Annotated in this window: 57 protein-coding genes (1 of these 57 cut by a window edge); 29 read left to right on the top strand and 28 right to left on the bottom strand. The window is 71.9% G+C overall.

All coding sequences use genetic code 11. The annotated features are described in order from the left end of the window. The 7 genes from ACLQ21_RS04085 to ACLQ21_RS04055 all read left to right on the top strand — a co-directional run. Positions 1-1076, top strand: partial view of a cation:proton antiporter gene (locus ACLQ21_RS04085; RefSeq protein WP_425661744.1) — the 3' portion only. The gene continues 76 nt to the left of window position 1, outside the view; the window shows 1076 of its 1152 coding nt (coding positions 77-1152); the start codon falls outside the window, past its left edge; its stop codon occupies positions 1074-1076. Between the two features lie 256 nt (positions 1077-1332). Beyond that, positions 1333-3198 (top strand): molecular chaperone DnaK, encoded by a 1866-nt coding sequence (gene dnaK, locus ACLQ21_RS04080; RefSeq protein WP_425661742.1) that lies wholly within the window; start codon positions 1333-1335, stop codon positions 3196-3198. Continuing rightward, positions 3195-3899 carry a nucleotide exchange factor GrpE gene (locus tag ACLQ21_RS04075; protein WP_425661740.1) on the top strand — a complete coding sequence of 235 codons (705 nt, stop codon included), beginning with the start codon at positions 3195-3197 and terminating at the stop codon, positions 3897-3899. The genes dnaK and ACLQ21_RS04075 overlap by 4 nt, the downstream gene beginning before the upstream one ends. A gap of 16 nt (positions 3900-3915) precedes the next feature. Continuing rightward, positions 3916-4860, top strand: coding sequence for a DnaJ C-terminal domain-containing protein (locus tag ACLQ21_RS04070; RefSeq protein ID WP_425661738.1), 945 nt, complete (start codon positions 3916-3918; stop codon positions 4858-4860). After that, positions 4860-5291: a heat shock protein transcriptional repressor HspR gene (locus ACLQ21_RS04065; RefSeq protein WP_425661736.1), complete on the top strand. Its 432-nt coding sequence runs from the start codon at positions 4860-4862 to the stop codon at positions 5289-5291. The genes ACLQ21_RS04070 and ACLQ21_RS04065 overlap by 1 nt, the downstream gene beginning before the upstream one ends. A 292-nt stretch (positions 5292-5583) precedes the next feature. Then, the gene (locus ACLQ21_RS04060; RefSeq protein ID WP_425661734.1) at positions 5584-6789 is read left to right on the top strand and encodes a hypothetical protein; all 1206 of its coding nucleotides are present in this window, start codon (positions 5584-5586) and stop codon (positions 6787-6789) included. Beyond that, on the top strand, positions 6786-7400 hold the full coding sequence (locus ACLQ21_RS04055) for a hypothetical protein (protein ID WP_425661732.1): 615 nt from the start codon (positions 6786-6788) through the stop codon (positions 7398-7400). Before ACLQ21_RS04060 ends, ACLQ21_RS04055 begins: the two co-directional genes overlap by 4 nt. 97 nt (positions 7401-7497) lie before the next feature. On the opposite strand, the gene ACLQ21_RS04050 is transcribed toward ACLQ21_RS04055, so the two are convergent. Next, positions 7498-7983, bottom strand: coding sequence for an Hsp20/alpha crystallin family protein (locus ACLQ21_RS04050; protein ID WP_425661730.1), 486 nt, complete (start codon positions 7981-7983; stop codon positions 7498-7500). 243 nt (positions 7984-8226) lie between these two features. On the opposite strand from ACLQ21_RS04050, the gene ACLQ21_RS04045 reads away from it, so the two are divergent. The 3 genes from ACLQ21_RS04045 to ACLQ21_RS04035 all read left to right on the top strand — a co-directional run bounded on the left by ACLQ21_RS04045 (position 8227) and on the right by ACLQ21_RS04035 (position 10994). After that, positions 8227-8874, top strand: coding sequence for a dihydrofolate reductase family protein (locus tag ACLQ21_RS04045; RefSeq protein WP_425661728.1), 648 nt, complete (start codon positions 8227-8229; stop codon positions 8872-8874). Positions 8875-9000: 126 nt separating this feature from the next. Beyond that, complete coding sequence (locus ACLQ21_RS04040; protein WP_425661726.1) at positions 9001-9702, top strand: ABC transporter ATP-binding protein; 702 nt, start codon at positions 9001-9003, stop codon at positions 9700-9702. Beyond that, positions 9699-10994: an ABC transporter permease gene (locus ACLQ21_RS04035; RefSeq protein ID WP_425661724.1), complete on the top strand. Its 1296-nt coding sequence runs from the start codon at positions 9699-9701 to the stop codon at positions 10992-10994. Before ACLQ21_RS04040 ends, ACLQ21_RS04035 begins: the two co-directional genes overlap by 4 nt. Positions 10995-11108: 114 nt before the next feature. Here the strand turns inward: ACLQ21_RS04035 and ACLQ21_RS04030 are convergent, their stop codons facing one another. Beyond that, positions 11109-11708, bottom strand: coding sequence for a uridine kinase family protein (locus ACLQ21_RS04030; protein WP_425661722.1), 600 nt, complete (start codon positions 11706-11708; stop codon positions 11109-11111). 120 nt (positions 11709-11828) lie between these two features. Here ACLQ21_RS04030 and ACLQ21_RS04025 point away from each other — a divergent pair, with 120 nt between their 5' ends. The 3 genes from ACLQ21_RS04025 to ACLQ21_RS04015 are packed head-to-tail and all read left to right on the top strand — an operon-like array spanning position 11829 to position 14742. Further along, on the top strand, positions 11829-12506 hold the full coding sequence (locus ACLQ21_RS04025) for a response regulator transcription factor (protein WP_425661720.1): 678 nt from the start codon (positions 11829-11831) through the stop codon (positions 12504-12506). Beyond that, positions 12499-13857 (top strand): sensor histidine kinase, encoded by a 1359-nt coding sequence (locus tag ACLQ21_RS04020; protein ID WP_425661718.1) that lies wholly within the window; start codon positions 12499-12501, stop codon positions 13855-13857. The genes ACLQ21_RS04025 and ACLQ21_RS04020 overlap by 8 nt, the downstream gene beginning before the upstream one ends. Before the next feature lie 57 nt (positions 13858-13914). Then, positions 13915-14742 carry a hypothetical protein gene (locus ACLQ21_RS04015; RefSeq protein WP_425661716.1) on the top strand — a complete coding sequence of 276 codons (828 nt, stop codon included), beginning with the start codon at positions 13915-13917 and terminating at the stop codon, positions 14740-14742. Positions 14743-14845: 103 nt separating this feature from the next. On the opposite strand, the gene ACLQ21_RS04010 is transcribed toward ACLQ21_RS04015, so the two are convergent. The 7 genes from ACLQ21_RS04010 to ACLQ21_RS03980 all read right to left on the bottom strand — a co-directional run bounded on the left by ACLQ21_RS04010 (position 14846) and on the right by ACLQ21_RS03980 (position 22148). Beyond that, positions 14846-15622, bottom strand: coding sequence for an alpha/beta fold hydrolase (locus tag ACLQ21_RS04010; protein WP_425661714.1), 777 nt, complete (start codon positions 15620-15622; stop codon positions 14846-14848). A 63-nt stretch (positions 15623-15685) separates the two neighbouring features. Further along, positions 15686-17065 carry an NAD(P)/FAD-dependent oxidoreductase gene (locus tag ACLQ21_RS04005; protein ID WP_425661712.1) on the bottom strand — a complete coding sequence of 460 codons (1380 nt, stop codon included), beginning with the start codon at positions 17063-17065 and terminating at the stop codon, positions 15686-15688. Positions 17066-17081: 16 nt separating this feature from the next. Continuing rightward, positions 17082-18182 (bottom strand): ABC transporter ATP-binding protein, encoded by a 1101-nt coding sequence (locus ACLQ21_RS04000; protein ID WP_425661710.1) that lies wholly within the window; start codon positions 18180-18182, stop codon positions 17082-17084. Between the two features lie 44 nt (positions 18183-18226). Then, complete coding sequence (locus tag ACLQ21_RS03995) at positions 18227-19048, bottom strand: ABC transporter permease (RefSeq protein WP_425661708.1); 822 nt, start codon at positions 19046-19048, stop codon at positions 18227-18229. Continuing rightward, the gene (locus ACLQ21_RS03990; RefSeq protein ID WP_425661706.1) at positions 19045-19989 is read right to left on the bottom strand and encodes an ABC transporter permease; all 945 of its coding nucleotides are present in this window, start codon (positions 19987-19989) and stop codon (positions 19045-19047) included. The genes ACLQ21_RS03995 and ACLQ21_RS03990 overlap by 4 nt, the downstream gene beginning before the upstream one ends. Before the next feature lie 81 nt (positions 19990-20070). Further along, the gene (locus tag ACLQ21_RS03985) at positions 20071-21189 is read right to left on the bottom strand and encodes an extracellular solute-binding protein (protein WP_425661704.1); all 1119 of its coding nucleotides are present in this window, start codon (positions 21187-21189) and stop codon (positions 20071-20073) included. Positions 21190-21335: 146 nt separating this feature from the next. Next, complete coding sequence (locus ACLQ21_RS03980) at positions 21336-22148, bottom strand: hypothetical protein (protein WP_425661703.1); 813 nt, start codon at positions 22146-22148, stop codon at positions 21336-21338. 242 nt (positions 22149-22390) lie between these two features. Here ACLQ21_RS03980 and ACLQ21_RS03975 point away from each other — a divergent pair, with 242 nt between their 5' ends. Further along, positions 22391-23728: a hypothetical protein gene (locus ACLQ21_RS03975; protein ID WP_425661701.1), complete on the top strand. Its 1338-nt coding sequence runs from the start codon at positions 22391-22393 to the stop codon at positions 23726-23728. 19 nt (positions 23729-23747) lie between these two features. Here the strand turns inward: ACLQ21_RS03975 and ACLQ21_RS03970 are convergent, their stop codons facing one another. After that, positions 23748-24116, bottom strand: a complete 369-nt coding sequence (locus tag ACLQ21_RS03970) for a hypothetical protein (protein WP_425661699.1) — start codon at positions 24114-24116, stop codon at positions 23748-23750. Between the two features lie 204 nt (positions 24117-24320). On the opposite strand from ACLQ21_RS03970, the gene ACLQ21_RS03965 reads away from it, so the two are divergent. Then, positions 24321-26564, top strand: a complete 2244-nt coding sequence (locus ACLQ21_RS03965; protein ID WP_425661697.1) for an ATP-dependent Clp protease ATP-binding subunit — start codon at positions 24321-24323, stop codon at positions 26562-26564. Positions 26565-26659: 95 nt separating this feature from the next. Beyond that, on the top strand, positions 26660-28123 hold the full coding sequence (locus ACLQ21_RS03960) for a sugar porter family MFS transporter (RefSeq protein ID WP_425661695.1): 1464 nt from the start codon (positions 26660-26662) through the stop codon (positions 28121-28123). Between the two features lie 11 nt (positions 28124-28134). On the opposite strand, the gene ACLQ21_RS03955 is transcribed toward ACLQ21_RS03960, so the two are convergent. Both ACLQ21_RS03955 and ACLQ21_RS03950 read right to left on the bottom strand, forming a co-directional pair. Next, a complete protein-coding gene (locus tag ACLQ21_RS03955; protein ID WP_425661693.1) occupies positions 28135-28578 on the bottom strand; it encodes a hypothetical protein in 444 nt (147 codons plus the stop codon). A gap of 75 nt (positions 28579-28653) precedes the next feature. After that, a complete protein-coding gene (locus tag ACLQ21_RS03950) occupies positions 28654-28980 on the bottom strand; it encodes a hypothetical protein (RefSeq protein ID WP_425661691.1) in 327 nt (108 codons plus the stop codon). A gap of 395 nt (positions 28981-29375) precedes the next feature. On the opposite strand from ACLQ21_RS03950, the gene ACLQ21_RS03945 reads away from it, so the two are divergent. Next, a complete protein-coding gene (locus tag ACLQ21_RS03945) occupies positions 29376-30911 on the top strand; it encodes a DEAD/DEAH box helicase (protein WP_425662405.1) in 1536 nt (511 codons plus the stop codon). 181 nt (positions 30912-31092) lie between these two features. Here ACLQ21_RS03945 and ACLQ21_RS03940 read toward each other — a convergent pair whose 3' ends face one another. Then, positions 31093-32064, bottom strand: a complete 972-nt coding sequence (locus ACLQ21_RS03940; protein ID WP_425661689.1) for an ROK family protein — start codon at positions 32062-32064, stop codon at positions 31093-31095. Positions 32065-32162: 98 nt separating this feature from the next. Between ACLQ21_RS03940 and ACLQ21_RS03935 the strand changes: the two genes are divergently transcribed. Both ACLQ21_RS03935 and ACLQ21_RS03930 read left to right on the top strand, forming a co-directional pair. Continuing rightward, the gene (locus ACLQ21_RS03935; RefSeq protein WP_425661687.1) at positions 32163-32936 is read left to right on the top strand and encodes an endonuclease/exonuclease/phosphatase family protein; all 774 of its coding nucleotides are present in this window, start codon (positions 32163-32165) and stop codon (positions 32934-32936) included. 41 nt (positions 32937-32977) lie between these two features. After that, complete coding sequence (locus ACLQ21_RS03930) at positions 32978-34090, top strand: SRPBCC domain-containing protein (RefSeq protein WP_425661685.1); 1113 nt, start codon at positions 32978-32980, stop codon at positions 34088-34090. Positions 34091-34106: 16 nt separating this feature from the next. On the opposite strand, the gene ACLQ21_RS03925 is transcribed toward ACLQ21_RS03930, so the two are convergent. Continuing rightward, on the bottom strand, positions 34107-34781 hold the full coding sequence (locus ACLQ21_RS03925) for a YdeI/OmpD-associated family protein (RefSeq protein WP_425661683.1): 675 nt from the start codon (positions 34779-34781) through the stop codon (positions 34107-34109). Positions 34782-34903: 122 nt separating this feature from the next. Here ACLQ21_RS03925 and ACLQ21_RS03920 point away from each other — a divergent pair, with 122 nt between their 5' ends. Genes ACLQ21_RS03920 through ACLQ21_RS03910 form a run of 3 tightly spaced genes read left to right on the top strand, consistent with a single transcriptional unit; the run spans position 34904 to position 36935 of the window. Continuing rightward, positions 34904-35839, top strand: a complete 936-nt coding sequence (locus ACLQ21_RS03920; protein WP_425661681.1) for a hypothetical protein — start codon at positions 34904-34906, stop codon at positions 35837-35839. A 41-nt stretch (positions 35840-35880) separates the two neighbouring features. Further along, entirely contained in the window at positions 35881-36312 is a 432-nt protein-coding gene (locus ACLQ21_RS03915; RefSeq protein WP_425662404.1) for a phage holin family protein, read from the top strand. Further along, a complete protein-coding gene (locus tag ACLQ21_RS03910) occupies positions 36309-36935 on the top strand; it encodes a DUF3618 domain-containing protein (RefSeq protein WP_425661679.1) in 627 nt (208 codons plus the stop codon). Before ACLQ21_RS03915 ends, ACLQ21_RS03910 begins: the two co-directional genes overlap by 4 nt. A gap of 78 nt (positions 36936-37013) precedes the next feature. Here the strand turns inward: ACLQ21_RS03910 and ACLQ21_RS03905 are convergent, their stop codons facing one another. Beyond that, on the bottom strand, positions 37014-38063 hold the full coding sequence (locus ACLQ21_RS03905) for a threonine aldolase family protein (RefSeq protein ID WP_425661677.1): 1050 nt from the start codon (positions 38061-38063) through the stop codon (positions 37014-37016). A 141-nt stretch (positions 38064-38204) separates the two neighbouring features. On the opposite strand from ACLQ21_RS03905, the gene ACLQ21_RS03900 reads away from it, so the two are divergent. From ACLQ21_RS03900 to ACLQ21_RS03890, 3 genes are all read left to right on the top strand, one after another. Continuing rightward, positions 38205-38552, top strand: a complete 348-nt coding sequence (locus ACLQ21_RS03900) for a hypothetical protein (protein ID WP_425661675.1) — start codon at positions 38205-38207, stop codon at positions 38550-38552. Between the two features lie 41 nt (positions 38553-38593). Beyond that, entirely contained in the window at positions 38594-39961 is a 1368-nt protein-coding gene (locus ACLQ21_RS03895) for a cryptochrome/photolyase family protein (protein ID WP_425661673.1), read from the top strand. A 94-nt stretch (positions 39962-40055) separates the two neighbouring features. Beyond that, positions 40056-40322: a hypothetical protein gene (locus tag ACLQ21_RS03890; RefSeq protein ID WP_425661671.1), complete on the top strand. Its 267-nt coding sequence runs from the start codon at positions 40056-40058 to the stop codon at positions 40320-40322. Positions 40323-40491: 169 nt separating this feature from the next. Here ACLQ21_RS03890 and ACLQ21_RS03885 read toward each other — a convergent pair whose 3' ends face one another. The 6 genes from ACLQ21_RS03885 to ACLQ21_RS03860 all read right to left on the bottom strand — a co-directional run bounded on the left by ACLQ21_RS03885 (position 40492) and on the right by ACLQ21_RS03860 (position 46460). Next, positions 40492-41232 (bottom strand): hypothetical protein, encoded by a 741-nt coding sequence (locus ACLQ21_RS03885; protein WP_425661669.1) that lies wholly within the window; start codon positions 41230-41232, stop codon positions 40492-40494. Positions 41233-41243: 11 nt separating this feature from the next. Further along, a complete protein-coding gene (locus ACLQ21_RS03880) occupies positions 41244-42158 on the bottom strand; it encodes an ABC transporter ATP-binding protein (protein WP_425661667.1) in 915 nt (304 codons plus the stop codon). Further along, the gene (locus tag ACLQ21_RS03875) at positions 42155-42514 is read right to left on the bottom strand and encodes a GntR family transcriptional regulator (protein WP_425661665.1); all 360 of its coding nucleotides are present in this window, start codon (positions 42512-42514) and stop codon (positions 42155-42157) included. Before ACLQ21_RS03875 ends, ACLQ21_RS03880 begins: the two co-directional genes overlap by 4 nt. 289 nt (positions 42515-42803) lie before the next feature. Further along, positions 42804-44294: a deoxyguanosinetriphosphate triphosphohydrolase family protein gene (locus ACLQ21_RS03870; protein WP_425661663.1), complete on the bottom strand. Its 1491-nt coding sequence runs from the start codon at positions 44292-44294 to the stop codon at positions 42804-42806. A gap of 163 nt (positions 44295-44457) precedes the next feature. Next, positions 44458-45582 carry an ABC transporter permease gene (locus tag ACLQ21_RS03865; protein WP_425661661.1) on the bottom strand — a complete coding sequence of 375 codons (1125 nt, stop codon included), beginning with the start codon at positions 45580-45582 and terminating at the stop codon, positions 44458-44460. Beyond that, positions 45579-46460, bottom strand: a complete 882-nt coding sequence (locus ACLQ21_RS03860; RefSeq protein ID WP_425661659.1) for an ABC transporter ATP-binding protein — start codon at positions 46458-46460, stop codon at positions 45579-45581. Before ACLQ21_RS03860 ends, ACLQ21_RS03865 begins: the two co-directional genes overlap by 4 nt. Before the next feature lie 221 nt (positions 46461-46681). Between ACLQ21_RS03860 and ACLQ21_RS03855 the strand changes: the two genes are divergently transcribed. Both ACLQ21_RS03855 and ACLQ21_RS03850 read left to right on the top strand, forming a co-directional pair. Then, positions 46682-47545, top strand: a complete 864-nt coding sequence (locus ACLQ21_RS03855; protein WP_425661657.1) for a DUF72 domain-containing protein — start codon at positions 46682-46684, stop codon at positions 47543-47545. A gap of 115 nt (positions 47546-47660) precedes the next feature. Further along, complete coding sequence (locus ACLQ21_RS03850; RefSeq protein WP_425661655.1) at positions 47661-48338, top strand: hypothetical protein; 678 nt, start codon at positions 47661-47663, stop codon at positions 48336-48338. 10 nt (positions 48339-48348) lie between these two features. Here the strand turns inward: ACLQ21_RS03850 and ACLQ21_RS03845 are convergent, their stop codons facing one another. The 6 genes from ACLQ21_RS03845 to ACLQ21_RS03820 form a co-directional block, all read right to left on the bottom strand. Next, positions 48349-49323, bottom strand: a complete 975-nt coding sequence (locus ACLQ21_RS03845; RefSeq protein WP_425661653.1) for a ribokinase — start codon at positions 49321-49323, stop codon at positions 48349-48351. 29 nt (positions 49324-49352) lie between these two features. After that, the gene (locus ACLQ21_RS03840) at positions 49353-49937 is read right to left on the bottom strand and encodes a dihydrofolate reductase family protein (protein ID WP_425661652.1); all 585 of its coding nucleotides are present in this window, start codon (positions 49935-49937) and stop codon (positions 49353-49355) included. Beyond that, positions 49934-50509, bottom strand: a complete 576-nt coding sequence (locus ACLQ21_RS03835; protein WP_425661650.1) for a dihydrofolate reductase family protein — start codon at positions 50507-50509, stop codon at positions 49934-49936. Before ACLQ21_RS03835 ends, ACLQ21_RS03840 begins: the two co-directional genes overlap by 4 nt. Then, entirely contained in the window at positions 50506-50958 is a 453-nt protein-coding gene (locus ACLQ21_RS03830) for an SRPBCC family protein (protein WP_425661648.1), read from the bottom strand. Before ACLQ21_RS03830 ends, ACLQ21_RS03835 begins: the two co-directional genes overlap by 4 nt. Continuing rightward, positions 50958-51377 (bottom strand): ArsR/SmtB family transcription factor, encoded by a 420-nt coding sequence (locus ACLQ21_RS03825; RefSeq protein WP_425661646.1) that lies wholly within the window; start codon positions 51375-51377, stop codon positions 50958-50960. The genes ACLQ21_RS03830 and ACLQ21_RS03825 overlap by 1 nt, the downstream gene beginning before the upstream one ends. 121 nt (positions 51378-51498) lie before the next feature. Then, positions 51499-51846, bottom strand: coding sequence for a DUF2834 domain-containing protein (locus ACLQ21_RS03820; protein ID WP_425661644.1), 348 nt, complete (start codon positions 51844-51846; stop codon positions 51499-51501). A gap of 123 nt (positions 51847-51969) precedes the next feature. On the opposite strand from ACLQ21_RS03820, the gene ACLQ21_RS03815 reads away from it, so the two are divergent. Beyond that, positions 51970-52446 carry a DUF2975 domain-containing protein gene (locus tag ACLQ21_RS03815; protein WP_425661642.1) on the top strand — a complete coding sequence of 159 codons (477 nt, stop codon included), beginning with the start codon at positions 51970-51972 and terminating at the stop codon, positions 52444-52446. An 11-nt stretch (positions 52447-52457) separates the two neighbouring features. Here the strand turns inward: ACLQ21_RS03815 and ACLQ21_RS03810 are convergent, their stop codons facing one another. Beyond that, positions 52458-53144, bottom strand: coding sequence for a response regulator (locus ACLQ21_RS03810; protein WP_425661640.1), 687 nt, complete (start codon positions 53142-53144; stop codon positions 52458-52460). A gap of 102 nt (positions 53145-53246) precedes the next feature. On the opposite strand from ACLQ21_RS03810, the gene ACLQ21_RS03805 reads away from it, so the two are divergent. Next, positions 53247-54953 carry a cell wall-binding repeat-containing protein gene (locus ACLQ21_RS03805; protein WP_425661638.1) on the top strand — a complete coding sequence of 569 codons (1707 nt, stop codon included), beginning with the start codon at positions 53247-53249 and terminating at the stop codon, positions 54951-54953. Positions 54954-54973: the final 20 nt, after the last annotated feature.

The following is a 54973-nucleotide window of genomic DNA, read 5'->3' as shown; positions in this document are numbered from 1 at the left end:
ACCGCATCGGCATCTCCCCGGTGCCGCTCATGCTGCTCGCCGGCGTCGGCCTCGGGACCGGCGGCGTCGTCGACATCACCCATGCGGAGGAGTTCATCGGCCCCGCCGCCGAGATCGGCGTGCTGCTGCTGCTGCTGATGCTCGGCCTCGAGTTCACCGCCGCGGAGCTCGCGCAGTCGCTCGCGCGGCACAGCCGCTCGGGGCTCATCGACTTCGCGCTCAACGCGGGTGCGGGCTTCCTCGTCGGGCTGCTGCTCGCGATGCCGCTGCCCGCGTGCTTGGCCCTCGCGGGCATCACCTGGGTGTCGTCGTCGGGCATCGTGGCGCGGCTGCTCACCGACCTCGGTCGGCTGGGCAACCGCGAGACCCCCGCGGTGCTCTCGATCCTCGTGATCGAGGACATCGCGATGGCGATCTTCCTGCCGGTGCTCATCGCGGTGCTCACGGGCGCCGAGTGGTGGCAGGCGCTCGGCGCGGTCGCGCTCGCGATGGGCGCGGTCGCGTCGATCCTCTTCGCCTCCCGGAGCGCCTCCGTCAGCCTCGGCAAGCTGCTCACGCATCCGAGCGACGAGCAGGTGCTGCTGCGGCTGCTCGGCATCACGCTGATCGTCGGCGGCCTCACGCAGCTGCTGGGCGCATCCGCCGCGGTCGGCGCCTTCCTCGTCGGCATCGCCGTGCCGTCGTCGCTCGCCACTCGCGCCCGCGCGATCCTGAGCCCCCTGCGCGACCTGTTCGCCGCGATCTTCTTCTTCTCCTTCGGCCTGCCGATCGTGCCGGCCGAGCTGCTGCCGGTGCTGCCGGCCGCCCTGCTGCTCGCGATCGTGACGACCGGCACGAAGCTCATGACCGGCTGGATGGCCGCCCGACGCGACGGCGTGCAGCGGCGCGGTCGGCTGCGAGCGGGTGCGGCGCTCGTGCCGCGCGGCGAGTTCTCGATCGTGATCGCCGCACTCGCGGTCGGCGCGGGCTACCCGCAGGTCGGCGCGCTCGCCGCCTGCTACGTGCTGCTGACGGCCATCGGCGGCCCGATCCTGGCGCGCTACATCACGCCGGTGAAGCGTCCCGCGATCGTCTGACGCTCGCACCGACTCACGGCGGATGCACAGCCCCCAAACTTGACCCACCTCGACTCAAGGTGGCAAACTTGAGCCATCGCGACTCAAGTCGGCGTCCAGCCGGCGGCGGTCGTGACTGCGGTTCCGGGGGACGAGCCCACCGCCAGCCGGCGCATCCGTGCGTCTGGGGGGATGTCGGTGGGCTCCTCCGCCGGAATCAGGCAGAGCACGCACAGCATTCGCAACCGCAGCACCGCTGCGAACAGGAGGCACAACCATGGCACGAGCAGTCGGCATCGACCTCGGCACCACCAACTCCGTCGTCGCGTTCCTCGACAACGGTGAGCCCACCGTCATCGCGAACGCCGAGGGCTTCCGCACGACGCCGTCGGTCGTCGCGTTCGTCAAGGAGGGCGAGACGCTCGTCGGCGAGCCCGCCAAGCGGCAGGCGGTCACGAACGTCGACCGCACCATCTCGTCGGTCAAGCGCCACATGGGTACGACCTGGTCGCAGGACATCGACGGCAAGAAGTACACGGCGCAGGAGATCTCGGCCCGCATCCTCGGCAAGCTCAAGCGCGACGCCGAGACGTACCTCGGCGAGAAGGTGACGGATGCCGTCATCACGACGCCCGCGTACTTCAACGACGCCGAGCGCCAGGCCACGAAGGAGGCCGGCGAGATCGCGGGCCTCAACGTGCTCCGCATCATCAACGAGCCCACGGCGGCCGCGCTCGCGTACGGCCTCGACAAGGGCAAGGAGGACGAGCTGATCCTCGTCTTCGACCTCGGTGGAGGCACGTTCGACGTCTCGTTGCTCGAGGTGGGCAAGGATGACGACTTCTCGACCATCCAGGTGCGCTCGACCGCTGGCGACAACCGCCTCGGTGGCGACGACTGGGACGACCGCGTCGTCGAGTGGCTGAAGAAGCGCTTCCAGGAGCAGACCGGCGTCGACGTCTCGAAGGACAAGATCGCGATGCGCCGCCTCAAGGAGGCCGCTGAGCAGGCGAAGAAGGAGCTGTCGTCGTCGTCGACCACGAGCATCCAGCTGCCCTACTTCTCGCTCACCGAGAACGGCCCGGCGAACCTCGAGGAGACGCTCACCCGCGCGCAGTTCGAGAACATGACGAAGGACCTGCTCGAGCGCACGCGCAAGCCGTTCGAGGACGTCATTCGCGAGGCCGGCATCAAGGTCGACGACATCGCGCACGTCGTGCTCGTCGGTGGCTCGACCCGCATGCCCGCCGTCACCGACCTGGTGAAGCAGCTCACGGGCGGCAAGGAGCCGAACAAGAGCGTGAACCCCGACGAGGTCGTCGCCGTCGGCGCCGCCCTCCAGGCCGGCGTGCTGAAGGGCGAGCGCAAGGACGTCCTGCTCATCGACGTCACCCCGCTGTCGCTCGGCATCGAGACCAAGGGCGGCATGATGACGAAGCTCATCGAGCGCAACACCGCCATCCCGACGAAGCGCTCCGAGACCTTCACGACCGCCGAGGACAACCAGCCCTCCGTTGCGATCCAGGTGTTCCAGGGCGAGCGCGACTTCACGCGCGACAACAAGCCGCTCGGCACGTTCGAGCTCACCGGCATCGCCCCGGCGCCGCGCGGCGTGCCGCAGGTCGAGGTCACGTTCGACATCGACGCGAACGGCATCGTGCACGTGTCCGCGAAGGACAAGGGCACCGGCAAGGAGCAGTCGATGACCATCACCGGCGGCTCGAGCCTCTCGAAGGAGGACATCGAGCGCATGGTGAAGGACGCCGAGGAGAACGCTGCGGCCGACCACGCCCGCCGCGAGGCCGCCGAGCTGCGCAACACCGGCGAGACGCTCGTCTACTCGGTCGAGAAGGTGCTGAGCGACAACGCCGAGCAGCTGCCGACCGACGTGAAGACGGATGTCCAGGCCGACGTGGATGCGGTCAAGTCGGCGCTCGCGGGCGACGACGACGAGGCCGTGAAGACGGCCGTCGAGAAGCTGCAGCAGTCGCAGTCGAAGCTGGGCGAGGCCATCTACCAGCAGGCGCAGGCACAGGCCCCCACCGAGGGCGACGAGCCCCAGGGGGAGCAGCCCGCCTCCGCCGAGGATGACGTCGTCGACGCCGAAGTGGTCGACGACGAGGACGAGAAGAAGCAGCAGTGAGCGAGCGCGAGGAGTCGAACATGCCCAACGAGCCGACTGAGCCCGTCGAGCCCGCTTCGACGCCCGGCGAGCCCCCTGCCACGCCCGACGCGCCGACGGACGCCGCCGCAGCCTCGGCTGCGGCGGCGGACGCCGCGGCCGCCGGCGCCGCGAACGACGCCGCTGCGGCAGCCGCCGACGCGGCGGACGCCGCGCCGGCCCCTACCGACGACCTGAGCGACGCCGACCGCGCCCTGCTCGAGGGCGAGGCCGCGGCCATCGAGGCCGAGCGGGCCGCCTTCGAGGCGAAGTCCGCCGCGCAGCTCGATGAGCTCGCGCGCCTGCGCGCCGACTACGTCAACTACCGCAACCGCACCGAGCGGGAGCGGGCGGGCGACCGCGACGCGACGATCGCATCCGTCATCACGAAGATGCTGCCGGCGCTCGACGACCTCGAGCTGGCGGACAAGCACGGCGACCTCGTCGAGGGCCCGCTGGCCATCGTGGCGCAGAAGCTGCGCGCGTCGTTCGACCAGCTGGGCGTCGTGAAGCTCGGCGAGGTGGGCGAGGCGTTCGACATCGACAAGCACGAGGCTGTCGCGCAGCTGCCGAACCCGGAGGTGACCGAGATGGTCGTCGCCGATGTCGTGCAGCTCGGCTACCGCGTCGGCGACCGCACGCTGCGCGCCGCCAAGGTCGCGGTGTTCGTGCCGGCCGAGTAGTCGGAGGGCGAGGCGCATGGCCAGCAACGACTGGTTCGACAAGGACTTCTACGCCACCCTCGGCGTGCAGAAGGATGTCTCGCCTGCCGATCTGAAGAAGCAGTACCGCAAGCTCGCGCGTCAGTTCCACCCGGACTCCAATCCGGGCGATGCGAAGGCGGAGGCCCGGTTCAAGGAGATCTCCGAGGCGCACGCGGTGCTCTCGGATCCGAAGCAGCGGCAGGAGTACGACGCGGTCCGCGCGATGGCCGGTGGCCGTCCGCGGTTCGCGCCGGGCGGCTCCGGCGGCTTCGAGGATGTCTTCGGCGGCTTCGGCGGCGGACCTCGCGTGCAGTACTCGCAGGGCGACTTCGACGACCTGCTGGGCGGCATGTTCGGCGGCGCGAGCCCGTTCGGCGCGCGCCGCCCCGCCAAGGGGCGCGACGTCACGGCGAGGGCGGCGCTCGACTTCACGTCGGCAGTGCAGGGCGACACGCTCAAGCTGACCGTCGGCGGCAAGACGATGACCGTCAAGGTGCCAGCGGGCGTCCACGACGGGCAGAAGATCAAGCTCGCCGGCAAGGGCGACCCGTCGCCCACCGGCGGAGAGCCGGGCGACCTCATCCTCACGGTGCAGGTGCGGCCGCATCCGGTCTTCACGATGGACGGCCTCAACCTGCGCGTCGACGTGCCCGTCACGTTCGCGGAGGCGGCGCTCGGCGCCACGATCGAGGTGCCCACGCTCGGCGGCGGCCCGGTGCGGCTCAAGGTCGCGCCCGGCACGCCCTCAGGTCGCGTGCTGCGGGTCAAGGGTCGCGGCGTCGCCGGCCGGAAGGGCACGGGCGACCTGCTCGCGACCATCCAGGTGGCGGTGCCGAGCCACCTCACGAAGGAGCAGGTCGAGCACCTCGAGCAGTTCGTCGAGGCGGGACCGAAGGAGTCGCCGCGCGCCGAGCTGCTCGCGAAGGCGAAGGCGGCCTGATGGCTCCCGTGCCGGCCGGCTTCGACGAGACGTCGCCGATCTTCTCGATCGCGGCGGCCGCCGAGCTGGCCGGCCTGCACGCGCAGACGCTGCGCCAGTACGACCGGCTCGGGCTCGTGCAGCCGAGCCGCACGGCGGGCAACACCCGCCGCTACTCGATGCGCGATGTCGGCCGGCTGCGGCAGGTGCAGCTGCTCTCGAGCGAGGGCGTCTCGCTCGAGGGCATCCGCCGCATCCTCGAGATGAGCGACGAGAACCGCGAGCTGCGGCAGCGGGTCCGCCACCTGGAGTCGGCGCTGGCGGATGCGGTGATGCAGCAGCAGGGACGCCGCGTCTTCGCGGCCGGCACGACGGGCATCACGACGATCCGCGCGGGCGCGCGCCCGTCGAAGCCCGGCTCGATCGTGCTCTGGCGCCCCACGACGCACTGACCCTCGCGCCGGGCGGGCGCCTTGCGGTACGCATCCGCGGGTGCCCGGCACGGCGACCCGCAGTTCGGTGCGGCCAGCGCGCAGGGCTGCGACGTTCCGGTACCCGTCTGCGGGTGCCGGAGCCGGCGACCCGCAGATCGGTGCGGGAAGCCCGGAACCGACCGTGGGGGCGGGGCCTCGCCTCCCGCCAATGCGTCGATGGGATGATGAGCCCGTGCAAGCAACGCCTCGGATCCCGGCCGTCCGTGCGGCCGCGGCCGCCGCACTCGAGACCGTCGAAGGCTGATCGATCGTGACGCTCTCGAATCCCGACGACCCTGCTGGCGCGCCGCCGCCGCCCGGGTCGAACACGCCCGTGCCCGCCGACGCGGCATCGCGAGCCGCCGCCGCGGGGCTCGCGCGCCGGCTCGCCGCGACGGCGCCGCCCGCCGCCGATCAGCTCGTGCCGGCCAAGGCGCTCGAGACGCGGGCGGAGGAGCGCGCGCGGCTGCGGCGCGAGCGGCTGGCGCTGGGTCCGGTCATCGTGCAGCCCCAGGTCGTCGCCAACCCCGCCGCTGGTCTTGCGCCGCAGGGGGCGATGCTGCCGCCCGGCTTCGTGCCCGCGGTCGCCGAATCGATGCCGCAGCGGCTCGTGCCGAGCGGCTTCGGCCAACCGCCGTACGGCCAGCCGCCATCCGGGCAGCTCGGCGATGGCCTGTCGCCGTACGCCCAGCCGGCCTACGGTCCGCCGGCCTATGGTGCACCGGCCTACGCCCAGCCGGGCTACGGCATGCCGTCGTACGGTGCACAGCCGCCGTACGGCCTGCCCGTCTACCCCCAGGTCGTCATGCTGCCGCCGCGCATCCGCTGGTCGAAGCGACAGCGTGCTGCCGCGCTCCTCAGCTCGTGGGTCGGGCAGACGCTCATGGCGCTCGCGACCCACTTCCTCACGACGTTCTTCCTGATCGTCGGCTTCGCGTTCCTCCTGCACGTCTCCGGCGACGACGTCGCCGAGTTCGAGGCCGACTCGTTCACGACGGTCGTGTCGCTCTGGTCGACTCCCGATCGGGTCTGGGCGACGGCGCTCATCGGGCTGCTGATCGGCGGCGGCATCCTCGCGCTTGGCTGGTTGACGAACGCGCTCTGGGCGAAGTCGGCGGGGCTCGCGAAGCCGCACCGCTCGACGTGGCTCGCGTGGCTCTGCACGACGGCGGCGACCGGGCTCGTCGGCCTCCTCGTCTGGCCGATGGCGCTGTTCGGCAGCCTCTTCTTCATCGTCGCGGCGAGCTCGGCGTCGTTGACGGTCGGCTCGATGTGGACGGCGCTGTTCACGCTCCTCGCCATCGCGATCGCGCTCACCGGCGGCGTGGGACTGCTGTTCGGCTGGCTGTACCTCGCCTCCGCACGACCGCGCATCGACTTCGCCGCGCTCGCCGAGGCAGAGGAGGCCGAGGCTCGCGCCCGCGACGAGGCGGAGCTCACCCGGGTGCAGCTGCGCGGCGACCCGGCTCGGCGATGAGCGTCGCGCGTCGCGCCGCATCGCCGGATCCGCTCGACGCCGAGCAGCGGACGGCGGTGCGCCGAGCCGGCGCGACCGGCCTCGCGCTCGTCGGGGCCGGCGCGAGCCTCGTCTGGGGGCTGCTGGTCGCGGCGCTCGTGCTGCTGATCGTGCGCTCCGCCGTCATCGACCTGTTCGACGACGTCGAGTGGGGTCGCTCGGTCGTCGACTGGATCGAGCAGCTCGACGTCACCCCTCTTGCGCCGCTCGTGCTGGGTCTCGTGCTGCTCGCCGTCGGCGCGATGGCGCTCGGATGCTGGCTCAGCACGCGACGGATGCGCCGTGCTGGCGTGCCGGAGGCCGCCGCCGTCACGCTCCGCGGCGCCGCCCTCGGCACCGCGCTGCAAGCGGTGCTGTCGACGCTCTCGAGCTGGCTGCTCGGGCTCGTCGTGCTGCTCACCGGCGTGGTCGGCTTCTGGCTCATCACGGCCGTCTACGTCGTCGGCTCGATCATCGCGTCGACGCTCATCGGCTGGCTCGCGGGGCCTCGCACGTGGCTCGCGATCGCCCGCCGTGAGGCGCGGCGGGCGGCCGGTACGCATCCGCCGCTCAGCAGTGCAGCGCCGGGTTAACCGCCTCACCGCGTGACGGCCGCGCCCCGTGCGCGCCCGCACACGCGGCGGCGCCCCCGTCCGCGGGGACGGGGGCGCCGCATCGGCCGTGCGACCGCTATCCCTCCGACGAGCTGCTCGCACCCGCCGTGGCCTCGCTCTGCTGCGAGCCGCCGGTGCTGATCGCCGACTGGCGATCGCGCTGCTCGACCGTGATCTTGCGGGGCTTCGCCCGCTCGGCGACCGGGATCGTGAGCATCAGCACGCCGTGCTCGTAGTGCGCCTGGATCTGCTCCAGGTCGACATCGTTGCCGAGCCCCAGCTGCCGCATGTAGCGGCCAGCCGGACGCTCCTGCGCGAGCCACTGCGCGCCGTCGGCGGAGCCGATCGTGCGCTCGGCCTGGATCGTCAGCGTGTTGGCGTCGACGTTCAGGTCGATCGAGCCCGGGTCGACACCCGGCAGGTCGACGTTCACGATGTAGTGATCGCCGGCACGGTACAGATCCATCGGCATCCAGCTCGAGGATCGCTCCGTGCCTCCGCTCGTCATCAGCCGAGCGGCCATGCGGTCCATCTCACGGAACGGGTCGAAGGTCAGTGCCATTGACAACCACCTCCTTGAGCGACGGGCCGCCGCCCCTGTGCGACGGTCCCCTGTGTCTGTGGCAGCCCCGGGGGGTCTGCCCCTCGGAGCGCAGCCAGATTAGCACTCGCGCAGTGCGAGTGCCAGTCGTTTTCAGCGGATTCACGGGCAGATCTGACCTCTTGCGAAGCGTTCCGTTACGGCGCATGCTCGGTTCGTCGCGGCCGCGCCGATGCCGCCGCGCGAGGATCGAGGGAGCGCAGCATGCGACTGATCGCGCACGAGTTCATGACGCTGGACGGCGTGATGCAGGGCCCCGGCGGGGCGGAGGAGGACACGAGCGGTGGGTTCCGGTACGGCGGATGGGTCGCCCCGGCCTTCGACGACACGGTCGGCGAGGTCGTCACGGGCTGGTTCGCGAGGACCGACGCCCTGCTGTTCGGCCGCGTCACCTACGGGATGATGGCCGAGTACTGGCCGCAGGTGACCGACCCCGACGACCCGGTCGCGCAGCGGCTCAACACCGCGCCGAAGCACGTCGTCTCGACGACGCTCAGCCAGGCGGATGCGTCGTGGCACGGCACCGAGAGCGTCATCGCGGACGACGTGGTGGCACGCATCCGCGCCCTCAAGGATTCCGGCGACGGCGAGCTCCAGGTGCACGGCTCGTGGCAGCTGCTGCAGACGCTGATCGCGGAGGACCTGCTCGACGAGCTGCGCCTCATCGTCTTCCCGACGGTCGTCGGCCCGGGCAAGCGGCTCTTCCACGACGTCGCCCGCCCATCCGGATTCGACGTGACCGATGTGCGCGTCGCCGACAGCGGCGCGGTCGCGATGACGCTCACCCCGGCCCCCTTCCGCACCGCGACCTACGTCGTCGTCGACGGCAAGGAGGTGCAGGTCGGGGAGTAGGCGCGCGGGGAGGACTCCGGCCAACCACCCCGAAGGGTAGGGCCAACCCCCGCACGCACCGCACGCCGCGACGAGACGATCGACGTGCTGCGACAGCCGCAGCCCACGAATCGAGGAGCGGCGCGCATGCCAGACCTGGTGCTCGAAGCAGAGTCCATCCACAAGTCCTACGGGCACGGCGCCGGCCGCTTCGACGCGCTCAAGGGGGTGTCGCTGCGCATCGGCCGCGGGGAGTCCGTCGCGATCGTCGGCAAGAGCGGCTCGGGCAAGTCGACGCTCATGCACATCCTGGCGCTGCTCGACGCGCCCGACCAGGGCGCGCTGCTCGTGGAGGGCGCGGATGCCGCCACCCTCGGCGCCGCGGAGATCCACCGGCTGCGCAACCGAGACTTCGGGTTCGTCTTCCAGCAGTTCTTCCTCGTGCCCGACGCGTCGGTGCTCGAGAACGTCGTGCTGCCGCTGAAGATCGCTGGCGTCGGCAAGCGGGAGCGCACCGAGCGGGGCATGGCCGCGCTGCGGGCGCTCGAGCTCGACGACAAAGCCCGCAACCGGGCCACCGACCTCTCCGGCGGGCAGAAGCAGCGGGCGGTCATCGCACGCGCCCTCGTCGGGGAGCCCACGGTGATCTTCGCCGACGAGCCGACCGGCAACCTCGACTCGGTCACGGGCGGCGTGGTGGAGGACATCCTCTTCGAGCTCAACCGCACCAAGGGCATCACGCTCGTCATCGTCACGCACGACCTCGAGCTCGCGGCCCGCTGCGACCGGCAGATCCACCTTCGCGACGGCCTCGAGGTCGCGCCCGAGCTCGAGGCGGTGGCGGCATGAGGGCCGGCGACGTCATCGCCTCGGCGGTGCAGAACACGTTCCGCAGCAAGCTGCGCACCTCGCTGACCGTGATCGCCATCTTCATCGGCGCGTTCACGCTCACGATCACGAGCGCGATCGGCGCCGGCGTCTCGAGCTTCATCGACGGCCAGGTCGGCGCGATCGGCGCTCCGGGCGTGCTCGCGGTGACGCCCGCGCCCGAGGACGGCCCCGTCGACGCGGGCCCCGCGGTCTACGACGAGGAGCGGTCGACCGGAGGCGTCACCGGCGTCGACGGCCCTCCCGGGTTCGCAACGGTCGGCATGAACCAGGCCGACCTCGACCGGATCGCCGACGTCGCCGGCATCACGAGCGTCACGCCGATGGTGTCGCTCACCGTCGACTACATCGAGGCAGGCGGCTCCGAGCAGTACGAGCTGCCCCTCGATCTCGCGTCGGGCGCGTTCGTCCCGGACATGGCCGCGGGCACCGCGGTCGCCGACGTCGACGAGCGCCAGGTGCAGCTGCCCGCCGACTACGTCGACGCGCTCGGCTTCGCCGACGCCGACGCAGCGATCGGCCAGCCGGTCGTGCTCGGTCTGACGGATGCCGTGGGCACGCGCCACGAGGTCGACGCGGTCGTCGTCGGGGTCATGAACCCCGGGCTGCTCGACATGGGCGCGGAGGCGAACCGAGCGCTCGCCGACGCGGTGCTCGCGGCGCAGCGGACAGGTGTCACGGGCGACGTGGCACCGGTCTACCTGATGGCGAACGCATCCATCGACCCCGCGTCGACCGCCGAGCAGATCGCCGCGATCAAGGCCGACCTGCTCGACGCCGGCTTCCAGGGCATGACGGTCGCCGACCAGATCGGCGCGTTCAAGACGGTCATCGAAGTCGTCACGAGCATCCTCAACGCGTTCGCGGTGATCGCGCTGCTCGCGGCGGGCTTCGGCATCGTCAACACGCTGCTCATGAGCGTGCAGGAGCGCACCCGCGAGATCGGGCTGATGAAGGCGATGGGCATGCGCTCCGGGCGCGTGTTCGGGCTGTTCTCGATGGAGGCCGTGTTCATCGGCTTCCTCGGCAGCGCGCTCGGCGTCGGCGTCGCCGTGCTGCTCGGCACGATCGCGAGCCCGATCCTCGCCGACGGCCTGTTCGCCGAGCTGCCCGGGCTCGAGATCGTGCGGTTCGAGCCGGTCGCGATCGCCGTGATCATGGCCATCGTGATGGGCATCGCCTTCCTGGCCGGCACGCTGCCCGCCCGCCGCGCGGCCAAGCAGCACCCGATCGACGCGCTGCGCTACGAGTAGCCGCGGCTGCTCCGCAGGTCGAGGGCCAGGTGCTCCTCTGAGGCGACTCAGGGAGCCACTGGCCCTCTACCTGTCGCAGGCCCGCGTCAGCGGGTACCTGTCGCAAGACCCGCCTCAGCGGGCGTGGGCCAGCATCCGCCTGGCCGCGCGGACGCGCACGGGCCGGCATCCCGCATCCGTCAGCCGAGCGACGATCACCGGCTCGCGGCGCGCGAGCAGCATCCCTCGCCGCACGAGGAACGCGGGCGACTTGCGGCGCTCGCGGAGGTCGCGCGCGAAGCGCAGTGCCATCGTCACCCAGCGGGAGCGGTGCACGCAGAGGGCGTCGGCGAGGATGCCGCGTCGCTGGGCGAGCGCGACGACCTCGCCGACGAAGACGCCCTCGGCGACGAAGAGCGGTGCGCCGTCGAGCGTGACGTCGCGAGAGCCGACGGATGCGCTGCGCGAGATGTCGTAGATCGGCGCGGCCGTGCGGCCGGTGCGGGCGAGCTCCTCGAGCGCGTCGATCGCCCGGTCGAGATGCCACGAGCCGGGGTGGTCCCAGTCGACCTCGCCGGTCTCGAGACGGGGGAGTGCGGGATCGTCGGCCTCGCGATAGAAGTCGTCGAGCCGCAGGACCGGCAGCCCCGACTGCTCGGCGATGCGCGACTTGCCTGAGCCGGAGGCGCCGCCGATGAGCACGACCTTGGCGAGGGGATCGTCGGCTGCAGGCACGGGCTCCATCTTCCCATGGCGTCGAGGCGCTCGCGTCGGCTGCGGTCGACCGACCCGACACGCTCGGCGTCCGGCGCCGGGTTCAGCGCCGCGTCAGCCGCGAGCGGCCATGCTCGAGACATGCGGGTGCTCCTGGTCGACGACGAAGCGCGCCTCGCCGAGGGCATCCGGCGCGGTCTGCTCGCCGAGGGGATGACGGTCGACGTGGCGAACAACGGCGTGGACGGCCTGTGGCGGGCGCGCGAGTTCGCATACGACGTCGTGCTGCTCGACGTCATGATGCCGGGCATGAGCGGCTACCGCGTCTGCCAGACGATGCGCGCCGAGGGCATCTGGACGCCCGTGCTCTTCCTCACCGCGAAGGACGGCGAGTGGGATGAGGTCGAGGGGCTCGACACGGGCGGCGACGACTGGCTCACCAAGCCCTTCTCGTTCCCGGTGCTCGTCGCGCGCATCCGGGCGCTCGAGCGTCGGGGCGGTCGCGAACGACCCGTCGTGCTCGAGGCCGGCGACCTGCGGCTGGACCCCGCCGCGCGCACGGTGCACCGCGGCGACGTGCGGCTCGAGCTCAGCGCCCGTGAGCTCGCCGTGCTCGAGCTGCTCATGCGGAGGCGGGGCGAGGTCGTCACGAAGCGCGAGCTGCTCGACGACGTCTGGTCCGACGACTTCGAGGGCGACCCCAACATCGTCGAGGTCTACGTCGGCCGCATCCGACGCAAGGTCGACCGCCCCTTCGATCGGGAGGCCATCGAGACCGTGCGCGGCTCCGGGTACCGGCTGGCGGCCGACGGTGGCTGAGCGCGCGCCGGGCGGAGGGCACGTGCGGCGGCGCGCATCCATCCGCCTGCGCATCATGGCCGCCGCGCTCGCGATCGTCGCGGTCGCGCTCGCGGCCGGCGCGGTGACGCTCGTCTGGACCCTCGAGCGGATGCTGCAGGCCTCCGTCGCCGAGCAGCTCGCCGACGAGCTCGACGCGCTCGCGCAGGGCGTCGACGAGGGCACGATCCAGACCGCCGCGCTCGTGCAGCGCGATGACGACGTGCTCGTGGCGCTCCGGTCGGAGGCGGGCGTCGTCGTGAACGCCGACCCCGCGGCTTCCGTGCCGGTGCCGGACGGGCCCGAGCCGATCGTGGCGTCGGTCGAGGGCGAGCGCTACGTCGTCGTCGCTGCCGACGTCGACGCCGGCACGATCGTGGTGGCTCGGTCGCTGGGCTCGGTCGACGACGCCGTGCGCTCGGCGACCGCGCTGCTCGCGGTCGCGGTGCCGCTCGCCGTCATCCTGGTGGGCACGGTGGTCTGGATCGTCGTCGACCGCGCCCTCGCACCGGTCGACCGCATGCGCGCCCAGGTCGACGCGATCGACGCCTCGGGCCTCGACCGGCGCGTGCAGACCACGAGCCGCGGCGATGAGCTCGACCGGCTCGCCGGCACCATGAACCGCATGCTCTCGCGCGTCGAAGAGGGCGCCCGCTCGCGGCAGCGCTTCGTCTCGGATGCGTCGCACGAGCTGCGGTCGCCGCTCGCGACGATGCGGCAGTTCGCCGAGCTCGCGCGCACCCACCCCGAGTCGGTGGCGCAGGACGAGCTGGCCGACGTCGTGCTGCAGGAGGGCGAGCGGATGCACGCCATCGTCGAGGCCCTGCTGCTGCTCGCCCGGCTCGACGAGCATGCTGGCGCACAGCGGGGGCCGGTCGACCTCGACGATCTGGCGCACGCGGAGGTCGAGCGCGTGCGCGCGCTCGGCCGAACGGTCGACGGCGCCGCCGTGCGCGTCGCTCCGGTCGTCGGGGACGCTCGACTGCTCGGTCGCGCGTGCCGCAACCTCGTCGACAACGCGCTGCGGCACGCGAGACACGGGGTCGCGATCGGGTCGGTGGTGCGTGACGGCAGGGCGATGCTCTGGGTCGACGACGACGGCGCTGGCGTGCCCGAGGCGCACCGGGAGCGGATCTTCGAGCGGTTCGTGCGGCTCGACGACGCGCGCGCTCGAGACGACGGAGGCTCGGGGCTGGGGCTCGCGATCGTGCGCGAGGTCGCGCGAGCGCACGGCGGCGACGCCTGGGTGACGGCCGCCCCGTCGGGCGGTGCGCGCTTCGTGCTCGAGCTGCCGGTCGCGCCGGGCCATCGCGACGCGCGCTCGACGCGCTGAATCCGCGTTCAGGATCGTTCAGTCTCGCGTCAGCGCCATTCGGGGAACGTGGTGGTCATGAACGAGCAGACTCCCCGCGATCCCTACCAGCCCGAGCACGACGGGGCCGAGGGTCCCGTCGCCGCGAACGACCCGGCCCCCCGCAACCCTGTCACGCCGACCGACGCAGACAGCGCATCCGCGACCGCGGTCTACGACACCGCGCCCGAGCCCGCGCAGAAGCGCGGCCGCGGCATCCTCAAGCCGATCCTCGTGGGTTCCGCAGCGGCCGCCGTCGTGCTCGCCGTCGCCGGTGTGGGCATGTCGATCGCCGACGCCGTCGACGACGGTGACGACCCCGCAGCCTCGACGTCGACCAGCGAGCCCGCGCAGCCCGGCGCGGCGCCCGGTGCCACGCCCAGCCCCTCGACCGGCGCCGACGACCACGGCGGCGACCGCGACGACGACGACAGCGACGACGGCGGCTCCGCCGCGCCCGCCGCGGGCGTCTCCTCCGAGCCGTCGGACCTCGCCGCGGCACTCGAGGCCGCCGTGCGGGCCGCCGGCGGCGGCTCGGCCACCAGCGTCGAGATCGAGGACGGCGGCTGGAAGGTCGACGTGCGGCTGGATGACGGCAGCGAGCTCGACGTGCGCGTGCCCGTCTCGGGCGAGCCGCTCGTCCGCGCCGATGACGACGACGACCGGTCGAGCGATGCGCCGCTCGACCCGACCCGCGTCGCCGACATCAGCGCCGCCGCGATCGCCGCGGCGGGCGGCGGCACCGTGCTGTCGATCGAGGCCGAGGACGACGAGCGGGTGCGCTTCGAGGTCGAGGTGCTCCAGGGCGGCGAGGACGTGGATGTCGACCTCGCCGACGACCTCTCGGTCGTCGCCGTCGACCGCTGAGCGGCCGCGCCTGCACGATCGCTCCGTCCGCCCTCCGACCGCCGCGACGCATCCGTGTCGCGGCGGTCGCTGCTGTGCCACCGCGCGATGCGGGGCTTCGACGTCAGGCCGCCGCGTCGCCCAGGAAGTGCTCGAGCAGTCCGGCGACGACCGCGGGCTGGACGGAGTGCACCCAGTGGCCGGCGTCCTTGACGGTCACGCGCCGCACGCGTGGGAAGCGCGCCTCCATCGCCTCGCGGTAGTCGTCGCGCACGTAGTCGGAGTCGGCGCCGGCGATCCACAGCACCGGCCCGTCGTACACGGCGCCGGTCTCGGGCCAGCCGCGCAGCTCGTCGAGATCGCGGCGCAGCACCTCGAGGTTCGGCAGCCAGCGCCAGCCGTCGCCCTCGCGGCGGAGATTGGTGAGCAGGAAGGCGCGCACGCCGTCATCGGGGACGGCGCTCGCGAGGGCTGCGTCCGCATCGGAGCGTGAGTCGATGGCGTCGAGGTCGATGCCGAGCATGGCGTCGATGAAGCCGCGGAACTCGTCGCTCCCGCGGTACGCGACCGGCGAGACGTCGACGACGCAGAGCCGCTCGACGAGCTCCGGGTGGCGCAGCGCGGCGAGCATCGCGGCCTTCCCGCCCATCGAGTGGCCGACGAGCGCGGTCGGCTCGTCGATGAGGCCCGCGACGGCATCCGCCATCTCGACGTAGTCGAGCCGGTCGGTCCACGCGGAGCGACCGTGGTTCGGCATGTCGACGAGCGTCACGCGGTGCCGCTCGGCGAGCGTCTTCGCGATCTGGGTCCAGTTCTTGCCCTGCCCGAACAGGCCGTGGCAGAAGATCACCGGGGAGCCCTGCTCGCCGAGCCTCGTGGTGTGGAGCGGGCCGGTCGTCATGCGTCCACGCTATCGGCGGCGGATGCGTCGTCCGCTCGAGAGCTTCCTCCGCTCGTCGGCGGATCAGTGCTGGTGCACGCGACCCGACACGATGTCGGCGACGGTCGCCAGGGCCGAGGTGCGCTGCTTCCCTCGGTACTCGATGCGATCGGCTGTGCCGTATGCGCCGTAGATGACGCGAGTCGCGATCCAGCGCAGCGGCTCCGGCTCCCACTGCCGCACGGTGTGGCCGACCCAAGGCAGCTCGACCAGCTCGCTGTGCTCGCCGAGGATGAGGTCGCGCAGCGTGCGGCCAGCCAGGTTCGTGGCCGTGACGCCCGTGCCGACGTAGCCGCCCGCATGTCCGATGCCGGTGACGGGATCGAAGTCGACGGTGGACGCCCAGTCCCTCGGGACCCCGAGCGTCCCAGACCACAGGTGCTCGATGGTGATCCCTCGCAGCGGGGGGAAGAACCGCATCAGCAGGTCACCGAGCGTGCGAGCCGTCACCGGCTGCGTCTGCCCGTCGTCGTCGGTCTGCGAGTTCCAGCGGTAGGGAACGCCACGGCCGCCGAAGGCGATCCGGTCGTCGGCGGTCCGCTGCGCGTACATGTACACGTGTGCCAAGTCGCCGAGCAGCTCTCGGCCGTGCCAGCGAATGCGATCCCACTGCGCGCCGCTGAGCGGTTCGGTGGCGATCATCGAGGAGTTCATCGGCAACCACTCGCGGTGCAGCCCCTTGATGCCCGCGGTGAATCCCTCGGTCGCTCTCACGATCGCCTGGGCCCGTACGGTGCCCCTGGCGGTGATCGCCTCGCGCGGACGGATCTCCAGCACCGAGGTCGACTCGTAGATCTCCACCCCGAGGTCCGCGACGGCGCGGGCGAGACCTGCTGCGAGCTTGGCCGGGTGGATGCGTGCAGCGTGCGGCTGCCACGCGCCGGCGAGCGTCCCGTCCACATCGATGCGCGCTCGCGACTCCGCAGCGCTCAGCACCTCCCAGTCCGTCCCGCGCCACGTGCGCTCGGCCTTGAGCATGGCCTGCAGCCGCCGGACCTGCGCGGGCGTGTACGCCACCTCCAGGCTGCCGCCCTTGACGATGTCGGCATCGATGCCCTCCGCGGCCGCGACCCTCATCACCTCATCGATGGTGTCGTTCATCGCGAGCTGGAACCGCTGGGCGCTGTCGCGGCCGTGCGTCCGCACGTACTGCTTGAGGCCGCCCGTCACCGAGTTCGTGAGCCAGCCGCCGTTGCGCCCGGATGCGCCGAACCCGCAGAACCGCGCCTCCAGGATCGCGATGCGCCAGTCCGGGCGGGCCTGCTTCAGGTAGTAGGCCGTCCACATCCCGGTGTAGCCGCCGCCCACGATCGCGACGTCGACGTCGAGGTCGCCGTCGAGTGGTGGCTTGGGCGTCGGCAGGCCGATGGAGGTCCACCAATGCGAGACGTTTCCGTTGATCATGTGTGCGCGCTCCGTTTCAGGTCGCCGAGACGGCTTCGACCGGGGTCTCGGTGTCGGCCAGGAGGACCGCGTCGTCGGGCGCCCAGCCGAACATCACTCGGTCGCCGATGCGTGCTGCCGCGGCCTCGCGCTCCGGCACCCGCACGATCGCCGTGCCGTGCTCGGTGGCGATGTTGTACTTGCGCGCCGGGCCGAGATAGACGATGTCCTCGATCGTGCCTTCGATGCGATTCACGGCCCGGTCCGGGAGACCGGTGCCGTCCGGTCCGGAGATGGCCAGGTTCTCCGGGCGGATCAGCACCGCCCCCCGACCTGACGGGATCGATCCCGTGACCTGCAGCCCGCGGCCGGCGGCCGTGAAGCGGCCGTCCGCGAACGTGCCCTTGATCACGGTGGACTCGCCGATGAAGCGGCCCACGAACAGGGTCTCGGGCGCGTCGTACAGGTCGTGCGCGCTGCCGATCTGCTCGATCCTGCCCTCGTTGAACACCGCGATCCGGTCGGAGAGCACGAGCGCCTCCTCCTGGTCGTGCGTGACGTAGATGAACGTGCTGCCGAGCTCGCGGTGGATGCGACGGAGCTCGAGCTGCAGCCATTCGCGCAGCTTCTTGTCGAGCGCGCCGAGCGGCTCGTCCATCAGCAGGATCGGAGGGCGATAGACGACCGCGCGCGCCAGCGCGACACGCTGCTGCTGACCGCCCGAGAGCTGTCGCGGGTAGCGATCGGCGTAGCTGCCCAGCCGCACCATCTCCAGGGCAGCCTGCACGGCCGTCGTCCGCTCGGACTTCGACATCTTGCGCTGCTTCAGCGGGAACTCCACGTTCCCGCTCGCCGTCATATGAGGGAAGAGCGCGTAGTGCTGGAAGACGACGCCGAGATTGCGCTCGTGCGCCTGCAGCTTCTCGAGCGGCTCGCCGTCGAGGAGCATGCTGCCCTCGGTCGCCTCGATGAATCCGGCGATGAGGTTGAGGGTGGTCGTCTTCCCCGACCCCGAGGGACCCAGGAACGTGAGGAACTCGCCTCGACGCACGTCGAGATCGACGCGCTCGAGCGCGGTGGCTTCGCCGTAGCGCTTGACGAGGCCACGCAGGCTGAGGATGGTCGAGTCGTTCTCCATGAGAGCTTCCTTACCCGTGTTCCGGTCGGTGGCAAGCGCTGGCGTCATTGTTCGTCCTCCGGCACGACGGCGCGACGTCGTCCGAGCGGGACGACGACGAACCGGTAGAGAAGGAATCCGAGGATCACGGAGACCAGGATGAGCGTGGCGGCCGCCGCGATCGTCGGGTCGGTCGACCTGGTGACGCTCGAGTACATGGTGATCGGCAGGGTCTGCAGCGCAGGGCTCACCATGAACTGCGACACGATGACCTCGTCGAAGCTCGTGACGAAGGCGAAGACAGCGCCGGCTGCGATACCGGGTGCGATGAGCGGCACCGTGACCTTGAAGAACGTCGCGATGCGCTTCGCGCCGAGGCTCGCGGCAGCGAGCTCGAGCGTGCGGTCGTAGCCCACGAGGGAGGCGTTGACAGCGATCACGACGAAGGGGATCGCGAGGCACACGTGCACCAGCACGAAGCCGAACATCGTCCCGACGAGGTCGGTGACGAGGAAGAAGGTGTAGATGCCGGCCCCGGCGATGATCGCGGGGACGATCATCGGGGTCAGCATGAGCCCTTGCGCGAGCCTTGCGAGCCTGCTGGTCGAGCGGTTGATCGCGAGCGCCGCGATCGTGCCCAGGGGTGCCGAGATCACCGAGGTCAGCACACCGATCAGCACGGAGTTGCCGAGCGAGCTGAGCCAGCTCCGGTCGGTGAAGAACTGCTCATACCAGCGCGTCGAGAATCCCTGCGGCGGGAACTGGAAGCTCGCGTTCTCGGCGAACGAGATCGGCACCACGACGAACATCGGCGCGACGAGCCAGATCGAGGTGATGACGGCGAAGATCGCGAGCAGGACGGACGGCCGTCGACCGGTGTCGTTCATGCCTTGCTCCCTCCCACCATGCTGGACACCGCATCCCCGCCGGCGCGCCTCCCGATCAGCCCCGCGATGCCGAGGATCACGAGTGTCACGACCAGCAGTGTGAGTGCGATCACCGCTCCGTGGCCCCACTGGCCGAGGCCCTGCACCTGGCCCTGGATCAGTGTCGAGAGGAACGTCTCCTGCGAGCTCCCGAGCATGGCCGGTGTGATGTAGAAGCCGAGCGCCAGGACGAAGCAGAGCAGCGCACCAGCGGCGACGCCCGGGAGCGACAGCGGCAGGTAGACGCTGAGGAAGGCCTTCGTCCGCGTTGCGCCCAGGCTCTCGGCGGCAGTGAGCAACCGCCGATCGATCTGCGACATCGTCGAGTACATCGGCAGCACGACGAACGGCAGCAGCACTTGGGCCATGCCGATGAGCACCGCGGTCGGCGTGCGGAGGATGCCGAGCTGCTCGACTCCGAAGAGGGCGAAGAAGTCTCCGATCGGTCCGCTGTCCTGCAGCAGCAGGACCCATGCGAACGTCCGCACCACGGTGCTGGTGAGGAAGGGGATGAGCACCGCGAGCATGAGCAGCCCTCGAACGCTGGGCGACGTGGACGTCATGAAGTACGCGAAGGGGTAGGCCACGAGCACGCAGATGACCATCACCCAGAAGCTGATCGCGATGGTGCGCCAGAGCACCTCGACGTTGACCGGCTGGCTGAAGAACCACTCGAAGTTCTGCAGGCCGGGCTGCGGATCGGTGAAGGCTCCGACGAGCACGGCGAGCATCGGATAGAAGTAGAAGATCGCGAGCACGAGGAACGCCGGCGCGAGCGCCAGCAGGAGCATGCCCCTGCCGTTCGAGGAGCGGCCGGCAGGCTTGGACTCCGGTTGGCCACCCGTCGCGATCGCTCGCGTGCTCAGTGCCGAGAACTGCGACGTGTCGGCGCTGCTTGCCATGAGGTTCCCTCTTCCCCGGTGCGTAGGAGTACGGGTCGGGTTCCCGCTCCGATCATCGAAGCGGGAACCCCGCGACGTGAATCAGCCGCCTGCGACGATCGAGCTCCAGCGGTCCTGCAGCGGAGCCACGATGGCGGCGTCCGCCCAGAACTCGGTGGCGACGGGCACGCTCGCGTCAGCCTTGTCCGGAGCCGTCACCAAGTACTGCTCGGTGAGCTCGTCGATCTCAGGCGCCGAGTTCACGTTCGCCGGCGAGTACCCCGTGGCTTCGGTGAATGCCGCCTGCTGCTCTGCGCCGAGCGCGTAGTTGATGGCGTAGTACGCGGCTTCGCGGTTCTCCGTGCCCTTGACGATCGCGAAGTAGTCGATGACGCCGATCCAGTTGTCCCAGCTCGTGGTGAGAGGAGCATCGTTCTGCGCGGCTGCGAGGATGCGCCCAGTCCAGGCGGCGCCCATGACGGCCTCGCCCGACTCCAGCAGCTGCTGCGCCGAGGCGCCCGTGTTGTAGAACACCACCGAGTCGGCGATCTCCTCGATCTTGTCGAGTCCTGCGCTCGCCCACTCCTCCGTGAACGGCGTCGACGGATCCCAGCCGGCCGCGATCGCAGCGCCCTGCACCATCGGAGCGTCGATGTTGCCATCGCCGTTGTAGAAGGTGCGGTTGCCGGGGAACGCCTCGGTGTCGAAGAAGTCCGCCCAGGTCGTGGGTCCGGCCTCACCGAAGGTGTCGGCGTTGTAGGTGATGGCGACGCCGTAGACGATCGACGGCACGCCGCAGTCCAGCAGCGGGATGCTCTCGGGGATCTCCGACACATCGAGCTTCGACATGTCGAGCTCCTCGAAGAGTCGGCCGCACTCGCGCTCGATCTGGTCGGCGTAGCTCGAGACGAAGTCCCACTGGATGTTGCCGGAGGTGACCTGCGCGTCGATCTTCGCCATCGTCTGCGGTGAGTCCTGGTTGAAGCTGACGCCCGAGGCGCTCGAGAACGGGTCGAACCAGGCCGTCATCATGCCGTCCTGGGTGCTGCCGCCGTCGCCCGCGAAGGTGAGCGTGTGCCCGTCGAGCACGCCCTCCGGCACGCTTCCCAGGGTTGGATCCGTGATCTCGGGCACCGGCTCCGCCGAGCCGCCGCCCGCACAGCCCGTGAGGGCGAGCACCGCGCTCGCCGCGATCGCCGCGCCTCGTACGAAATGCTTCATTGCATGCTCCCTTGTGATGCGAGCCTCGCACCCGGGAGGTGTCCGCGACGTTGCGGAGAGGCTGGCCGTCAAGTTCAGGCTTGGCGGCCACCCTACTCCCGGAAGCGACGCTCCCGAGCGTCGCCATGATCCGAGCCGTGCGGTCGCTACCGTCGCGGCTCTGTTGAGGTGACCTCGAAGCCCGCCCGGTCGACCCGCCGGTGGAAGCGCATCCCGGCGAGCCCGCCCAGCACGGCGCCGACGAGCGCCACGATCGCGACGCCGATGGCGGAGATGATCGCCGCAGTCGTCGCCTGATCCTCCGGGAGCGGCAGCGTCGGCATCGCACCCGGTGGCAGGGCGAAGTTCTGACCGGCGACGAGCCCGATGAGCGCTGCCACGATCGCGATGATCACCGCCCAGGCCCAGACCGCGACGCCCTGCTTCGCGCCGTCGAACCGCGCCATGCGCCCGGCGACGTAGCCGCCGCAGTAGTAGCCGATGAACCAGATGGCCAGGAGGATGACGATGCCCCAGATGCCGGTCGACTGCAGGTTCTGCTGCGCATCCTGGACGGCGTCGCCGATGCCGCCGGACAGTGAGGCGATCAGCGCCGCGATGGCCGCCGCGAGCGCGGTGAGCAGCACGACGGCGCCGGTGGCCGTCAGCCAGCCGAAGAACGCGGAGCCGACCTTCACGCCGCCGAAGCGCTCGCGCTCCCGCGCGACCACGGTCTCGCGGTCGTGCCGGACGTCGGCCGTGCGCCCGGCCTCCATGCGGCGCTCGCGGCCGTCGGCGACGCCGTCGCGATCGCGGTCCCGCCCGCCCGCAGCCTCTCGGTGGTCGGCCACGCCGTCACCGTCGCGATCGGCGGCGACGTCGTGCCGCCTCGTCACGTCGTCGCTGGCGCTCTGGCGGTCGGGGTCGGGGCGGTAGGGCTGGCTCCGAGGGGTGGAGTCGTTCGGGCTGGCGGTGCTCATGTCGATCTCCTCGTTCGCTCGCGTCGCTGCGCTCGACAGGTCGCCGCGATCGGCGCCCTGTACCCCAGTATCGGCCGGTATCGCGCGCCGTGCCGGTTCTCCCAGGTCGCGTCCAGCATCCGCGATCGCGCAGGACGTCGAAGCTCGCTGCGGGCGGGTCGTGGGTCCTCCGGAGTACCTTGCTCGCTGAGCAGGAAGAGCCACTCGGGGGAGAACGGCCGATGATGCGAACGATCGGAATCGTGGTCTTGTCAACAGCGGTGCTGCTTGCGCCGGCTGCGCCGTTCGCTCCAGCGGCTGGCGGGTCGGCCACCACCTCCGCGGTCGTCGCCGCCCCGGTCGACGTCCCGACGCCCGGGGCCGTCGCGGACCTCGTCGACCCGGGTGGTGTGCTGGATGCCGCCGCAGACGGCATGTCCGCGGAGCTGACGGACGCCCTCGCGACGCTGGAAGCCCACCCGGTCCGCGACGCACTGGGGCTGTACGAGTGGGACCGCGATGCTCGCATCCTGAGGGTGCACGCGCACGGCGATCGCGCGGCGATCGAGGCGGCCGTCGCGGACGTCCTCCCCGCGGGCAGCTTCGAGATGGTCATGGACCCATACCCGATCTCGCAGCTGGTCGCGGCGTCGGATGCATTGGCGCGTCAGCACACGGTGCATGGCATCCGGATCGCCCATGCCGGCCCCCGCGTCGACGGCAGCGGCATCGAGGTCGGCGTCGTCGCGCCCCACTCGACCCTGCCGATGACCCTCGCTCGGGTCGCAGAGCAGATCGAGGCTCGGTTCGAGGTGGACTACCCGGTCACCGTGGTCGATGCTTCGCAGGCGATCGCGACGGATCGGCAGTTCCAAGGCGAGCCGTACTGGGGCGGAGCCCACATCAGCAGCCCGGTCGCGGGGACTGCGGCGTACAGCGCGTGCTCCTCCGGGTTCGCCGTGGAGCGACCCGCTGTTCCGTCGAACGAGGCCGGGATGCTGTTCGCCGATCACTGTGGCGAGGTCGGCCGCGTCTGGGGAGCCGGCCTGTACTCCAACAGCCCGCTGTTCGGCACGGCGCAGGAGACCTTCGCCGACGGGGCGGACATCCGCATGCTCACCGGGCCGGTCACGTACTGGGGTGTGAACTTCGTCGGGCCGTTCGATACCTCGAGGGGCGTCGCGGTCCGGGGGTACAGCCCGCCGGTGCTCGGTCACAGCTGGTGCACGAACGGCTCGCAGTCCGGAACGGTGTGCGACAACACCGTGACTTCAGGACCGCAGACGCTCAACCTCATCGTCGATGGCGAGGTCGTCAGCTACAGCAACGAGTATCGATCCGTGCAGACGGCCGATCTGCCGGCGGCGGGGAGCGGCGACAGCGGGGGACCGGTCTTCCGCATCGTCGAGGGAGAGCTGTACGCCGCGGGCATCATCAGCGCCATCGAGGGTGGCAGCGACGTGTGCGCGGGGAAGCCCGCTTCGACCTCTCGCAGGTGCAGCGCGGTCGTGTGGACCGCCGGGCTCGACGCCTTCTTCGACAGCAATCCTGAGTGGCGCATCCTCACGTACCCGCCGTCGACCGCGGAAGGGGCTCCATGAACGCCTCTGCGGATGCGCGTCAGCGCAGCAGCGACGCGAGGCTCGGGATGGGGATGAACGGCATGTACTCGTTCCAGCCGAGGAGGAACGAGAACAGCACGTGGATGAGGGGCGCCGAGATCGTGCTGAGCAGCAGATAGAGGAGCGTCCGTCTCCAAGGGAGCCGGAAGACGATCGGCGGCAGCAGGATCGTGACGAGCGCCGGCACGGGGTAGTAGATCCACCAGGGGAGGCCGAGCGCCGTCGCGCCGTACTTGCCGAACAGCATGCCGAGCACGACCACGATCGCCGAGACGACCAGCACCGCGCGGCGCCGTCGCATGAACAGCGCGCGTCCCAGCACGAGACGGAGCATGGCGATGAACAGCGCGAGCGACGCGACGATCATGACCGGGAAGTGCCAGGCGGTGTCGATGGCGGCTCCTCCAGCTCGACGGCGGGACGAGCATCCCGGTGGTCGTGACGCTACCGGGTTGCGAGACCGGATGCCGCGCTCAAGGCGGGAGGAGATGTGCCGTGCTCCTAGCCAATCTCCCGCATCCGGAGTAAACTTGAGTCAACACCACTCAAGTTTGGATCGATGGGGGAATCGATGGCACGAATGGGGGGCATGATGCCCGGCCAGGAGGATCAGCGGTCGGCGCTCGAGCAGTTCGGCACCGACCTCACGGAGCTCGCGCGCTCCGGCAAGCTCGACCCGGTGATCGGCCGTGACGCCGAGATCCGGCGCATCAGCCAGGTGCTCTCGCGCCGCACGAAGAACAACCCGGTGCTCATCGGCGAGCCCGGCGTCGGCAAGACCGCCGTCGTCGAGGGTCTCGCGCAGCGCATCGTGGCGGGCGACGTGCCCGAGAGTCTCAAGGGGAAGGCGCTCGTCGCGCTCGACGTCAACGCCATGATCGCCGGCTCGAAGTACCGCGGCGACTTCGAGGAGCGCATGAAGAACGTGCTCGCCGAGATCGCGAAGGCCGAGGGGCGCATCGTCACGTTCATCGACGAGCTCCACATCATCATGGGCGCCGGCGCGGCCGAGGGCAGCCAGGGCGCGAGCAACATGCTCAAGCCCATGCTGGCGCGCGGCGAGCTGCGCCTCATCGGCGCGACGACGCTCGACGAGTACCGCGAGTTCATCGAGAAGGACGCGGCCATGGAGCGCCGCTTCCAGCAGGTCTACGTCGGCGAGCCGAGCGTCGAGGACACCGTCGCCATCCTGCGCGGGCTCAAGGAGCGGTACGAGGCGCACCACAAGGTGACGATCGCCGACAGCGCGCTCGTCGCCGCCGCATCCCTCTCGAACCGCTACATCACCGCTCGCCAGCTGCCCGACAAGGCGATCGACCTCATCGATGAGGCCGCGAGCCGGCTGCGCATGGAGATCGACTCGGCCCCCACCGAGATCGACCAGCTGCGCCGCACCGTCGACCGCATGGAGATCGAGCGGCTCGCGCTCAAGCGCGAGCGGGACGACGCCTCGAAGGAGCGCCTCGCCGCCCTCGAGGAGAGCCTCGCCTCGCAGCGCGCCGAGCTCGCCGAGCTCGACGCGCGCTGGCAGACCGAGCGCGCGAGCCTCAACCGCATCGGCGGGCTGCGCGAGCAGCTCGACGAGCTGCGCAGCCGAGCGGAGCGCGCCCAGCGCGAGGGCGACCTCGAACGAGCATCGCGGCTGCTGTACGGCGAGATCCCGCAGATCGAGCGGCAGCTGAAGGACGCCGAGGCGAGCGCCGCCGAGGCGGGCGCCCGCATGGTCGGCGACCAGGTGACGGCCGACGACATCGCCGCGGTGGTCGCGGCGTGGACGGGCATCCCCGTCGGCCGCCTGCTGCAGGGCGAGACGGCGAAGCTGCTCGCCCTCGAGGGCGAGCTCGCGCACCGCGTGGTCGGGCAGCGGCAGGCCGTCTCGGCGGTGTCGGATGCGGTGCGCCGCACCCGCGCGGGCGTCTCGGACCCGGACAAGCCCACCGGTTCCTTCCTCTTCCTGGGCCCCACCGGTGTCGGCAAGACCGAGCTGGCGAAGGCGCTCGCAGAGCTGCTCTTCGACGACGAGAAGGCGCTCGTGCGCATCGACATGTCGGAGTACGGCGAGAAGCACTCCGTCGCGCGCCTCGTGGGCGCCCCTCCCGGCTACATCGGCTACGAGCAGGGCGGGCAGCTGACCGAGGCGGTGCGCCGCCGGCCGTACTCCGTGATCCTCATGGACGAGGTCGAGAAGGCGCACCCCGAGGTCTTCGACCTGCTGCTGCAGGTGCTCGACGACGGCCGGCTCACCGACGGCCAGGGCCGCACCGTCGACTTCCGCAACACCATCCTCATCCTCACGTCGAACCTCGGCTCGGCCTACCTGACCGACCCGACGATCTCGCCCGAGCAGGGGCGCGACGAGGTGATGGGCGCCGTGCGCGCGGCGTTCAAGCCGGAGTTCGTGAACCGGCTCGACGACATCGTCATCTTCGACGCCCTGTCGCTCGACGACCTCGGCGCCATCGTCGACATCCAGATCCTGGGGCTCGACCGTCGCCTGCGCGAGCGGCGGCTGATCGTCGAGGTGACGGATGCGGCACGCCAGTGGCTGGGGGAGCGCGGCTACGACCCGATGTACGGAGCGCGACCGCTGCGCCGGCTCATGCAGCGCGAGATCGACGACCGGCTCGCGCGAGCACTGCTCGCAGGGGAGGTGCGCGACGGCGACACCGTCGTGGTCGACGTGCAGCCGGGCGGCTCGGGCCTGTGGGTCGGTGCGCAGGGCGCCGAGCGCCCCGCGCAGTGGTCGTTCGACGCCGACGACGCCACGGACCTCGTCGATGACGTCGTCGAGGGGGAGGCGCTCGACGACCGGTAGTCGCCGCGGCCGCGGTCCGGCGTGGGCCCGGCAGGGCATCCGCGGCACGGCATGATCGATCGGGTGCGATCGCGCACGGAACCGGAGGACCACTCGTGGCCGTCGCATCGCATCCCGCTCGGGCCGAGCCCGGGCTGCCGCCGCTGACGCCCGGTCCGCACACCCGTCGGCTGGGCGTCATCTCGATCGTCGCCTGCTTCGGCGGGCTGCTGTTCGGCTACGACACGGGCGTGATCAACGGCGCCCTGCGGCCGCTGAGTGCCGAACTCGGGCTCGAGGCGCTCACCGAGGGCATCGTGACGAGCTCGCTCGTCTTCGCCGCCGCCGTCGGCGCGCTCCTCGGCGGGCGCGCCTCCGACCGGTTCGGCCGGCGCACCGTGCTGATCGTGCTCGCCGTGGTGTTCCTCGTGGGCACCGTCGTGCTCGTCGCAGCCCCGGGCTTCGCGGTGCTGGTGGCGGGGCGCATCCTGCTCGGCCTCGCGGTCGGCGGCGCCTCGACGGTCGTGCCGGTGTACCTCGCGGAGCTCGCGCCGTTCGAGATCCGCGGCTCGATCTCGGGCCGCAACGAGCTCGCGATCGTCTCGGGGCAGCTGGCGGCGTTCGTGGTGAACGCGCTGATCGGCAGCGCGCTCGGCCACGTCGAGGGGGTCTGGCGCATCATGTTCGCCGTGTGTGCGCTGCCGGCGATCGCGCTGTTCATCGGCATGCTGCGCATGCCCGAGTCGCCGCGCTGGCTCGCGGAGCACGGCAGGCACGCCGAGGCGCTCGCGGTGCTGCACGGCGTGCGCGCTCCGGCGCGCGCTGCGGCGGAGCTCGCGCTCGTCGAGGCGCTGGTCGAGCGAGCGCCGAGCGGGCGGATGCCGCTGCGCGCGGTGCTCGGCAGCCGGTGGCTCCGACGGATCCTGCTCGTGGGCATCGGCGTGGGCGTCGCGCAGCAGCTCACGGGCATCAACTCGATCATGTACTACGGCCAGTCGGTGCTGGTGGAGTCGGGCTTCTCGGAGTCGGCGGCGCTCGTTGCGAACGTCGCCCCAGGCGTCATCGCGGTCGTCGGCGGCATCGTCGCCCTGTGGATGATGGACCGGCTCGACCGTCGCACGACGCTGCTGATCGGCTTCTCGCTCACGACCGCGTGCCACGTGCTCATCGGCGTCGCTTCGATGGTGCTCGAGCCGGGGCATCCGCTGCGCCCTGTCGTGATCCTGGCGCTCGTCGTCGCGTTCGTCGGGTCGATGCAGACGTTCCTCAACGTCGCGGTGTGGGTCTACCTGTCGGAGATCTTCCCGCTGCCGATGCGCGGTCTCGGCATCGGCATCGCCGTCTTCGCGCACTGGATTGCGAACGGTGCGCTCTCACTGACATTCCCGTCGCTGCTCGGCGCCGTCGGCATCACGGGCACGTTCTTCGTCTTCGCCGCTGTGGGCGCGCTCGCGCTCGCCTTCATCGCGACACAGGTGCCCGAGACGCGCGGCCGCACGCTCGAGGCGCTCGAGGCGGATGTGAGATCCGGGCGGATCTTCGACCGGCACCCGCCCGTCGCCCGCTCAGCGAGGCGCTGAGCGCCGGGCCCTCAGCCGTTGCCCTGGTTCACACGGCCGATGATCGCGTTGGGCGAGTTCGACACGTGCACCGCGGGCAGCGCCGGTCCGTGGTCGGTGATGCGCCGGTAGCCGACGATGCCCAGCACGATGCCGATGGGGATCATCAGCAGCAGGACGACGACGAGCGCGAGCTCCGCGCCCGATCCGCTCGTGCCCGAGAAGAAGACGCTGACGGCGTCGAGCTCGGTGCCGCGCACCGCCTCGGCGGTGGGTCCGACGCGCGAGCCCAGGGCGATCATGGCGCCGATGGTCAAGGCGAGGCCGACGACGAGCATGCCGGCGCCGACGGCGATGCGCCGGCGCGGCTGCGGGGCTGCCTTGCGGCCCGAGCTGTCGACGGTGCGCTGCACGGGGAGCGCGGCGGCTTCGGGCGCGGTGCGCTGGATGCCGATCTCCGTGGGCTTGCCGGCCATCGCCGCCTCCTTCGTCGGGGGTGATCGCACCCTAGCGCCGGAGGCTGGGAAGCGCGACCGCCGGCGCCCGCACGGCTACACCACCAGCACCCACGCGGTCGAGGAGGGCGCATCGGGAGAGGGTCGTCGCGCACCGCCCGGCGAGGTCGTGATGAGTCGATAGCCGGCCGCGATCAGCGCGAGGCCGACGAGCCCGATCGCCATCCAGCCGAGCACGAGCCCGAGGTCTGCAACGGAGTCGCCCTCCACGCCCAGGAAGTAGACCGCGGCGTGGTCCATGCCGTTGTTGCGCGCAGCGGTCGCGGTCGGGAAGACGCGGTTGCCCAGCGCGACGAAGGCGGCGTAGGCGGGCACGAAGCCGGGCAGGTACAGTGCCAGGCCGATGATGTCGCGGCGGCGCATCCGACTCCTCCCGCTCTGGCAGGTCAGCCTAGGACCAGCGGCCGCGGCGCGCACCCCTCGAGCGGATCCTGGCCGGATGTCTGATCGGCCTGCTACGCTGGAGGCACTGTGCGAGCAGGGCCATGCCCTCCGCTCGCCCGCGTCGTAGAACGCTCCTCTCTCCGCCCGGCATCGTCGGGCGTCGACGAACTTCCACGGCGAACGATCGCGGCCACCGCCGCGCTCGCCGAATTGCGTCGACGCATCCACCTCATGTCCGCCCCGCACTGCCACGCCGTGCGCAGGGCCCGGATGCTCACGCAGGCTCAACGAAAGAGCACGCTTTGACTGACACCACCACTCCGACGTTCGCCGAGCTGGGCGTCCCCGCCAAGCTCGTCACCGCCCTCAAGGCGATGGACCGCGAGACGCCGTTCCCCATCCAGGCCGACACGCTGCCCGACACCCTCGCGGGCCGCGACGTGCTGGGCCGCGGCAAGACCGGCTCGGGCAAGACGCTCGCCTTCTCCATCCCGCTCGTCGCCCGCCTCTCGGGCGAGCTCGCCGGCGGCGCCCGCCGCAAGGGCCTGCCGCTCGGCCTCGTGCTCGCGCCGACCCGTGAGCTCGCGACGCAGATCGCGACCGAGATCGCGCCGCTCGCCAAGGCCGCGGGCCTCACCGTCACGACCATCTTCGGCGGCGTCTCGCAGCGTCCGCAGGAGCAGGCGCTCCGCGCCGGCGTCGACATCGTCGTCGCCTGCCCCGGCCGCCTCGAGGACCTCATGAACCAGGGCGTCGCGAGCCTCTCGGCCATCGAGATGACCGTCATCGACGAGGCCGACCACATGGCCGACCTCGGCTTCCTGCCGGTCGTCACCAAGATCCTCGACAAGACGCCGAGCTCGGGTCAGCGACTGCTGTTCTCGGCCACGCTCGACAACGGCGTGGACAAGCTCGTGCGCCGCTTCCTCACCGACCAGGTCATGCACTCGGTCGACGAGGCGAACTCGCCGGTCGCCGCGATGACGCACCACGTCTTCGAGGTCGGCGCCGACGACAAGAACCTGCTCGTGCGCCGCCTCGCCTCCGGCCAGGGCCGTCGCATCATGTTCACGCGCACGAAGCACCAGGCCAAGAAGCTCGCGAAGCACCTCACGGCATCCGGCATCCCGGCGGTCGACCTGCACGGCAACCTGTCGCAGAATGCCCGCGACCGCAACCTCGCGCAGTTCTCCGAGGGCACCGTGCGCGTGCTCGTCGCGACGGATGTCGCCGCCCGCGGCGTGCACGTCGACAACGTCGAGCTCGTGGTGCACGTCGACCCGCCCATGGAGCACAAGGCCTACCTGCACCGCTCGGGCCGCACGGCTCGCGCTGGCTCGGCCGGTGACGTCGTCACCGTCATGATGCCCTCGCAGCGCGGCGACACGATGTCGCTGCTGCGCAAGGCCGGCATCCAGGTGTCGCCGCAGATGGTCGTCGCATCGTCGGACCCCGTCGACCAGCTCGTCGGGCCGTACGCGCCGCACGTGGCTCCGGTCCCCGGCGGCCCCGGCTCCGGCAACGAGATCCAGCAGCAGCAGGGCGGCGGCGGTCGCTCGAGCGGCGGTCGCGGCCGTGGCCGCGGTGCTCGTGACGGTGTCGCCGGCTCGGCAGCGCACGGCGCAGGCTCGGGCGCTGCTCGCGCCGAGCGCCCCCGCAAGGACCGCTCGGGTCGCCCCGACGCCAAGCCGGCAACGGTGGGCGGCGGTCGCGGCGGCCAGGGCGCGGCTCGCTCGGGTGCCCCGGCTCGCTCCGGTGCTCCGGCCCGCCAGGGTCGCGGCCAGGGCGGCGGCGCAGCGCGCGGCGGCTCGTCGGTCGCATGGTCGTCGACCGGCGGCGGCTCGCTGCAGTCCGGTGGCGCCGCGCGCGACGCGGCACCGCGCCGCGGTTCGCGCCGCGCGCAGGGCTGATCCCTCCGCACCCGCGCTCCAGCGCATCCGCCTGATCCAGGCACCGAATGGCCCCTCCCGCTCGCCGGGAGGGGCCTTCTCGCGTCTCGAGCGCCGTCTCGAGTCGCCCGTACCGATCTGCGGGTGCGGCCGCCGTGGACCCGCAGATCGGTGCGGGCTCTTTCGGGCGTCGGCGGCCGGCTCAGCGGGCGGCGAGCACCGCCGCGCCGATCGCCGCCGCGTGGCCGCCGAGCTGAGCGAGCTCGAGCCGGCGCGGCTGTGGCACGCCCTGCAGCGGCGCGTGCGCGGCGAGCTCCCGCTCGATCACCGGCAGCAGCAGGTCGGCGCACTCGAGCATCACGCGGCCGCCGAGCACGACGACCTCGGGGTCGAACGCTGGCAGCAGGCGGCGCAGCCCCGCCGCGACCGCCCACCCGGCGCGCTCGAGCACGGCGAGCGCGGTCGGGTCGCCGGCGCGTGCCGCGCGCTCGAGGTGCACCGCCGTCGCGCGTCCGCTCGGCGCGAGCGCGACCGCCGCCGGCACCGCTGCGGCATCGCGCGCGAGCGCGTTGCCGCCCGCGTAGGCCTCGATGCAGCCGCGCGCCGTGCACGAGCAGACTGGCCCCTGCTCGTCGACCGTGACGTGCCCGAGCTCGCCGGCCAAGCCGTGGGCGCCGATGAGCGGCCGCCCGTCCGCGACGTACGCGCCGCCCACCCCGGTGCCGAGCGCGATCAGGATCGACGACGACGCATCCGCCGCCGCACCCATCGCCGCCTCGCCGACCAGGTACCCGTTCGCGTCGTTGTCGATTGTCACGGGCATGCCGAGCCGGTCGGCGAGCGCTGCCCGCAGCGCGAAGTCGCGCACCGCGAGGTGCGCCGCCCACGTGACGACCTCGCGGTCGCGCGTGAGCCACGCCGCGATCGCGAGGCCGACCGCGCTGATCGGCTCCTGCCCCGTTGCCGCCAGTTGCTCGTCGAGCTCGCGGACCGCGCCCTCGAGCGCGTCCAGCAGGGCCTCTGGGCCGTGGATGCGGTGCGCCCGGTGGGTGCGCGCGAGCACGTCGTCGAGGCTCCATCGCGGGATCGCTGCCCCTCCGTCGCCGCCGACGGGCTCCACGAGGGCCGCCCCCGCGATCTTCGTCCCGCCCACGTCGAGGCCTGCGATCGTCACACGCCCATCCTGCCGTGCCGGCGACCGCCGGTGGGTCCCTCGCCCGACGGCGCCACGCATCCGCCCACGACCGGCCCGCGCGGGGCAGGATGGGGCGCATGCGGCTCGCGACCTGGAACATCCTGCACGGCAGGACCCGTGCCGACCCGTTCGTCGACGCCGCACGCTTCGAGCGGGCGGTGACGGCGCTCGACGCCGATGTGCTGGCTCTGCAGGAGGTCGACCGGGGCCAGCCGCGGTCGGGGCTGCTCGACCTCACCGAGCTCGCCGCCGACGCGACCGGCGGCGCCGTCTCGCGCTTCGTGCCGACGCTCATCGGCGACCCCGCGCACTCCTGGCGGCCCGCCACGACCACCGACCTCGATGCGCCCGGTAACGGCTACGGCATCGCGCTGATCTCGCGCTACCCGGTGCTGCGCTGGCACGTGCTGCGGCTCGAGTCGTCAGCGCTCTTCCGGGCGCCGGCCGTCGCGCAGGAGTCGCACGGCATGATGCGGCTGCGCGACGAGCCGAGGGCCGCCGTCGCCGCGACGATCCGCACGCCGCTGGGGGTCTGGACCGTCGCGTGCACGCACCTGTCGTTCCTCCCGGGTGCCAACGTGCGGCAGCTGCGCCGCACCATGCGGTGGCTGCGCGGCCTGCCGGGTCCGCGCGTGCTCATGGGCGACCTCAACATGCCGGCGGCGCTCGCGCGCCGGGTCACGGACGCGCGGCTGCTGACGCGCGGCGCCACCTTCCCGGAGAGGATGCCGATGGTGCAGATCGACCACGTGCTGAGCCCCGACCCGCTGCCGCTCGCCCGGCAGCTGCGCGTCGCGCCCCCCGCGCTCTCCGACCACCTGCCGGTCGTCGTCGAGTTCGACCCGCGCTGAGCCGGGTGCGCTCGCGCTGCCGCGCGGGCAGACTGGGCGGCATGCGCATCCTGGTGACCGGGTTCGAGCCGTTCGGCGGCGACAGCGAGAACGCGAGCCTCGAGGCGGCGCGTCGACTCGAGGCGGCGTGGGCAGCCGATCCGCAGCCGGGCGTCGAGCTCGTCACGGGCGTCCTGCCCGTCGCCTTCGCCGGGGCCGGCGAGGCGCTGCGCACGCTCGTCGAGCAGCACCGGCCGGATGCGGTGCTCGCCGTCGGCGAGGCCGGCGGGCGCACCGCCATCACGCCAGAGCGGTGGGCCGTCAACGAGGACGACGCACGCATCCCCGACAACGTCGGCGACCAACCGCGCGGCACGAAGATCGATCCCGACGGACTGCCGCGCCGCGCGTCGGGCTTCGACGCCGACGCGCTCGCGAGCGCGATCCTGGCCGTCGGCCTGCCCGCCGACCCGAGCTCCGATGCCGGCCGCTTCCTCTGCAACCACGTCGCGTACCTCGTCGCCGGACTCGACGTGCCCGGCGGCTTCATCCACGTACCGGCGGTGCGCTCGAGCGGCACGGCGGGCGTCGGTGCCGAGACCGACGCGGATGCGTCGCCCAGGGCATCCGCCCTGTCGTTCGACGACCTGGCGTTGGGACTGGCCGCCGCCGTGCGGGCGATCGCGAGCGGCAGGGCCGCGCCGCAGGAGCGCGAGCTGGAGGAGCCGCGCGTCGACCGGGCGGGCACGGTGATCCACGTGCCGCCGGAACGCGTCTACGAGGCGCTGCTCGACCCCGCCGCGCTCGCCGCCTGGCTGCCGCCGGAGGGCGCGACGGGCACGATCGAGCAGATGGACGCCCGCGAGGGCGGCGGCTTCCGCGCCGTGCTGCGCTTCGCGAATCCGACCGACCCGAAGACGACCGACGACTCCGACGCGACGACCGTCACGTTCGTCGAGCTCGTGCCTGGACGGCTCGTGGTGCAGCGCGTCTCGTTCGAGACCGAGGAGCGGCGCTTCCGCGGCGACATGCTCATGACGTGGAAGCTCGAGCCGGTCGAGTCGGGTACCCGCGTGACGGTGTCGGCGACGGATGTGCCGTCCGGCATCGCGCAGCACGACCACGAGGTGGGGCTGGGGTCGTCGCTCGCGAACCTGGCACGGTTCCTCGAGTAGGACCCTGCGCTCGGTCTCAGCCAGCGGAAGACGCCGCGGAGGCTGCGGCGGCCGCCGCCCGCTCCACCCACTTCGGAGTCTCGCCGTAGCGCTGCGGCGGGATGAGCCGCCCTGCCGCCGAGTCGTCGGCGAGCTGCTTCGCGCGCTCGACCCGGGTCTCCTCGCGCTTCGCGCTCAGCACCCACGCGATCGCGCCGCGGCGGTAGCTCGCGGTCGCCTCGGCGAGGAACGCCTGCGCCGCAGGCGAGGCGTCGACGTGCGCCTGCAGCTCGGGCGGCAGCGCATCGGTGCGCGTCTCGTACGCGTAGATCGCGGTGCGCTCGTCGCGCCTGGCCTTGAACGCCGCGATGCCGGCCGGGCGCATCCGCCCCTCCGCCATCAGGCGCTCCACGTGCGCGACGTTCACGGCCGACCAGTTCGACGACGGCTTCCGCGGTGTCCACCGCTGGCGGCGCGCGTCGTCGTCGATGCGCTGCGAGAGCGAGTCGATCCAGCCGAAGCACAGCGCCTCGGGCACGGCTTCCGCCCAGGTCAGCCCGCGCGGCTCGACGTGCTTCGCATTGAGGCCCATCCACAGCTCCGTGCTCGTCTCGTGATTCGCCTCGAGCCACGCTCGGAACTCCGCCGCATCGCGGAAGAACACCGCGGGTCGCTCCTCCGTGCCGCCGGGCGTGCCGTGCTGTGCGTGCATGACGAGAGGGTCGCACATCCTGGGTGTGACCTGGATGACGTCTGGAGGAGACACTCAGGATTGGGGTACACCATCCCTAGGAGCGCGGGAGTCCTCCCGCAGTCAACAGGATTGGATGACTCATGACCGACGCATACCAGCCCAATGACCCGCTCGCCCGGCCGGCCGGTGTCCCGCCGGAGGCAGAAGCGGTAATCGTCACGCCCGTCGTCCCGGCGACCGGCACCACCGGCACGACCGGCACGACCGGCGGCGGCAAGGCCTCGGACGTCAAGGACACCGCCAAGCAGGAGGCCGGGAAGGTTAAGGAGACCGCAGCCGACGCCGGCCGCCACGTCGCCGACACCACGAAGGAAGAGGCCAAGCGAGTCGGCGCCGAGGCGAAGCACCAGGCCCGTCAGCTGCTCGACCAGTCGGTCGGCGAGCTCAAGGGCCAGGCGAAGTCGCAGCAGCAGCGCGCCGCAGGCGGCGTGCGCACGTTCGGCGACGACCTGCGGAAGATGGCCAGCGGCGAGGGCGGTGGCAGCGGGTTCGCCGCGCAGGTCGCGAACGAGCTGAGCGACCGTGCCAGCACCGCAGCCCAGTGGCTCGAGGACCGCGAGCCCGCCGACCTGCTCCAGGAGGTCCAGCGCTTCGCACGTCGTCGTCCGGGCACCTTCATCGCGATCGCCGGCCTCGCCGGCCTCGTCGTGGGACGCCTGGCGAGTGGCATCATCGGTGAGGCGAAGGACGAGCGGGAGCGCGAGGAGATGCGCTCGGGCGGCACGTACAACACCTATGCCACCGGCGCCTACGGCACGGACACCTACGCCACGGGCGGCACCTACGGCACGGACACCTACGGCACGGGCGCGGGCCTGTACGACACCGGCGCCGGAGTCGGCGCAGGCGCGGGCACCGGCACCTACGGCGCAACGGGTGCAGAGACCGTCGACGAGGAGCCGTGGCTGGGCGAGCGTCCGGCCGGCATGGGCACCGGCACGCCCGTGGACACGAACCTCCCGACGCAGCCCGGCGGATTCGGCAGCCCGACCAGCCGGAGGGAGGACGGACTGTGAGCAGCGCCGAGACTCCTAGCCGCGCCGCCCACGCCGCGAACATCGACCCTGCGCTCGCGGCGGCCGACACTCCCGCTGAGGAGCGAGCCGCCACGCAGTCGCTCGGCGACATCGTCGGCGACCTGACGCGCGACTTCTCGACGCTCATGCGCGACGAGCTCGCGCTCGCGAAGGCCGAGGCGACCGAGCAGGCCAAGCGCGCCGGCAAGGGTGCGGGGATGCTCGGAGGTGCCGGGTACGCCGGTCACCTCGTGATCCTGTTCCTGTCGTTCGCCCTCATGTGGGCCCTCGGCGACCTGTTCGGCCACTGGGCCTGGGGCGCGATCGTCGTCGCCGTCATCTGGGCGATCGTCGCCCTCGTGCTCTACCTGCAGGGCCGCAAGGCGCTCAAGCAGGTCGAGCCCATGCCCGAGACGGTCGACTCCGTCAAGCACATCCCCGACGCACTGCACACCAATGAGGAGCACCGATGAGTGAGACACCCGAAGAGATCCGCGCCCGCATCGACCGCACGCGCGAGAACGTGAGCGAGGACGTCGACGCCCTCGCCGAGAAGGTCTCGCCGAGCAGCATGGTGAACCGGCAGACCGAGCGCGTGAAGGGCAAGCTGGGCGACGTCAAGGACCGCATCTTCGGCTCCGACGACAACGACCCCGGCGCCGTCGGCCGAGTCGGCGAGAACATCGGCGACAAGGTCGGCCACGTCGGCGACCGGGTCGGTCAGGTGGGCGACGATGTGCGCCACACCGCCGACCGTGCCGTGCAGAAGGCGAAGGGCAACCCGCTCGCCGTCGGGCTCATCGCCTTCGGCGTCGGCGCGCTGATCGCGTCGCTCATCCCTGCGAGCAGCGTCGAGAAGGATGCGGCCAGCAAGGTGAAGGACGCCGCGCAGCCGCTCATGGAAGAGGCGAAGGGCATGGCGCAGGAGGTGGGCGAGAACCTCAAGGAGCCCGCCCAGCAGGCCGCGCAGTCCGTCAAGGACGAGGCGCAGGCCGCCGGCCAGCACGTCAAGGAGGAGGCGCAGTCCGCCGCCCAGGACGTCAAGTCCGACGCGCAGGACGCCAAGCAGCGCGTGCAGGACGAGACCAAGAGCTGACCCAGTCAGCCGAGTCCCGCAGTTGAGGGCCTGCGTCCGAGTCGACATCGACTCGGCCGCAGGCCCTCGTCTCGTGGACTACCCGCCGACGGCCTCGCGCACGGCCGCTGCCAGCGCATCCACGTCGGCCTCGGTCGTGTCCCACGTGCACATCCACCGCACCTCGCCCGCGGCGGCGTCCCAGTCGTAGAAGAAGAACGCCTCGCGCACGCGGTCGGCGACGCCTTGCGGCAGTCGCGCGAAGACGCCGTTCGACTGCGTGGGGTACGCGAACGAGACGCCCGGCAGCTGCTCGACCGCGCCCCGCAGGCGCGCCGCCATGGCGTTCGCGTGCGTCGCGTTCTCGCGCCACAGCTCGCCCTCGAACAGGGCGATGAGCTGCGCCGAGATGAAGCGCATCTTCGACGCGAGCTGCATGTTGAGCTTCCGCAGGTAGACGAGCCCGTGCCCGGCGCGCTCCGAGAGCACGACGACCGCCTCCGCGCCCATCGCCCCGTTCTTCGTGCCGCCGAGCGAGAGGATGTCGACACCCGCGTCCGTCGTGAACGCCCGGAACGGCACGCCCAGCGCGACCGCCGCGTTGGCGATGCGCGCGCCGTCGAGGTGCAGCAGCATGCCCTTCGCGTGCACGTGGTCGGCGATCGCGCGGATCTCGTCGGGGGAGTACAGGGTGCCGAGCTCGGTCGACTGCGTGATCGACACCGCGAGCGGCTGCGCCCGGTGCTCGTCGCCGTAGCCCCACGCCTCGAGGTCGATGAGCTCGGGCGAGAGCTTGCCGTCGGGCGTCGGCATCGTCAGCAGCTTCATGCCGCCCACCCGCTCGGGCGCGCCGCCCTCGTCGACGTTGATGTGGGCGCTCTTCGCCGCGACCACCGCGCCCCAGCGCGGCAGCAGCGACTGCAGCGCGAGCACGTTCGCGCCGGTGCCGTTGAACACCGGGAACGCCTCCGCCTGCTCGCCGAAGTGCCCGCGCACGACCGACTGCAGGTGCGCGGTGTAGTCGTCGGCGCCGTAGGCCGTCTGGTGGCCGCCGTTCGCGGCTGCGATCGCGGCGAGCACCTCAGGGTGCACGCCGGAGTAGTTGTCGGAGGCGAAGCCGCGGCGATCCGCGTCGTGGAGCGTCTGCACGCGACCATCCTCGCAGGGCGCGGCCGCCGCCTCCGCATCAGCCGGCCCTCGGCGACGCACAGTGCGGCCCCAGGTTGGGGGAACAGAGTGCTCCTCGGAACCAGCGGCGCCGCGGGTGCCGCGCGAGGAACGGAGGAGCAGATGTCCGACGGGACCGAGCAGAGCGGGACCGAGGGAATCGACACCGGCGAGGTGACCGTGCCCGAGAGCGCGCGCGTCGTGCTGCCGGACGACGCGATCAAGGATCGCGCGGGCAAGCTGGGGGCCGCCGAGTGGCCCGCCGGGGAGGCGGATGAGCCGCACGGCCAGGCCGCCGTGGCCGAGAGCCAGCCCGACGCCGGCACGGCCGTCGCCGGCACCCCGTCGGCGGAGGACGAGCGGCTGCGCGCGGAGCGCGCGACCGACGACGGGGAGCTCACGCCGAGCGACCCCTCGCAGCCGATCGAGCAGGCGACGCCGCCCGCGAACCTCGCAGAGCCGCTGCGTTGAGCACGCACTGGGCGCCCTGCGGGCGAGAGTAGCCTGCCCGCATGGCTGCCCAGATCGTGTGGTTCCGGCGCGACCTGCGGGTGCGCGACCACCCGGCGCTCGCCGCCGCGGCGGCGGCAGGCGAGGTGCTGCCGGTGTTCGTCGTCGATCCAGCCTTCGCGGGCGCCGGCGCCGCACGTGCCGCCGCGCTCCGCACCGCGCTCGCCGCGCTCCACGCGTCCACCGACGGGGCCCTCGTCGTGCGCTCCGGCCGTCCCGAGCAGGTGATCCCCTCGCTCGTCGGCGAGGTGGGGGCGGATGCGGTGCACGTCTCGGGCGAGTCGACGCCTGGCGGTCGTCGCCGCGACGCCCGAGTGGAGGCGGCGCTGGCCGAGGCGGCGCTCGCGGCGCCGCTCGTCGCGACCGGCTCGCCGTACGCGGTCTCGCCGGGCCGCGTCAGGAAGGGCGACGGGTCGCCCTTCCGCGTCTTCACGCCCTTCTCGCGCGCGTGGCTCGAGCACGGCTGGCGAGCGCCGGCCGAGCTGCCGCGCGGCATCCGATGGGTGCGGGGCATCGAGAGCGAGCCGCTGCCCGAGCCGCCGTCCACGGCGGCGGAGCTCTCGTGGGCGTCGGAGGAGGGGGCGCTCGAGCGCTGGGACGCGTTCCTCGACGGGCCGATCGACGACTACGACGCGCACCGCGACCGCCCGGATCTCGACGGCACCTCCCGGCTCTCGATCGCGCTCAAGCTCGGGACCGTGCATCCGCGCACACTGCTCGCGGACCTCGATCGAGAGGCGCCCCGGCGCGGCAAGGCAGCGCAACGATCGCTCAAGCGCTTCCAGGCCGAGCTCGCCTGGCGCGAGTTCTACGGCGACGTGCTGTGGCACCACCCGCGCTCGGCCTGGGCGGATCTCGGCGAGCAGCTGCGCGGCATCGCCTACGACGAGCCGCGCGAGCCGTTCGACGCGTGGCGTGAGGGCCGCACCGGGTTCCCGTTCATCGACGCAGGGATGCGGCAGCTGCTCGCGGAGGGCTGGATGCACAACCGCCTGCGCATGGCGACCGCGAGCTTCCTCACGAAGGACATGCACATCTGGTGGGTGCACGGCGCCCGGCACTTCATGCAGCACCTCGCCGACCACGACCTCGCCTCGAACAGCCACGGCTGGCAGTGGACGGCGGGCACGGGCACGGATGCGGCGCCCTTCTTCCGGGTCTTCAACCCCGTGCTGCAGGGCCAGAAGTCCGACCCCGACGGCGACTACGTGCGCCGCTGGGTGCCGGAGCTGCGGCACATCCCCGGGTCCGCGGTGCACGAGCCGTGGAAGTGGCCCGACGGCGTCGCGCACGGCTATGCCGAGCGCATCCTCGACCATGCCGCCGAGCGGCGCGAGGCGCTCGCTCGGCTCGAGGCGCTGAAGGCCTGACCGCACTCAGTCGCGATCCAGGTCGGCGGAGAAGACTGCCCGCGCGGACCCAGCGGCGCCGGCCGGCGCCGCCCGCGGCAGGAGGGAGATCGCGATGACGGATGTGACGCAGAGCGGCGACGGCGAGCTGCAGCCCGGCGGCACCACGGGCGCGGAGCACGACGGCGGCGTGCAGCAGGTGGCCGCCGAGTCGCAGGACGCCCTCGACGAGGCGCTCGACGGCCGGTCGCCGTGGGGTGCCGACCGACCGATCAGCGGCGAGCCGACCGACCCGCTCGCGGGCTCCGGTGCCCCGGTGGAGGGTGCGGGCGAGCCCGCCGACGCCATCGCTGCCGACGAGGAGGGCGACACCGCCCCCTGACGGTCGGCCCAGGCGCGCCCGCCCTGAACGCGAGTCGAGGGGGGGGGGGGGGGGGGGCGGGGGGGGGGGGGGCGCCCCCCCCCCCCCCCCCCGGCGGGGGGGGGGGGGCGGGCGCCGGCCGCGGCCGCGGCCCCCCCCCCCCTCGACTGCGCGGCGGGGGCCGGATGCGTCAGCGCGCCTGGGCGCGCCGCACCAGCGCCAGCCACACGCCGGCGCCCACGGTGCCCATCGCGGCGACCACGAGCATCCACCAGCCCCAGTCCATCCGGGCGACGGCACCGACGACGTCCTGGAACGGCTCCGAGAGCATGATCGCCGCGACGAACGCGAGCACGACGGCGGCCAGCGCGATCCAGAACACCCAGAGGAACGACTGGCCCCAGCGGTGGAACGCCGTGGTGATGGCCGCGCCGATGAGCATCACCGACAGGATCAGCAGGAAGGTCTGGATGAGCGTCTGCCACCACTCGCCCATGCCGGTGTAGACGACGTCGAAGAAGCGGATGCCGAGGCCGAAGCCGCCGGTGGCCACCTCGATCACCTTGCCCACCGTGACGATCGACGCGTAGAAGGCGGCGTTGCCGACGAACACGAGCGCCGTGCCGGCGGTGAACTCGCGCCGCGTGAGGCCGAGGCCCAGCGCGAGCGGGAAGTACTGCCCCATCGCGATGAAGCCGAAGCCGATGAGCGGACCGAGCAGCGCGAAGATCGCGCCGTTCCACTGCATGCCCATGCTCATGCCGTCGCGGGCGTCGGCGAGGTCCGACTCACCCATCGAGCCGGCCACGTTGAGCACGAGCGCACCGATGATGAGCGTGATGGTGAGCGAGATGGCCATGATGACGAGCGGCCAGCCGAAGGCCTGCAGCCGGTTGACGGTGTGGAGCTGGACGACGTTGCGGATGCGCATGACGGCTCCTCTCAGTGGTTCGCGACGTCGGTCGCGGAGACGGATGCGGTGGCCGCTGCGGCCGCCGCGCTGGCGGTGGTCAGGTGCACGAACAGCGCCTGGAGGGAGACGGGGGTCACGTCGAGCCCGGCATCGCGCGCGGCGCGCTCGTCGCCGGGGCGGGTGGCGAAGGTCGCGGTCGCGAGCGTGCCCAGCACGGTGCGATCGAGCACCTCGCGGCCCGTCAGGAACGCATCCACGTCGGCAGCGCGGCCGGAGACCGCGATGGCCGCGTCGTGCAGCTCGTCAGTGTCGGCGTCGAGCAGCACGCGCCCCTGGTCGAGGATCACGACGTGCTCGAGCAGGTTCGCGACCTCGTCGATGTGGTGCGTCGAGAGCACGACGGTGCGAGGGTGCTCGCTGAAGTCGGCGAGCAGGCGGTCGTAGAACATCCGCCGGGCGACCGCGTCGAGGCCGAGGTAGGGCTCGTCGAAGAACGTGATCGGCGCTCGCGAGGCGAGCCCGATCACGATGCCGATCGCCGACAGCTGGCCGCGCGAGAGCTTCTTGATCATGCGCTTGACCGGCAGCCGGAACTCGTCGACGAGCTGGTCGGCGAACGCCTGATCCCAGTGGGGGTAGGCGCCGGCGGCGATCCGCAGCACGTCGATCGCGCGGAACGTGTCGGGGTACTTCTGGCTCTCCTGGATGAAGCAGGTCTGCGCGAGCACCTCGGCGTTCTCGACCGGGCTGGCGCCCAGCACCTGCATGCTGCCGGAGGTGGCGAACACCTGGCCGGTCAGCAGCTGCATGAGCGTGGTCTTGCCGGCGCCGTTGCGGCCGAGCAGGCCGTGGATGCGGTGCTCCTCGAGCGCGATCGAGACGCCGTCGAGGGCGCGCACCTCTGGGTAGTGCTTGGCGAGCTGCTGGGTGACGATGGCGGTCATCGTGCGACTTCCTTCGTGATCATGTCTGCGAGGTCCTCGGCGGAGATGCCGAGCTGTGCTGCCTCGCGGAGCAGTGGTGCGATGAACTGGTCCTGGAACGCGAGCCTCCGGCGCTGCCGGAGCGCCTCGCGGGCGCCGGGGGCGACGAACATGCCGATCCCTCTCCTCTTGATGAGCACCCCGGCGTCGACCAGCAGGTTGAAGCCCTTGCCGGCGGTCGCGGGGTTGATGCGGAGGAAGGCGGCGAGCTCGTTGGTCGAGGGGACGGGATCGTCCTCGGCGTAGGTGCCGTCGAGGATCCCGTCCTCGATCTGCTCTGCCACTGCTACGAACAGCGGCTTGCTGTCGTCGAGCATGCTGCTTCCTTCGGGTTGATGTGGGTCGGATGTGCGCACATCCGGAAGCGGGCTGCGCATCCCGCTTCAGTGGTTCATTACTCGACTAATGAACCACAGAACCCCGACCAGCGCAACCGCCATCCGCAGGCGGATCGATCCGCGCGCATCCGCCGCGCATCCCATCGCCAGTTGAGCGGTTGCGTCCGAGTTGCCCTCTACTGGGACGCAGACCCTTCACCGGCGAGCGGCCCGCCCACACCAGTTGAGGGTTTGCGTCCGAGTTGCTCTGCACTCGGACGCAAACCCTCTACAGCTGCTGCCCGATCGCCCACAGCCCATCGGCCCTGCCGGAGATCGCCTCCGAGAGCGCGAAGGCCTGGGCGTCGTTGAGGGTGGCGACGTAGTCCATGATGCCGCGACCTCGCGCGAGCCGAGCGAGCTCCTCGGGGGCCGGCGGCGCCTCGAGCGCCGCGTACCCGGAGTGCGCGAGTGCAATGAGCTCCCGCAGGCGCCGCGGGACCCTGAGGCGGTCGTGCTCGTCGTCGAGCCAGGCGTCGAGCTCGCGCACCGTGCGGGTGAGGATGCGGCTGAGCCCGCGCTGGTGGATGGCGAGGTCGGGCCGGCTCAGCACGAAGTTCTTGTGCACGAACTTCAGCACCTCGACGATGTGCCAAGCGGTGGGCGAGAGCGTCACCGGCCCCGACCTCGGCGAGCTCTGCGCGGTGGGCACCACGGCGTGCTGCAGCGTGCGGATCCAGCGGTCGCTGAACGACGAGAGCGCGCGCTCCGCGCTGAGCGATCCGTCGTAGGGCCGCGACAGGAGCTCGTCGATCAGCTGGGCGTCGACGGTGACGACGGCCATGCGGAACGCGTCGTCGTCGGCGACCCAATCGTCGTCCCGACGCATCTTGCGCCGCAGCCGCTCGAGCGCTGCGCCGTGCTCCGTGGAGCCGACGACATCCTGCCGGTCCTCCGAGCTCCAGGCCGGTCGCGAGAGCCATCCCCGGAACTCGGCGGCGATCGAGGCGTGGTCGAGGATGCCCGCCCGGTAGAAGTCCTCGAGGTCGTGGACCGAGTAGGCGATGTCGTCGGCGATGTCCATGATCGCGCCCTCGACCGACTGGCGGAGCGGATCGGCGGAGCACTGCGCTCGCGCCTCGGCCAGGTCGGCGGCGTCGATCGCATAGGCGGAGTACTTGAACACCGCGTAGCCGCCCTCTGGGCGGCGCCGGATGCCGCGCGGAGGACCGTGCAGGTTGATCTCGGCGGGTGTCACGGAGGCGGCCCATGGATACTTCGCCGCCGCGGTGCGCACGGCGGCGGTCAGGTTGAGTCCGGTCGGCGCCGCCTCGATCACGTCGAGCGCGGTCAGGATGCGGTAGGTCTGCGCGTTGCCCTCGAACCCGTCCGGCAGGCCCAGCTCGACGCGAGCGATGCGGTCGAGGACCGCTTCTCCGAGGTGGCCGAACGGCGGGTGCCCGAGGTCGTGGGCGAGCGCGGCCGCTTCCACCACGGTCGGATCACAGGCGGCGCTCTGCGCGGAGTCGGCCAGCCGGTGGGCGATGGCCCGCGCGATCGCCCCGACCTTCAGGCTGTGCGTCAGCCGGTTGTGGACCGGCGCGCCCGACAGCGTCGGCGACACGACCTGCGTGACTGCGGAGAGCCGGGAGAAGTAGGGGGAGAACTGGATGCGCTCGATGTCGAGCGTGAACGCGCCGTCCCTGGCGGGACCCTCCTCGGCGTGGACCCTGCTCGTGCGCGCCTGCAGCTCCGTGCGATCAAGCTCCGTGCGATCCATTGCCCGTACCTCCGTCTCGCCGACCATCAGTCTCTCCGATCATGACCGGGCATCGCCCGTGACCTGGCGGGCGGGCAGGGACGGGCCTGGCGTGAGCTGGGCGCACGAGGACGGCCCGCCCCGATGTCTCGGAACGGGCCGTCGCGCGGAGCGAGCCGCCTGCCTACGGCTTCAGGGCGTCGCGCCACTTCACCATCGCGCCGGTCTTCAGCAGCGAGCGCTCGTAGACGCGGGCGGCGAAGCCGATCACCAGCACGGTGAAGGCGACGAGGATCGCGAGCGAGAGGTAGGGCTCCCACCACTCCTGCGTCTGCAGGTAGACGCGCATCGGCACGGCCACCGGCGCCGAGAACGGCACGTACGACATGATCTGCAGCGCCGTCGGGTTGTTGTTGAAGAAGATCACCAGGAAGTAGGGGATCATCACGAGCATCATGATCGGGCTGGTCGCCGAGGCGAGGTCCTCGGCGCGCGACACGAGCGCCGCCGCCGCCGCGTAGAGCGCGGCGAGCATCACGAAGCCCACCGTGAACAGCACCACGAACCAGACGATCGGCATGCCGAGCCCGTCGAGCAGCAGCTGCGAGCCGGTGACGGCGCCGCCGAGCAGCACGATCGCCGCGATCAGCGCGATCTGCGCGAACGCGAGCACCGAGTTGCCGACGATCTTCCCGGCCAGGATCGCTCGTGCCGAGACGGTCGCGAGCATGATCTCGACGATGCGCGACTGCTTCTCCTCCACGACCGACTGCGCGATGGTCTGGCCGAACGTCATGGCCGACATGAAGAAGACGATGCCGAACGCCAGTCCGATGAAGTAGGTGAGCATCGGGTCGGGCGCGTTCGGGTCGAGCAGCTGCAGCTCCGGTGCGACGCTCAGCAGCTGCATGAGCGAGCCCGGCGCCTCGCGGTCCGCGAGCACGAGCAGGCCCGACGGGCCGTCGCCCGGGACGACCCCGGCGTCGACGGTGCCGTCGAGCACGGCCTGCCGCACCGCATCCGCACTGCTGAGCGTCTCGACGGCGACGCCGTCGAGCGACTGCAGCGAGGACGCGACGCTGCCCGTCGTGGCGACGGTGGTGTCGTCGTCGAACAGGTCGGGGCCGACGGCCGAGAAGATGACGCCGCCGAAGACCAGGGCGAGCAGGATGATCGTCGAGATGATGTAGCTCTTGGAGCGGAGCTTCGTCATGATCTCGCGCTGGGCGACGATGCCCGTGGCCTGCCAGAAGGGCGTGCGGCCGCGCGGTTCGGTGCCCATGCGTGCGGCGGATGCGGTGGTGCTCATCGGACGACCTCCTGGAAGATCTCGGTCAGCGGGCGGACTGCGGGGGAGAAGCTGCGCACCGAGCCGCGCTCGATCGCCTCGCGGAGCACGCGGTCGGCGTCGGCCTCGGTGGGGGCGGTGAAGCGAACGTGGCCGCCGTCGAACTCGATGACCTCGATGCCGCGGATGCCGCGGACGAAGCCGGCGTCGTCGGTCTCGAGGATCCACTCGGGGCGTGCGTGGGCGGCGCGGATCTGCGCGCGCGTGCCGGCGGCGCGCACCTGCCCGTGGGCGAGGATGACGAGCGAGTCGCAGAGCCGCTCGACGACGTCGAGCTGGTGGCTCGAGAAGAGCACGGGCGCTCCGGAGCGGGCGACGTCGCGCAGCACCTCGAGCGTGGTCTCGACCGCCATCGGGTCGAGGCCCGAGAACGGCTCGTCGAGCACGAGCGCGGTGGGCTCGTGCACGAGCGCCGCGGCGATCTGCGCGCGCTGCTGGTTGCCGAGGCTGAGCGACTCGAGCGTGTCGTCCTTGCGCTCGCCGAGCCCGAGCTGCTCGAGCAGGGCGTCGGCGCGGCGGGCTGCGGCCTTCGCGCTCATGCCGTGCAGGCGGCCGAGGTACACGAGCTGCTCGAGCACCTTCATCTTGGGGTAGAGGCCGCGCTCCTCGGGCATGTAGCCGAACTGCGCGCGGTCGTCGGCGCTCACCGGACGGCCGTCGACCAGCACCTCGCCCGAGTCGGGCGAGAGCACGCCGAGGATGATGCGCATCGCGGTGGTCTTGCCGGCTCCGTTCGCGCCGACGAAGCCGGTCATCAGGCCGTCGTGCACGTCGAAGCTGACGTCCGTGAGCGCCGGATGCCCGTTGAACGAGCGGGAGATGGATCGGATGGAGAGCATGCTTCGACGCTAGGCGCGCGCGCTCCGCCGGACCTCCCCCTGGCGGCTGGACTTCCGGCTCCGCCGAGCGGGGGAGCGGTCTCCGCCCCACCGCTGATCGAGTAGCTGCCGAAGGCCGCGTATCGCTCCACCGCTGATCGAGTAGCCGCCGAAGGCCGCGTATCGAGATCCCTGAATGCCGCGTGCATGCGCCCCCTCGAGCGAGATGCGATGGTGGCGGAATGGATGCCCCAGACGACCGCGCGCCTGCCCGCGCCCGCGTCGGCATCTCGGGCTGGCGCTACAAGGAGTGGCGCGGCGACTTCTACCCGCGTGGGCTGCCGCAGCGCCGTGAGCTCGAGTTCGTCGGCGAGCGGATGTCGACGCTCGAGCTCAACGGCTCCTTCTACTCGCTGCAGCGCCCCGCGAGCTACGAGCGCTGGCGCGACGCGGTGCCGGACGGCTTCGTCTTCGCGGTGAAGGGCTCCCGCTACATCACGCACATGCTCCGGCTGCGGGACGTCGACGTGGCGCTCGCCAACTTCCTCGCCTCCGGCGTGCTCGCGCTCGGGCCGAAGCTCGGGCCGTTCCTCTGGCAGCTGCCCGAGCGCGAACGCTTCGACCCGGCCGTGCTCGACCGCTTCCTCGCCGCGCTGCCCCGCTCGACCGGCGAGGCGCTCGAGCTCGCACGCCGCCACGACGAGCGGATGGCGGGGCGCACGTGGCTGGAGGAGGGTCCGGATGTGCCGCTGCGGCACGCGCTCGAGCCGCGGTCGGAGTCGTTCGAGGATCCAGCCGCCGCCGAGCTGCTGCGTCGGCACGACGTGGCGCTCGCGGTCGCAGACACCGCGGGTCGGTGGCCCGCGTTCGGCGAGGTCACCGCCGGCTTCGCGTACGTGCGCCTGCACGGCTCGCGCGAGCTCTACGCGAGCGGCTACACGCCCGACGAGCTCGACGCCTGGACCGACCGCATCCGCGGCTGGACCTCCGGCGCATCCGCACCCGATGGCGGGCCGCGCGACGTGTACGTCTACTTCGACAACGACATCCACGGCCACGCGCCGAAGGATGCGCTCGCCCTCGCCGCCCGCGTCGACCCCCGCTGACCGTCTTCTCAACGTCGCGGGTGGCTGCTCGAGCGGCTATCGCCGATGCGCGACCAACCGCGACGTCGAGGATCGACGGTGGCGCGGCCGGGGGCCGCGGGGGGAGAGTGGCTGCATGGAGTTCGCCGAGCATGACGGTCCGCTGCCCGAGCCGCCGACGGTCGACTCGGTGAGCGCCGAGTTCCCGGTGCTGCTCGCGACGCTCGTGCCGCAGCCGAGCATCCGCGAGATCGCAGCGAGCACCACCTCGTCGAGCCGCAACGGGGGCCCGTTCCACCTCGAGACGGCGTCGATCACCTACGCGATCTTCTGGAACCCGGACGATCTCGACGATCCGGTCAACCACGTCGAGCTGCCCGCCGATGTGCGCGCCGCGATCGCCGATCCGTCGCCGCGGCTTCCCGCCGGCGTCGTCGACTGGCTGCAGTGGATGCGGTTCCCGAGCGCATACGAGGCGGTGCAGACGGTTGTGCCGCGCGACGGCCGGTCGATCGCCGACGAGCTCGCGCTGCACATGCGCAACGTGGTCGGCAACAGCTTCCGCAAGCAGCGCGACCCGACGCCGCACGAGCCCGACACCTTCGTCGACCCGCCTTCAGCCGCGGACGCGGTCGACGCATCCGTCGTCGTCGAGGGAGAGGTCGTCGGATGCATCGGGATCGACGACGAGCACGTGCTCGCCCTGGGCGTGGGGCTGGGCGATGCGATCGCGCTGCTGGTGCTGCCCAAGCACCTGCTGCCGGTGCTGCGGGTCGAGCTCGTGCGCCGGCCTCGGCCGGTCGCGGTCGGGTAGTCCGGCCTCGTCAGTCGACCGGCGTGAGCCCGTGCTGCTGCAGGAACGCGGCGAGCTCGTCGGCGAACGGGTACGACGACTGCGCGCCCACAGCGGTCGCGGCCATCGAGCCGACGGCGCACGCCGTCCGGACGCCGTCGACAAGTTCGTCACCGGCGGCGAGGCCGAGCAGCAGCGCTCCCGTGAACGCGTCACCGCAGCCGGTGGTGTCGACCGCCTCGACGCGCGGCGCCGCCACCCGGGTCACGCTCGGCTCCGAGCCGGCGTCCCACGCGAGCAGCGCAGCACCCTCGGCGCCGAGCGTGACGACGGTGCGAGCGACGCCGCGCTCGCCCAGTGCCCGCGCGTGCGCCTCGAGCGGTGCATCGTCGCCGAGCTCCGGCGACAGCTCGCGCAGCTCGTGCTCGTTGAGCACGAGCACGTCGACGTTGCGCAGCAGCTCGCTCGGCGGCTCCGAGAAGGGCGAGGGGTTGAGCACGACGCGCGTGCCCTGGGCTTTGGCGATCTCGCTCGCGCGGATGCTCGCATCCATCGGCACCTCGAACGAGAGCCCCAGCACGTCGGCGGTTGCCACCGCATCCGCCTTCGCGTCCACCACCGATGCGTCGACGAGCCCGTTGGCGCCGCTCGAGACGATGATGAAGTTCTCGCCGCGCTCGTCGACCGCGATCATCGCGGTGCCGGTGGATGCGTCGTCCCGCACCTGCAGGTCGGTCACGTCGACGCCGCTGCGCTCGAGGCTCGCGATCAGCATCTCGCCGTAGGCGTCGCGCCCGACCGCCCCCACGAGCGAGACGCGCCCGCCGAGCCGCGCCGCCGCGGCGGCCTGGTTGGCCGACTTGCCGCCGGGCAGCAGCTGCAGCGCGCCGCCGGCGACGGTCTCGCCCGGCTTCGGCAGCACGCGCGTGCGCACGATCAGGTCGGCGTTGGCCGAGCCGACGACGCAGATCCGGCCGCTCGTGCTGCTCTCGAGTTCTGTTCGCACGCCCCCATCATGCCGCCGGCGCGGCTCGCTCAGGGCGTGACGGGATGCGCGGCCACGGGCCGGTAGCGCACGTCGACCTCGACGAACTGCCCAGCGTGCTCATCGTCGTTGAGCAGCGCGAGCGGGATGCGTGGTCCGCCCGGATTGTCGTACAGCCGGATGCCGTCGCCGAGCAGCACGGGCGCGATGTGCAGGTCGATCTCGTCGATGAGCCCGCGCTCGAGCAGCTGCCGCCCGATCGAGGGCGAGAGCACCTCGAGGTTCTTGCCCCCTGCTGCCTCGAGCCCGATCCGCACCGCCTCGGCGACGTCGCAGCTGAGGAACGTCACGCCCTCGGCGGGCTGCGCGTCGTCCGGGTGATGGGTGAGCACGAACACCGGCCCCTGCCACGCCCCGCCGTAGACCGTGCTCGGGTCGGGGTAGAGGTCCCAGCCGATGCGGCCACCGAGCACGGCGCCGGTGGTGGAGGTGTACTCCTCGATGACCCCGTCGCGGCCGGCGAACCCGGTCAGCCAGTCCATGGCGTGGCCGGGGCCGGCCACGAAGCCGTCGAGCGACATCGAGAAGTGCCAGAGCACCTTGCCGGCCGCGGCCTGCGGCGCCATGACCTTCATCGCCCGACCGCCTCGAGCGCGTACTCGCTGACGACATGGCCCGACGGCAGCGCGGTCGACGACTCGAGCCGCAGCAGCTGCAGCCCGAGCGTCGGCGGCGTGAAGCGCAGCCCGTCGCCCATGATCGCCGGCGTGATCCGCAGCCGCAGCCGGTCGACGAGCCCCGCCTCCAGCAGGGCGTTCGCGAGCGAGAGCGACCCCCACACGATGATCGAGCCGAACCTGCCGCCCAGCGCGCGCACCGCATCCGGCGCCGTCGGCTCGGGCCGCACGACCTCGATCTCGCCGTCGCCCCACGGTGCCCGCGCGAGGGTCGACGAGACGACGAGCTTCGGCAGTCGGGCGATGGGCGCGGCGACCGGTTCGACGGCGGCGTCGGCGGTCGGCCAGTAGTCGGCGAACATCTCGTAGGTGCGGCGGCCGAGCAGGATGGCGTCGACGGTCTCGAGCATCGCGAGCTGGCCGTCGTCGACCAGGTCCTCGGGCATGGTCGCCTCCATGAACCGGATGCCGCCGTCGCGCTCGGCGGCGAAGCCGTCCGCGGTGACGATCTGCTCCACGATGAGGCTCATCGCGAGACCGTCGCGAGCGTGTCGTCGAGCTCCTCGAAGGCCTCCGCCCAGCCCTGGTGGATGCCCTCCCGGGTGGCGAGATCCTCGTCGATGCCAGCGAGGTGGAACGTCATCTCGCACCGCCCTTCCGGCGCCTCGACCAGGTCGACGGTGATGATCATCGCGTCGGCGACGGCATCCCCGGGGTCGGCCCACGAGAACCGCAGCCGCTCCGGCTCGCGCACCTCGAGGTACTCGCCGCCGGTCGGGTACTCGCTCCCATCGGGCGCGATCATCAGGTACTCGTAGCGGCCGCCGACCCGCACGTCGATGCGCACCGACTCGGGCGGCGTCACCACCTCGTGCGGATGCCACCACTGCGCCGCGAGCACCGGGTCGGTCCACGCTCGCCAGACCGCCTCGCGGGGCGCGTCGAACGTGCGCGTGATCGTGAACTCCTTCGTTGCCATCACTGCTCCTTCGGGTCGCCGACGGATGCGTCGGCCTGGTTCGTCGTTCGGACGTCGGTTGCGTCTGCTGTCGCCGCGGAGGCGTCGCGCGGGCCGACGAGCGCGGCGAGCGTCTCGTCGAGCCGGTCGAACCGCGATTGCCATGCGGCGCGGTGGTGCCGCACCCAGGCCTCGGCATCGTCGAGGCCCTCCGGGCGCAGCGCGCAGCTGCGCCACTGCCCCTGCCGGGTGCGCTCGATCAGGCCCGCTTGCTCGAGCACGCCGAGATGCTGCGAGATCGCGGGGCGGCTCATGGCGAACGGCTGGGCGAGCTCGCCGACCGTCGCCGCGCCCTGCGCGAGCCGCTCGAGCATCGCGCGCCGCGTGGGGTCCGCGAGCGCGAAGAAGATGCGGCTGAGGGGATCGGTCGCGATCGGCACGGGCGGACTTCCTTACGTAAGCAACTGCTTACATGGTGCGTCCGTCGCATAGCTGTGTCAAGCCCGGTCTCGACTGATCGAGGACCACACGCCGGCGCCGTGCGCGGCCCTCGGCCGCGGGCTACTCGACCGGCGGAGCTGCCCGCCGGCTCAGCGATACTGCCCGCAGCGCGAGGAAGAGCGGGAACGTGAACGCGATCGCGGTCACTGCGCTCAGCACGACGAGCGCCCAGACCCACTTCGCCCACCCGAGGCGTGCGCCCTCCACGATCATGAAGATCGCCGCAGCGACCGCCACCACGAGCAGGTCGACCGACGCCGAGGAGGTCGCAGCGTTCGCGAACCACGCGCCGAAGTAGTCGGCGCCGCCCGACTCGAGCACGAACGCGACGTTGAACCACCAGGTGCCCACCAGCCCGACGCCCGCGAGCGCGAACCAGATGATCGCCACGCCGGGGATCCGAGCCACGGGCGCCCCCTCCTGCCTCGCTGGATGGCTGCACCATGTGCGCAGCGGCTGGCCATTGTCAAGGAGTCCGGTCGAGGCTATCGTCATTCGATAGGTGCTGATCGAGAGCCGATAGGTGGCAGCATGCAGCGCGGGGCAATCGTGGGCGCCAAAGCCGCCATCGCGATGCTGCTCGCCGCGTCGCTCGTGGGCCATCTCTGGTTCATCCCGCTCGCGGCGTGGGAGGTGGTCTCCGAGCTGCCGGCGGCGGCGCCGCTGCAGCTGCCGGGGATCGTCGGATGCGTCGCGATCGTCGCATGCGTGCAGGTCACGTTGCTCGCACTCTGGCGGCTGCTCTCGCTCCTCGCGCACGACCGGATCTTCGACGCCTCCGCGTTCCGTCCCGTCACCGCGATCATCGCGAGCGCGGTCGCCGCCGCTGCGCTGTTCGCGGCGGCACTCGTGATCCTCGCGTCGGCGAACGCGATGCCGCCGAGCGTCGGCGCGCTGCTCGTGGTCGGCATGCTGACGTCGGGCGGCATCGCGCTCGTCGTCATCGTCATGCGCGAGCTGCTCCGGAAGGCGACAGCGCTCGAGCACGAGCTGGCCGCCGTCGTCTGACGCCGCCGCGATCAGCCGCGCGGGGCGACGACCCCGTGCTCGTACGCCCAGATGACGGCGTGGATGCGGTCCCGGATGCCGAGCTTCAGCAGCACGTTCGACACGTGCGTCTTGACCGTCGCCTCACCGACGAAGAGCTCGCGGGCGATCTCGGCGTTCGAGCGTCCGCGGGCGAGCAGCATGAGGGTCTCGCGCTCGCGCTCGGTGAGCTCGTCGAGGGCGGGATCGGACGGCGGGGCATGCCCGCCCGAGCTGGCCGACGCATCCGCCACCGCGGGCGTGGCCGCGAACCGCTCGATCACGCGGCGCGTCACCTCGGGCGAGAGCAGCGCGTCGCCGCGCGCGAGCGCGTGCACGGCGTCGATGAGCTGCTCTGGCTCGGCGGTCTTCAGCAGGAAGCCGGAGGCGCCCGCCGAGAGCGCGTCGAACAGGAAGTCGTCGCGGTCGAACGTCGTGAGCATGAGCACGGCGGCATGGCCCTCGCCCGCGCAGATGGCGCGGGTCGCCTCGAGCCCGTCCATCACCGGCATCTGCACGTCCATGCAGATCACGTCGGGACGCAGCTCGGCGGCCAGCCGCACGCCCTCGCCGCCGTCCTTCGCCTGCCCGACCACCTCGAAGCCGGGCTCGCTCGCCAGGATCGTCTCGAAGCCCGCGCGCACGAGCGCCTGATCGTCCACCAGCAGGATGCGCGTCACCCGTCCACGCTAGCGGCGGCCGGCATCCGGGACCTCCCGGAGGCGAGTCGCGGCCGGATCGGTATTGTGAGCGCAACCTTGCCCTGACTGAACGGTTGCAGGATGCCCTCGCGCCCCCGTCTCGTCGTCGCCGCGCTCCTCGCGGCGCTCATCGGATCGGTGCTGACGGTGGTCCCGGCGACCGGCACCGCTGGACGCGCCGAGGCGGCGGTCGCGGCCGACTTCGATCCCGGCTACATCGTCTCGGACGAGCAGTTCTACGACGGCTTCGCGATGAGTGCCGGCCAGGTGCAAGCGTTCATCGACGCCAAGCACCCCGGCTGCAACGCCGGCTTCACGTGCATCGACACCTACGCGCAGCGGACGCCGTCGATGGCCGCCGACGCGTACTGCCAGGCGGTGCCTGGCAAGCCCAGCGAGACGGCGGCCAGCATCATCGCGCGCGTCGGCGAGGCGTGCGACATCTCGCAGCGCTACCTGCTCGTGCTGCTGCAGAAGGAGCAGTCCCTCGTCACCCGCCGAGACGCGACCGCCGTGCACTACACGAAGGCCACGGGCTTCGGGTGCCCCGACACCGCCCCGTGCGACCCCGCCGTCGGCGGCTTCTTCTACCAGGTGTACTACGCCGCCCGGCAGTTCAACCGGTACGCGGCGCATCCGCAGAACTACAACCACCGCGTCGGCGTGGTGAACCAGATCCTGTACAACCCGAATCGGGCCTGCGGCTCGAGCCCGGTGCTCATCCGCAACCTCGCGACGGCCGGGCTCTACAACTACACGCCGTTCCAGCCGAACGCTGCGGCGCTCGCGAACCTCTACGGCGAGGGCGACACGTGCTCCGCCTACGGCAACCGCAACACCTGGCGCATCTGGACCGACTGGTTCGGCGATCCGACCGTGCCGCTGCCCACCGCCGAGCGGGTCGCGGGCGCCGATCGATATTCGACCGCGGTGGCGGTCTCGCAGCGCACGTTCCCGCAGGGCGCGCCGGTCGTCTACCTCGCGAGCGGCGAGAACTTCCCCGACGGGCTCGCGGCAGGGCCGGCGGCGGCCCATCGAGGAGGGCCCGTGCTGCTGACGCCGCGGGGCGCGGCATCCCAGGTGGTCCTTACAGAGATCGACCGGCTGCGTCCGACCGAGGTCGTCATCGTCGGCGGTGAGCCCTCGATCTCGCCCGCGGTCGAAGCGGCGGTGCGTTCGCTGGACCCCGCTCGCACGGTGGAGCGGCTCGGCGGCGCAGACCGGTTCGAGACCAGCAGGCTGATCGCCGAGGACGCGTTCGCGTCGGCGTCGGCGGCCTTCGTCGCCACCGGGCTCAAGTTCCCCGATGCGCTCGCGGCCGGGCCCGCCGCCGCGCTCAGGGAGGGACCCGTGCTGCTCGTCCACGGCGGCCAGGACGCGCCCGACGAGGCGACGCTCGCGACCCTGCGGCGGCTCGGGGTCGGATGGGTCGGGGTCGCCGGCGACGCGAACTCGGTCTCGGCCGGCGTCGCCTCGGGCCTCACCGAGGCGGGTCTAAACGTGGCGCGCTACGCCGGCGGTGACCGCTTCGCGACGGCGGCGCAGCTCGCCGGCAGCTTCGGCGAGGTGAGCACCGGCTACATCGCGAGCGGCTCGGACTTCCCCGACGCGCTGGCCGGCGCCGCCGCCGCCGGAGCAGATCGCGCGCCGCTGCTGCTGGCCCGGCGCGAGTGCATGCCGGCGGTGACGCGCAGCGCGCTGCTGACCGCTCGAGTGGATGAGGTCGTCGTGCTGGGCGGGCTGCCGACGCTCAGCGAGGCCACAAAGAGTTACACGCGCTGCGGCTGAGTGCCGGTCGAGGATCGGAC

Origin of the sequence: Agrococcus sp. DT81.2 (assembly GCF_049844935.1) — a bacterium.
Taxonomy (GTDB): domain Bacteria; phylum Actinomycetota; class Actinomycetes; order Actinomycetales; family Microbacteriaceae; genus Agrococcus.
The sequence above is the reverse complement of the archived record's forward strand: the minus strand, read 5'-3'. Positions and strand labels throughout refer to the sequence as shown.

Bases quoted from the DNA above. Each gene is read 5' to 3' on its own strand.
- ACLQ21_RS03840 (WP_425661652.1), bottom strand. From the start codon at position 49,937: ATGAAGGTCATGGCGCCGCAGGCCGCGGCCGGCAAGGTGCTCTGGCAC.
- ACLQ21_RS03990 (WP_425661706.1), bottom strand. From the start codon at position 19,989: ATGGCAAGCAGCGCCGACACGTCGCAGTTCTCGGCACTGAGCACGCGA.
- ACLQ21_RS03815 (WP_425661642.1), top strand. From the start codon at position 51,970: ATGCAGCGCGGGGCAATCGTGGGCGCCAAAGCCGCCATCGCGATGCTG.
- ACLQ21_RS03870 (WP_425661663.1), bottom strand. From the start codon at position 44,294: ATGGATCGCACGGAGCTTGATCGCACGGAGCTGCAGGCGCGCACGAGC.
- ACLQ21_RS03865 (WP_425661661.1), bottom strand. From the start codon at position 45,582: ATGAGCACCACCGCATCCGCCGCACGCATGGGCACCGAACCGCGCGGC.
- ACLQ21_RS04005 (WP_425661712.1), bottom strand. From the start codon at position 17,065: ATGATCAACGGAAACGTCTCGCATTGGTGGACCTCCATCGGCCTGCCG.
- ACLQ21_RS03980 (WP_425661703.1), bottom strand. From the start codon at position 22,148: ATGAGCACCGCCAGCCCGAACGACTCCACCCCTCGGAGCCAGCCCTAC.
- ACLQ21_RS03880 (WP_425661667.1), bottom strand. From the start codon at position 42,158: ATGACCGCCATCGTCACCCAGCAGCTCGCCAAGCACTACCCAGAGGTG.
- ACLQ21_RS03875 (WP_425661665.1), bottom strand. From the start codon at position 42,514: ATGCTCGACGACAGCAAGCCGCTGTTCGTAGCAGTGGCAGAGCAGATC.
- ACLQ21_RS03895 (WP_425661673.1), top strand. From the start codon at position 38,594: ATGGCTGCCCAGATCGTGTGGTTCCGGCGCGACCTGCGGGTGCGCGAC.
- ACLQ21_RS03910 (WP_425661679.1), top strand. From the start codon at position 36,309: ATGAGTGAGACACCCGAAGAGATCCGCGCCCGCATCGACCGCACGCGC.
- ACLQ21_RS03970 (WP_425661699.1), bottom strand. From the start codon at position 24,116: ATGATCGTCGCGTCGCTCGCGCTGTTCATCGCCATGCTCCGTCTCGTG.
- ACLQ21_RS03920 (WP_425661681.1), top strand. From the start codon at position 34,904: ATGACCGACGCATACCAGCCCAATGACCCGCTCGCCCGGCCGGCCGGT.
- ACLQ21_RS03835 (WP_425661650.1), bottom strand. From the start codon at position 50,509: ATGAGCCTCATCGTGGAGCAGATCGTCACCGCGGACGGCTTCGCCGCC.
- ACLQ21_RS03950 (WP_425661691.1), bottom strand. From the start codon at position 28,980: ATGCGCCGCCGCGACATCATCGGCCTGGCACTGTACCTGCCCGGCTTC.
- ACLQ21_RS03900 (WP_425661675.1), top strand. From the start codon at position 38,205: ATGTCCGACGGGACCGAGCAGAGCGGGACCGAGGGAATCGACACCGGC.
- ACLQ21_RS03860 (WP_425661659.1), bottom strand. From the start codon at position 46,460: ATGCTCTCCATCCGATCCATCTCCCGCTCGTTCAACGGGCATCCGGCG.
- ACLQ21_RS03945 (WP_425662405.1), top strand. From the start codon at position 29,376: ATGGACCGCGAGACGCCGTTCCCCATCCAGGCCGACACGCTGCCCGAC.
- ACLQ21_RS04025 (WP_425661720.1), top strand. From the start codon at position 11,829: ATGCGGGTGCTCCTGGTCGACGACGAAGCGCGCCTCGCCGAGGGCATC.
- ACLQ21_RS04000 (WP_425661710.1), bottom strand. From the start codon at position 18,182: ATGGAGAACGACTCGACCATCCTCAGCCTGCGTGGCCTCGTCAAGCGC.
- ACLQ21_RS03805 (WP_425661638.1), top strand. From the start codon at position 53,247: ATGCCCTCGCGCCCCCGTCTCGTCGTCGCCGCGCTCCTCGCGGCGCTC.
- ACLQ21_RS04045 (WP_425661728.1), top strand. From the start codon at position 8,227: ATGCGACTGATCGCGCACGAGTTCATGACGCTGGACGGCGTGATGCAG.
- ACLQ21_RS04010 (WP_425661714.1), bottom strand. From the start codon at position 15,622: ATGACGACCGGCCCGCTCCACACCACGAGGCTCGGCGAGCAGGGCTCC.
- ACLQ21_RS03965 (WP_425661697.1), top strand. From the start codon at position 24,321: ATGGCACGAATGGGGGGCATGATGCCCGGCCAGGAGGATCAGCGGTCG.
- ACLQ21_RS03925 (WP_425661683.1), bottom strand. From the start codon at position 34,781: ATGCACGCACAGCACGGCACGCCCGGCGGCACGGAGGAGCGACCCGCG.
- ACLQ21_RS03855 (WP_425661657.1), top strand. From the start codon at position 46,682: ATGGATGCCCCAGACGACCGCGCGCCTGCCCGCGCCCGCGTCGGCATC.
- ACLQ21_RS03830 (WP_425661648.1), bottom strand. From the start codon at position 50,958: ATGGCAACGAAGGAGTTCACGATCACGCGCACGTTCGACGCGCCCCGC.
- ACLQ21_RS04050 (WP_425661730.1), bottom strand. From the start codon at position 7,983: ATGGCACTGACCTTCGACCCGTTCCGTGAGATGGACCGCATGGCCGCT.
- ACLQ21_RS04055 (WP_425661732.1), top strand. From the start codon at position 6,786: ATGAGCGTCGCGCGTCGCGCCGCATCGCCGGATCCGCTCGACGCCGAG.
- ACLQ21_RS03995 (WP_425661708.1), bottom strand. From the start codon at position 19,048: ATGAACGACACCGGTCGACGGCCGTCCGTCCTGCTCGCGATCTTCGCC.
- ACLQ21_RS03930 (WP_425661685.1), top strand. From the start codon at position 32,978: ATGCGCATCCTGGTGACCGGGTTCGAGCCGTTCGGCGGCGACAGCGAG.
- ACLQ21_RS03850 (WP_425661655.1), top strand. From the start codon at position 47,661: ATGGAGTTCGCCGAGCATGACGGTCCGCTGCCCGAGCCGCCGACGGTC.
- ACLQ21_RS03985 (WP_425661704.1), bottom strand. From the start codon at position 21,189: ATGAAGCATTTCGTACGAGGCGCGGCGATCGCGGCGAGCGCGGTGCTC.
- ACLQ21_RS03890 (WP_425661671.1), top strand. From the start codon at position 40,056: ATGACGGATGTGACGCAGAGCGGCGACGGCGAGCTGCAGCCCGGCGGC.
- ACLQ21_RS04015 (WP_425661716.1), top strand. From the start codon at position 13,915: ATGAACGAGCAGACTCCCCGCGATCCCTACCAGCCCGAGCACGACGGG.
- ACLQ21_RS04065 (WP_425661736.1), top strand. From the start codon at position 4,860: ATGGCTCCCGTGCCGGCCGGCTTCGACGAGACGTCGCCGATCTTCTCG.
- ACLQ21_RS03885 (WP_425661669.1), bottom strand. From the start codon at position 41,232: ATGCGCATCCGCAACGTCGTCCAGCTCCACACCGTCAACCGGCTGCAG.
- ACLQ21_RS04040 (WP_425661726.1), top strand. From the start codon at position 9,001: ATGCCAGACCTGGTGCTCGAAGCAGAGTCCATCCACAAGTCCTACGGG.
- ACLQ21_RS03935 (WP_425661687.1), top strand. From the start codon at position 32,163: ATGCGGCTCGCGACCTGGAACATCCTGCACGGCAGGACCCGTGCCGAC.
- ACLQ21_RS04035 (WP_425661724.1), top strand. From the start codon at position 9,699: ATGAGGGCCGGCGACGTCATCGCCTCGGCGGTGCAGAACACGTTCCGC.
- ACLQ21_RS04070 (WP_425661738.1), top strand. From the start codon at position 3,916: ATGGCCAGCAACGACTGGTTCGACAAGGACTTCTACGCCACCCTCGGC.
- ACLQ21_RS03955 (WP_425661693.1), bottom strand. From the start codon at position 28,578: ATGGCCGGCAAGCCCACGGAGATCGGCATCCAGCGCACCGCGCCCGAA.
- dnaK (WP_425661742.1), top strand. From the start codon at position 1,333: ATGGCACGAGCAGTCGGCATCGACCTCGGCACCACCAACTCCGTCGTC.